This is a genomic window from Mycobacterium shunyiense, from assembly GCF_058270035.1.
In genome coordinates this window covers 223,076-276,887 of the sequence record NZ_JBZDPT010000022.1, presented here as the reverse complement: position 1 = coordinate 276,887, position 53,812 = coordinate 223,076, and the positions used below count along the sequence as shown (strand labels likewise).

The following is a 53,812-nucleotide window of genomic DNA, read 5'->3' as shown; positions in this document are numbered from 1 at the left end:
GGGTCGTGTAGGAGAAGTTGATCCCGACGCCCAGTGACCAGGGGAAGCCGATCTGGTAGCCCAGCTCCAAGGTGCCCTCGAAGTCCTCGGCACCCGGGCCTGCCACGGTGTACTTGGCGCGGCCGGAATGGAACCACTCACGGGTCAGCCGGTTGCGATCCAGCGGGAACACACCATTGAGGAAGGTGTCCCACTGCTGAACCGTCAGGGTCCGATCCTGACCATCGACCAGGCTCAGTTCATTGTCCAGACCCGCATGAGAAGTGGCCGTGCCTATGAAGAGGCCCGCAAAGACCCCTGCCATTGCGGTCACCAATGCGACCAGCACCCGACTGAATGCCAACATGTTCTCCCTAGCTGTGTCGGTGATCCGATTCGTTCTTCACCAACCAGGGTCCCCACCCCAGAGATACATGGGCGATTCGCTACCCGATTAGGCAGGTCACATCCGTTTCTCATGCCGTGCTCATGATTGGCAGGAGAAACGTAACCGGGCATTTCCCGGGCGGCAACGCCAACGGTTTCCGGCCACCGAGCAGACAAACCCTGGCACAAAGTTTGCTGGATCAGCAGCCGAACGCGTCACACCGTCGCTGTCCATTGCCTGAGAGCTCGGCGCGCCGCGTTCGCCTGTGCCCGCCGCGCGAACGCCGCGCCAGAGCCTCGTCACGGCACCGGAACTGCTATTTCACCATTTCCATGGAGGGCGGGGCAGTCAATCACGCTGAGCAGAAGGATTGCCGTCACCATCGTCAATATCGCAACCCGCCCCGCCGACGGCTCCCCGTTTGCGCTTGCTGTGTAAACGCCCCGTTACGCGCCGCCGAACGCCCGGATTAACTACACCGGCCGAAGATCCTTCAGTGGCCTCGCAGCCGTTATTCCATTTTGTGGCTGACATCACACTTGCGGCGCTGGAGAACGGGCCTTCCGGGGTCGCTCAGCGGTCATGGTCGCCGAGGCGGAACCGCCTTCACCACCGCATTGATGCGGTTCCACGCATTGATCGTCACCGCCATGGAGACGACCTGCCCCAGCTCGCGTTCGGTGAAAGCCGCCGCCGCGCGTGCGTAGACCGCGTCGGAGACCGGTCCACGAGTCAGATCGGTCACCGCCTCGGTCAACGCCAACGCCGCCTGCTCCTGCTCGGTGAACAGATCGCCCGCCTCTTCCCAGGCGGCGATCAGCGACAGCCGCTGCTCGGTCTCGCCGTTTTGGCGGGCGTCGTGGGTGTGCATGTCGAGGCAGAAGGCGCAGCGGTTCATCTGTGAGGCCCGGATCTTGACCAGCTCACCGATGGTCGGGTCGATGTCCTTGGACGCCGTGCTCGACAGCGTCATCATCGCGTCGTAGAGACCCGGCGAGACCTTGTAGATCTTGAGGCGGTCGACGGTCACGGCGGGCTCGATTGTCTGTGTCATGACGACAACGCTAGCCGGGAAAGTACCGCCCAGATGGTTCAATATCGTGGTGATTTCACGGGCCAATTTCGGTCGGGACCTACACCTCGAGCTGCGCGCAAGGATTGAGCCCGGCAGCCGCACCGCCCGCGAACAGCTGATCACCGCTCTCCGAGACGGAATCCGAACCGGCCGATTGAGCACCGAGATGCGACTGCCACCGTCACGCGCGCTGGCCTCCGATCTGGGGCTGGCCCGCAACACCGTCGCCGAGGCCTACGCGGAGTTGGTCGCCGAAGGCTGGCTGGCCTCACGTCAGGGGGCGGGCACCTGGGTAGCGCGCACCACCGTCACTCCGCCGGCGCCACGCCCACGCCGCATTCCCTCGGTCCCTCGGCACAATCTGATGCCCGGCTCGCCCGATGTGTCGCAGTTCCCCCGGTCGGCCTGGTTGGCATCGGCCCGCCGGGCCATCACCGACGCGCCCGTATCCGCGCTGCGAATGGGAGATCCGCGCGGACCGCTGACGCTGCGCGAGGCACTCACCGAGTATCTGGGCCGGGTGCGAGGCGTGCGGACGACTCCGGAGTCGGTCGTGATCTGCTCCGGGGTGCGCGACGGCATCGACCTGATCGGGCGAGTCCTGGGCACCGACCGCCCCGTCGCGGTAGAAGCCCACGGGCTGTTCATCTTTCGCGACGTACTCGCGGCGCTGGGCGTCCCGACAACACCGATCGGCGTCGACGAACACGGGGCGGTGATCGGCGACCTCGAGCGCCTGGACGCTTCGGCCGTACTACTTACTCCCGCGCATCAGAGTCCGTTCGGCATGGCGCTGCACCCGTCCCGCCGCACCGCGGTCATCGACTGGGCACAACGCACCAACGGGTACGTGCTGGACGACGACTACGACGGCGAGTTCCGCTACGACCGTCAGCCTGTCGGCGCCCTGCAGGCGTTGAACCCCGAACGGGTCGTATACCTGGGCTCGGCCAGTAAGAGCATGGCGCAGGTGATGCGCGTCGGGTGGATGGTGCTGCCCGAGGCACTGATCGATCCGGTCATCGGGGCGGCCGGCGGGGCGCAGTACCACGTCGACGCCCTCACGGCACTGACGCTGGCCGACTTCATCCGCAGCGGCGGCTACGACCGGCACATCCGGCGGATGCGCAACCGCTATCGGCAACGACGCGACACCCTTGTCGCCGCACTCGCCGGGTTCGACCTCCGCATCGACGGTCTGGCTGCAGGAGTCAACATGCTGCTCACCCTGCCCGACGGCGCCGAACCCGAGGTGCTGCGCCGGGCCGGGGAGGCCGGCATCGCGTTGAACGGGCTGTCGCTCATGCGTCATCCCCTGGCCGGACCCGACACCCCCGACCCCGACGGGGTGATCATCGGATTCGGAGCGCCCGCCGAGCACGCCTTCGGGCCTGCGGTCGACGCGTTGTGCGGCGTGCTTTCAGCTGCGTTGCGTTAGGAATCCTCACCGACGATCAGGTCTGCCGGACCGGTGGGCAGCCGCCATCCGAACATCAATCCGGCCAGCCGTAGCGTCGTCGCCAGCACCGAGCCCACCACCAGGCCGACCCACTGCGGACCGAAATAGTCGATGACGGCATAGGCAGTCGCACCGATCAAGGCGGGCACGGCATAGAGATCGGCAGGCCGCATCAACATCGGGATCTCGCGGACCAGCACATCGCGGATGATGCCGCCGCCGATGGCGGTGGTCATGCCGATCAGCACTGCCGCGAACCAGCTGGCGCCGTGGTCCACGGCGAACGCCGCGCCCGAGGTCGCGAAGAAACCCATGCCGATCGCATCCAGCGGCAACACGATGTGGTTGAACCGGATGAGGTACTTCGCGGTGAGGGTGGCCACAACCGTCGCCGCCAGCGCCACCGTGATGTTCGGCCAGTGCTGAATGGAGACGGGCGGATGGACCCCGAGGAAGACGTCACGGATCACCCCGCCACTCACGCCGGTCAGCACACCCAGGGCCGCGATCCCGAACAGATCGAAGCCCTTGCGGATCGCCACCATGACCCCCGATGACGCGAACACCGCGATCCCGAGGTCGTTGAGCACCGTCTGCAACACGAGTGCACCGTATGCGCTCGCTAAGCTGCCCGGGTGGCCGAACCTGTCATGTCGCCGACTCTTGACCTCAAAACGCAGGCGTTCCGGTTCCTCGTCACCGGCGGACTGGCCGCGATCGTGGACTTCGGCCTGTACGTCACCCTCCTTCGGCTGTTCTCCACGGTCTGGCACGTCGACGAGGACATCCGGGTCAACGTCGCCAAGACCATCAGTTTCATCGCCGGAACCACCACGGCCTACCTGATCAACCGGCGCTGGACCTTCCAGGCGCCGCCCAGCAGGGCCCGGTTCATCGCAGTCTGCGTTCTCTACGCACTCACCTATGCGGTGCAGGTGGGCATCAACTTCGTGTTCTACATGCAGTTCGAGAACCAGCCCTGGCGAGTGCCGGTGGCTTTCGTCATCGCCCAGGGCACCGCGACGGTGATCAACTTCATCGTGCAACGTGCGGTGATCTTCAAACTGCACTGAGTTGGCATCACCTCCACGAGAGTGACACCAGGGTTGTTCTGCGCACCGATCTGACAACCATCACGTCACACTCGGCGTTCAGTCGGGCTGGTCCGTGGCTACTGACGGGTACTCTCCTTAGCGATGTCGACTACTGACTTGCCGACCACTCCCAAGCGCCTGACAGGCTGGGGCCGGACCGCACCGACCGTGGCACAGGTGCTCTCTACCAGCGATCCCGAGGTCATCGTCAAGGCTGTGACCAGGGCCGCCGAGGAGAAGGGCCGGGGCGTGATCGCCCGCGGCCTTGGCCGCTCGTACGGCGACAACGCGCAGAACGGCGGCGGGCTCGTCATCGACATGTCCGCGCTGAACCAGATCCACTCGATCGACGCCGGTTCGCGGCTGGTCGACGTGGACGGCGGGGTCAACCTCGACCAACTGATGCGGGCCGCACTGCCCCACGGTCTGTGGGTTCCGGTGCTGCCGGGTACCCGTCAGGTCACCATCGGCGGCGCCATCGGCTGTGACATCCACGGCAAGAACCACCACAGCGCAGGCAGCTTCGGCAACCACGTGCGCTCGATCGACCTGCTGACCGCGAGTGGCGAGATCCGCAAGCTCACCCCGGACGGCCCCGAAGCCGAGCTGTTCTGGGCGACGGTCGGCGGTAACGGCCTGACGGGCATCGTGCTGCGGGCCACGATCGAGATGACGCCAACGGAGACGGCGTATTTCATCGCCGACGGCGATGTCACCCACGGCCTCGACGAGACCATCGAGTTCCACAGCGACGGAACCGAGGACAACTACACCTACTCGTCGGCCTGGTTCGATGCGATGAGCGCCCCGCCCAAGCTGGGGCGCGCGGTGATCTCCCGCGGCTCGCTGGCGAAACTGGACCAACTGCCAGCCAATCTGCAGCGCGATCCCCTGAAATTCGATGCGCCGCAGTACTTCACCGCGCCGGACGTCTTCCCCAACGGTCTGGGCAACAAGCTCATCTTCGGTGCGATGACCGAGGTGTGGTACCGGTTGGGCAAGACCTACCGGGGTAAGGCGCAGAACCTGACGCAGTTCTACCACCCGCTGGACATGGTCGGGGAATGGAACCGCGCCTACGGTTCGAGCGGATTCACCCAGTACCAGTTCGTGGTGCCCACCGAGGCCGTCGACGAGTTCAAGCGCATCATGATCGACATCCAGCGGTCCGGGCACTACTCGTTCCTCAATGTGTTCAAGCTGTTCGGTCCGGGCAACCAGGCGCCACTGAGTTTCCCGATCCCCGGGTGGAACGTCTGCGTCGACTTCCAGATCAAGGCCGGCCTCAGCGAGTTCCTCACCGAACTCGACCGGCGTGTAATGGAATTCGGCGGCCGGCTCTACACCGCCAAGGACTCGCGGACCACGGCGAAGACGTTCCACGCCATGTATCCGCGTATCGAAGAGTGGCTGGCGGTGCGACGTAAGGTCGATCCCGACGGCATGTTCGTCTCTGACATGGCACGCCGACTGGAGCTCGTCTAGCTCCTCACCGTTCACCTCGGATTGGCGAGAATTTTATTCTTGACTAATTCCAGAAAACGGGCCAGACTCGGTCCCGTGGCGACAACCGCGGACTTCCAGCAGATGCTGAGAAGCGCCGACATGCGTGTGACCCGCCCCCGAGTGGCGGTCCTGCATGCAGTCCATGCGCACCCGCACGCCGATACGGAAACGATCATCCGGTCGGTGCGTGAAGACCTGCCCGAGGTCTCCCACCAAGCCGTGTACGACTCGTTGCATGCGCTGACCGCAGCAGCCCTGGTGCGGCGCATCCAACCATCCGGTTCGGTCGCCCGATACGAATCACGTATCGGCGACAACCACCATCACGTCGTGTGCCGATCATGTGGCGCAATCGCCGACGTGGACTGCGCGGCCGGGTCTGCCCCATGCCTGACCGCGTCACATGACCACGGTTTCGAGATCGATGAAGCCGAGGTCATCTACTGGGGTACTTGCCCCGAATGTTCCACTGCCCCAACTAGATAACCCTTAACCCGCCAGCCCCGGAAAGGATTTGTCATGGCCGACGCCGAAACTCACCCCCCGATTGGTGAAGCACAAACCGAACCCGCCGAAAGCGGTTGTCCCATGGTCATCAAGCCTCCCGTCGAGGGCGGCAGCAACCGCGACTGGTGGCCCAACGCGGTCAATCTGAAGATCCTTCAGAAGAATCCCCCCGCCATCGACCCGTCGGACGAGGGCTACGACTACCGCGAGGCCGTCAAGTCTCTCGATGTCGAGGCCTTCCAGCGCGATTTTGATGAGCTGCTGACCAATTCGCAGGACTGGTGGCCCGCGGACTTCGGTCACTACGGTCCCCTGTTCGTCCGCATGTCCTGGCACGCCGCGGGCACCTACCGCGTCGAGGACGGCCGCGGTGGCGGCGGGCGCGGCATGCAGCGCTTCGCCCCGCTGAACAGCTGGCCCGACAACGTCAGCCTGGACAAGGCCCGCCGTCTGCTGTGGCCGCTGAAGAAGAAGTACGGCAAGCAGATCTCGTGGTCCGACCTGATCGTCTACGCCGGCAACCGGGCGATGGAGCACATGGGTTTCAAGACCGCGGGCTTCGCCTTCGGCCGCCCGGACTTCTGGGAGCCCGAGGAGGACATCTACTGGGGCGCCGAGCACGAGTGGCTGGGCTCGCAGGAACGCTACGCCGGTGCCGACGGTGACCGCACCAAGCTGGAGAACCCGCTGGGTGCCAGCCACATGGGTCTGATCTACGTCAACCCCGAAGGGCCCGAAGGCAATCCGGATTACCTGGCCGCCGCCATCGACATCCGCGAGACGTTCGGCCGGATGGCGATGAACGACATCGAGACCGCGGCGCTGATCGTCGGTGGCCACACCTTCGGCAAGACCCACGGTGCCACCGACATCGAGAACGGTGTCGAGCCCGAGGCCGCCCCGCTGGAGCAGATGGGCCTGGGCTGGGCCAACCCCGGCCTCGGCAACGACACCGTCAGCAGTGGCATCGAGGTCACCTGGACGCACACCCCCACCAAGTGGGACAACAGCTTCCTGGAGATCCTCTACAGCAACGAGTGGGAGCTGACCAAGAGCCCCGCGGGCGCCAACCAGTGGAAGCCCAAGGACAACGGCTGGGCCAACTCGGTGCCGATGGCGCAGGGCACCGGCAAGACCCACCCGTCGATGCTGACCACCGACCTGTCCATGCGGTTCGACCCGATCTACGGCGAGATCACCCGCCGCTGGCTGGATCACCCTGAGGAGCTGGCCGAGGAGTACGCCAAGGCCTGGTTCAAGCTGATCCACCGCGACATGGGTCCGGTCACCCGCTACCTCGGTCCGCTGGTGCCCAAGCAGACCTGGCTCTGGCAGGACATCATTCCGGCCGGTAAGCAGCTGTCCGATGCCGACGTCGCCACCCTCAAGGCGGCGATCGCGGATTCGGGTCTGACCACCCAGCAGCTGATCGACACCGCGTGGAAGGCGGCGGCCTCGTACCGCTCGAGCGACATGCGTGGCGGCGCCAACGGCGGCCGGATCCGGCTGCAGCCGCAGCTCGGCTGGGAGGTCAACGAGCCCGAGGAGCTGGCACCGGTGATCGCCAAGCTCGAGGAGATCCAGGCCGGTTCGGACACTGGTGTGTCCTTCGCCGATCTGGTGGTTCTCGGCGGCGTCGTGGGTCTCGAAAAGGCAATCAAGGACGCCGGTTTCGACGTCGCGGTGCCGTTCACCCCGGGCCGCGGCGACGCCACCCAGGAGCAGACCGACGTCGACTCGTTCGCCTACCTGGAGCCCAAGGGCGACGGTTTCCGCAACTTCGTGGCCAAGGGTGACAGCCTGCCTGCCGAGTACCGCCTGATCGACCGGGCCAACCTGCTCGGCCTGTCGGGTCCGGAGCTGACAGTGCTGATCGGCGGCCTGCGCGTGCTGGGCGCCAACCACGGTGGCTCGGACGTCGGTGTCTTGACGGACAAGAAGGGTCAGCTGACCAACGATTACTTCGTCAACCTCACCGACATGGGCATCAAGTGGGCACCGGCACCGGCCGATGACGGCACCTACGTCGGCACCGACCGCGCCAGCGGCTCCCCGAAGTGGACCGCCAGCCGCGTCGACCTGCTGTTCGGCTCGAACTCGCAGCTGCGGGCGCTCGCTGAGGTCTACGCCGAGGACGATTCCAAGGAGAAGTTCGTGAAGGACTTCGTCGCCGCTTGGACCAAGGTGATGGACAACGACCGGTTCGATCTGGCCTGATCGCCTGACCGACAGGTAACGCAACACCCCGCGGGCTTCAAGCTCGCGGGGTGTTGTTGGCTCACTGGCCTTTTGCGCGCATGGCCCGATACGCCGCCTTACCGAACGTCTCCGCGACCAACTCGGCATCGCCATCGTCGTCAAGCATCTTCCGGACGGCCGCCTCACAGATCGCCAGGAACACCTCGACCAGCATCGGCAGCGTGACATCGACATCGGCGACCTGCCACCGTTGCAGCAGTGGCCGCATCGCGGTGGCGAGCTGACCCCGGATCCGCTCCCGGCCGGCGACGATCGCCGCGGTGAGCACCGGATCGGGATCGGCCGCGAAGATGATGCGCCACGAGGCCGGACGCTCGCGGACCGTGCTCTGCAGCGCGTGGAATCCATCGACGAACAGTTGCTCGATCGATCCGGTGCGCTCGGGTGGCAGCAGTTCGAGCAGGCTGGCCAGCACCGCATCGGTTTCCCGATCCAACAGTGCGGCAAGCACTTCCCCGCGGCCGGGGTAGCAGGCGTAGACCACCGGCCGGGTGACACCCAGACGTCGCGCGATGGTCCCCATCGTCACGTCGGCCAAGCCCTGGTGCGCGGCGATCTCCAACGCGGTGTCGAGCACCTGCGGCCGACGGCGGTCCGGGCCCAGGTGTTCGGCGCGGGCCCGGTTGGCTAGTGCGGCATCTTCCATGTCAACCGATGGTGCCAAGGATCGGCTGTGATTCCACGATCCCCTCGTCACTCGGCGCGCGGCCCTCGCCGAACACGCGGACCGCCTGCCTGTCGCGAAGCGCGAAGTGAGCCTGACTCGGTGCGTCGTAACCGAAGCGGCGCTGGGCCTCTCGCGGCGTCGTCGTCACGGGATCCTTCGGCGGGACGGACAGCAGGACCCGGGCGCCGATGGGCAGGGTCGCCGGGGAGAGCAGCCGCAGCAGGATCAGCTCGAGCCGGATACTCATCGCGATCACCCGGAACCCGATCCGCAGCGGCAGCACGGCCAGCGCGTCGAGGAACCGGGATGTGCTGAGCCCGGCCATTTCCCGCATCCAGCGCGGCATCGTCGCCAAGGTGCCGCGGCGCAGGAAGGCAGTGATGACCGTGGTGCCGGGGCGCAGCAGCAGCGGCATCTTGGGCAACATCACCTCAGCACCGAGCAGGTGATGCATGGCCTGTCGGGCGATGTCCGAGCCGATCAACTGGGGCCGCATCTGCTCGAAGTACTCCCGGATGCCCTCGCGGGTCAGGGGAACGTCGGAGGGATCGCAGGTCTGCAGTTCGGCGGCGATCGCGCATTCACGCCAGTACTGCAACTCCTCCTCGGGTGACAGCGGGCCGGGGCCGTACTTCTCGTAGGCCACCAGGATGGAATGCCAGGCGGTCAGGTGGATCCACAACTGCGAACCGGGATCGTTGGCGTCATACGTCTTTCCGGTGACGGGATCGGTGCCGATGGCCTTGGAGTGGATCTTGACCAGGACATCGGCCGCCTTCGTGGTGGATCGGCTGTCGTCGAACGCCACCATGGCGAAGTACCGCAGCGTGCGGTCATAGCGGGTGCGCGGCCGCGCGTAGATCTCATGGGTCTTGTCGACCGCCGCGACCAGCGCGGGGTCGAGTTCCTCGATGACGACGGCCCGCTGGAACCCGATCGACAGCGAGGTGGGGTAACTCCACACCTTCCAGGTCACCGAATCGGGACCGAAGAATCCGTAGTCCGCCCCCGGTTCGGTGTCGGGCAGTGTCAGCCAGTCGCGGATCGTCATGATCTCCCCCATTTCCTACACGGTGTAGAAAAACGCTACGTCGTGTAGGAAATGCGGTCAATACCCTGCGCCCGAAATCTCCGACAGAGGTCGACCCGGCGCGGAGGTCAGTTCACGGTGACAGCTTTGAGCTCGGCGAACATCGCGTCGATCACATCAGCCAGATCGGCACCATCGGATGCCGAGATCCATTGCCCGAAGGCCACTTTGAAAACCGCGACGCCGGCCTGCGCGGCCAGGCTCGCAGCGGGATCGGCAACGCCACGGGCGCGCAGGGCCTCAGTCGTGGCGGTGGCCAGCGCGGCGAGCTTGGCAAGCTCGCGCTCCTGAAGGCCCGGGTTGGCGTCGATGACAGCCTGCCGCCGGCGGGCGTGGTCCCGCCGTTCGACGAAGATCGCCGTCACCGCTGCCAGTCCTGCCCTGACCATTTCCAGCGCGGAGGCCGACTCCGGCGCGTCCGCGATCGCACCCACGAGGGTGTCGCTCAGCAGGTGCTCACCCCAGAACAGGACCTCGCGCTTGTCGGCGAAATGACGGAAGTAGGTGCGCTCGGTAAGCCCGGCCCGCGCTGCGATCTCGGCGACGGCGGTCTGCTCGAAGCCCTGCTCCCCGAAGAGCTCGAGGGCAGCCTCTTCCAGCCGGCCACGAGCATTGGGTTCCCATCGCGCCATCTGGAGATTCTATGTGATGACAGTTGCTGACATCGTGCCTATCGTTGGTGATGACAGCAACTGACATCACTGTGGAGGTCCCCATGCGGATATTCGTCACCGGTGCATCCGGCTTCATCGGCTCGGCCGTCGTACCCGAGCTCATCGGGGCCGGGCATCAGGTCCTCGGTCTGGCCCGCTCCGACGCGTCGGCAGCAGCATTGCGAACCGCCGGCGTCGAGGTCCACCGCGGCGACCTCGACGACCCGGACAGCCTGCGGTCAGGCGCACAGGACGCCGACGGCGTCATCCACCTGGCCTTCGTGCACGACTTCAACGAGTTCGCCGCCGCGAGCGAGATCGACCGCCGCGCGATCGAGACACTCGGCGAGACACTCGCCGGGTCGGACCGCCCACTGGTCGTGGCATCCGGCACCACCGGCATCCGGTTTGGGGAGGTCTCCACCGAGGACGACGCGGCGACGCCCGGGTTACCGCGGGTCTCCGAGGCGACGGCATTGGCGTTCGCCGACCGCGGCGTGCGCTCGTCGGTGGTGCGGCTGCCACCCTCGGTACACGGGCCGGGCGATCACGGATTCGTCCCGCAGCTCATCGAGATCGCCCGGGCACGCGGTGAATCGGGCTACCCCGGTGACGGCTCCAACCGCTGGCCGGCCGTGCACCGACTCGACGCCGCGAGACTGTTCCGGCTGGCCGTCGAATCGGCGCCCGCCGGCTCACGACTTCATGCCGTCGCCGAGGAGGGCGTGCCGGCCCGCGACATCGCCGGCATCATCGCCAGGCAACTGCAACTGCCCGTCACCCGCATCGCCCCGGACGCCGTGCCGGAGCACTTCGGCTGGATCGGCACGTTCTTCTCGCTCGACGTCCCCGCATCGAGCGCGCACACCAGGGAGCGGTTCGGTTGGACGCCGACCGAGATCGGACTGCTCGACGACCTCGCGCTCGGCCACTACTTCTGAGCCCCCATGGCCTGGCCTGGACGTTCGACCTCGCGGGACGGGACGCACGGTACCCTCGTCACGATGTCCCACGAGGCTTGGAGCTGCGCTAGATGGTGTTCGACGCCGTAGGTAACCCCCAGACGATTCTGCTGCTCGGCGGCACTTCAGAGATCGGGCTGGCGATCTGTGAGCGCTATCTGCGCGACGCGTCGGCCCGCATCGTGCTGGCCGCCCTGCCCGGCGATCCGGGCCGCGACGACGCGGTCGCCCAGCTGCGCAAGGCGGGCGCCAGCGCAGTCGAGGTCATCGACTTCGACGCGGTCGACACCGCCAGTCACCCCGACGTGATCGACAAGGCGTTCGCCTCCGGTGACGTAGATGTCGCGATCGTCGCGTTCGGCCTGCTCGGTGATGCCGAAGAGTTGTGGCAGAACCAGCGCAAGGCCGTGCAGATCGCCGAGATCAACTACACCGCAGCCGTTTCGGTCGGTGTCCTCGTCGGCGAGAAGATGCGGGCACAGGGCTACGGCCAGATCATCGCGATGAGCTCGGCCGCCGGCGAGCGGGTGCGTCGCTCCAACTTCGTCTACGGCTCCACCAAAGCCGGGCTCGACGGGTTCTACCTCGGCCTCGGCGAGGCGCTGCGCGAATTCGGACCGCGGGTGCTGGTGATCCGGCCCGGGCAGGTCCGCACCCGGATGAGCGCCCACGTCAAGGAAGCCCCGCTGACCGTCGACAAGGAATACGTCGCCGAACTGGCCGTCACCGCGTCGGCCAAGGGCAAGGAGCTGGTCTGGGCGCCGGGTGCGTTCCGCTACGTGATGATGGTTTTGCGGCACATCCCGCGCTCCATCTTCCGCAAGCTCCCCATCTAATGCCGGCCGGAGTGGCCGGTCCGGCCAGGGTGGCCGGACACATGGTGATCGCCCTGATGCTCGCCTCGGCGGTGGCCGGGGTGTCGATCGCGGCGATCGCCCAGGTCCAATGGCCGGCCTACAACACGTCCAACCAACTGCACGCACTCACCACGGTGGGCCAGGTCGGCGCGCTGGCCGGAATCTTCGCCGCCGGTCTGATCTGGCGGCGCGGCCGGCGCACCCTGGCCCGGCTGGTCGGCCTGATCTTCCTGTCGGCCTTCTCGGTGGTCACCCTGGCGATGCCGCTGGGCGCGACCAAGCTCTACCTGTTCGGGGTCTCGGTCGACCAGCAGTTCCGCACCGAATACCTCACCCGGCTCGCCGACACCCCCGGCCTGCACGACATGACCTACTTCGGGCTGCCGCCGTACTACCCGGCGGGCTGGTTCTGGATGGGCGGGCGCATCGCCGCGGCCACCGACACCCCGGCCTGGGAGATGTTCAAGCCCTGGTCGATCGTCTCGATCACCATCGCCGTGGCGCTGGCATTCGTGTTGTGGGCCACCATGATTCGCTTCGAGTACGCGCTGATCGTGACGACCGCGAGCACCGCGGCGATGCTGGCCTACTCCTCCACCGAGCCCTACGCCGCGATCATCACCGTGCTGTTGCCGCCGGTGTTCGTGCTGGCCTGGTCGGGGCTACGGGGCAAAACCCGCAACGGTGGGTGGGCCGCCGTCATCGGCGTCGGGATCTTCCTCGGGCTCGCCGCCCTGCTCTACACCCTGCTGTTCCTCTACTGCGCATTCACGCTCGCCATCATGGGGCTGGTGCTGGCCGTGGCGCGCCGCAGCATCGACCCGCTGCTGCGGCTGACCGTCATCGCCGTCATCTCCGGGGCCATCGCCCTGCTCACCTGGGGTCCGTACCTGTTGGCCGCGCTGCGCGGCACACCGGCCGAGAAGGGCACCGCCCAGCACTACCTGCCCGACGCCGGCGCCCAGCTGACCTTCCCCATGCTGAGCTTCACCCTGCTCGGCGCGCTGTGCATGCTCGGCACGCTGTGGCTCGTGATCCGCGCCCGCAGCTCGACCCGGGCCGGGGCCCTGGCCATCGCGGTGCTCGCCGTCTACGCCTGGTCTCTGCTGTCGATGTTGACCACCCTCGCCGGCACCACCCTGCTGTCCTTCCGGTTGCAGCCCGCCCTGACCGTGCTGCTCACCACCGCAGGGGCGTTCGGATTCGTTGAATCGGCACAGGGCCTGGCCCGTCTCGCAGCGAGGCGCTACCGGGCCGAAACCGCGCAGCGCATCACCGTCGCGGCAGCCGCCATCGGCGTGATCGGCGCCGTCACCTTCAGCCAGGACATCCCCGACGTGCTGCGCCCCGACATCAACGTGGCCTACACCGACACCGACGGCACCGGACTGCGGGCCGACCGCCGGGCACCGGGCGCCGAACGCTACTACCGCGAGATCGACGCCAAGATCGCCGAGGTCACCGGAGTGCCGCGCAACCAGACCGTGGTGCTGACCGCCGACTACAGCTTCCTGTCGTTCTACCCCTACTACGGGTTCCAGGGCCTGACGTCGCACTACGCGAACCCGCTGGCCGAGTTCGACAAGCGGGCCAAGGCCATCGAGGGCTGGGCCACGATGGGCAAGCCCGACCAGTTCTTGAAGGCGCTCGACGAGATGCCCTGGAAGGCGCCCACCGTGTTCCTCATGCGCCACGGCGCGAACGACACCTACACACTGCGCCTGGCCTCAGACGTCTACCCCAATCAGCCGAATGTGCGCCGCTACCACGTGGCGCTCGACGCGGCCCTGTTCGAAGATCCACGTTTCGAGGTGACCGACATCGGCCCCTTTGTCCTGGCGATCAGAAAGCCAACCCCCGATGGCCATTAGTTCCGGCGCAGATACGCCGATAGCATCAGAGCCCGTGACGGGACCGCAGGGAACCGCCGGCAGCAACCACCGGACGGTGCGGCTCATCGCGATCGTCGCCGGTTTGCTCGGCGTATTGATGGCGGTGGCAACACCGCTGCTTCCGGTCAAGCAGACCACCGCCCAGCTGAACTGGCCGCAGAACGGCACCTGGCAGAGCATCAACGCGCCACTGATCGGGTATGTCGCCACCGACCTGACCATCACCGTGCCGTGCCAGGCCGCGGCCGGACTGGCCGGGCCCGAGAATCGCGGCAAGACGGTGCTCTTGTCCACCGTGCCCAAGCAGGCCCCGAAGGCAGTCGACCGCGGATTGTTGATCGAGCGGGTCAACAACGACCTGCTTGTCATCGTGCGCAACACTCCGGTGGTCAGCGCGCCGCTGGCCGCCGTGCTCAGCCCGGCCTGCCAGTCCCTGACGTTCACCGCGCACGCCGACAAGGTGACCGGCGAATTCGTCGGGCTGACACAGGGCGACGCCAGCGAAACCGCCGACGACCCGACCGCACCTTTGCGTGGTGAGCGCGGCGGCTATGACTTCCGTCCGCAGATCGTCGGCGTCTTCACCGACCTGTCCGGGCCGGCACCCGAGGGCCTGAAGTTCTCGGCCACCATCGACTCCCGCTACAGCAGCGCCCCGACGCTGCTCAAGATGCTGGCGATGATCATCGGGGTGGCGATGACCGTCATCGCGCTGGGCGCCCTGCACCGTCTCGACACCGCCGACGGCGTCCGGCACCGACGCTTCCTCCCACCCCGCTGGTGGTCGATGACGCCGCTGGACGGGCTGGTCACCGCGGTCCTCGTGTGGTGGCACTTCGTCGGGGCGAACACGTCGGACGACGGCTACATCCTGACGATGGCCCGGGTGTCCGAACACGCCGGCTACATGGCCAACTACTACCGCTGGTTCGGCACGCCCGAAGCCCCGTTCGGCTGGTACTACGACCTGCTGGCCCTGTGGGCCCACGTCTCCACCAACAGCGTCTGGATGCGGCTGCCCACGCTCGTGATGGCACTCGCCTGCTGGTGGGTGATCAGCCGCGAGGTGCTGCCACGCCTGGGCCGCGCAGTCAAGACCAACCGCGCCGCGGCCTGGACCGCCGCGGGCATGTTCCTGGCGTTCTGGCTGCCGCTCAACAACGGTCTGCGCCCCGAACCGATCATTGCCCTCGGCATCCTGCTGACCTGGTGTTCGGTGGAGCGCGGGGTGGCCACGAACCGCATGTTGCCGGTGGCGATCGCGATCATCATCGGCGCGCTGACGCTGTTCTCCGGACCCACCGGCATCGCTGCCGTCGGCGCCCTGCTGGTCGCCGTGGGACCGCTGAAAACGATTGTGGCCCGGCATACCTCACGCTTCGGACACCTGCCGCTGCTGGCGCCGATCCTGGCGGCCTGCACCGTGACGATCATCCTGATCTTCCGCGACCAGACCCTGGCCGGCGAGCTGCAGGCCAGCACCTTCAAATCCGCCGTCGGCCCCAGCCTGGCGTGGTTCGACGAGCACATCCGCTACTCGCGGCTGTTCACCTCGAGCCCGGACGGTTCGGTCGCGCGGCGCTTCGCGGTGCTGACGCTGCTGGTGGCGCTGGCCGTGTCGGTGGCGATGACGCTGCGCAAGGGCCGCATCCCCGGCACCGCCGCCGGTCCGAGCCGGCGCATCATCGGCATCACGATCATCTCGTTCCTGGCGATGATGTTCACCCCGACCAAGTGGACCCACCACTTCGGCGTGTTCGCCGGTCTGGCCGGATCGCTCGGCGCACTGGCCGCGGTCGCGGTGACCGCCGCAGCGATGAAGTCCCGGCGCAACCGGTCGATGTTCGCCGCACTAGTGCTGTTCGTGATGGCGCTGTCGTTCGCGACGGTCAACGGCTGGTGGTACGTCTCCAACTTCGGAGTGCCGTGGTCGAACTCGTTCCCCGAGTGGCACTTCGGATTCACCACGATGCTGCTGGGCTTGTCGGTGCTGGCCCTTCTGCTGGCCGCCTGGTTCCACTTCACCGACCGCGACCAGTCCCCGGACGAGCCGCAACGCCGCTGGCAACGGATCGTGCAATCGCCGCTCGCGATCGCCGCCTGGGTGCTGGTGATGTTCGAAGTGGTGTCGCTGACCCTGGCGATGACCGAGCAGTACCCGGCCTGGTCGGTCGGACGCTCCAACCTCGAGGCGCTCACCGGCAAGACCTGCGGACTGGCCAACGACGTGATGGTCGAGGAGAACGCGAACACCGGCCTGCTGGCACCGATCAGCGAGCCGCCGGGGCAGGCACTCGGCGCGGTCACCGCGCAGGGATTCGGTCCCAACGGCATCCCGTCGGACGTCTCGGCCGACCCAGTGATGGAACAGCCCGGTGCGGGCAACTTCGCCGACACCGACTCGGGCACCGTGACGGGCAGCGAGGTCGGCACCGAAGGCGGGACCACCGCGGCCGCCGGGGTCAACGGCTCCCGGGCGTCTCTGCCGTACGGACTCGACCCCGCCACCACCCCGGTGCTGGGCAGCTGGCGCTCCGGCACCCAGCAGCCCGCGATCATGCGCTCGGCCTGGTACCGGCTGCCCGACCGGGACAAGGCCGGACCGCTACTGGTCGTCTCGGCCGCAGGCCGCTTCGATCCGGGTGAGGTCGTGGTGCAGTGGGCCACCGATGCCCAGGCCGCCGAGAACAAGCCCGGCGGCGGTGTCGGATTCGCCGATGTCGGCGCAGCGCCGGCCTGGCGCAACCTGCGCGCCCCGATGGCCGCCATCCCCCACGAGGCCACCCAGATCCGCCTGGTCGCCTCCGACGACGACCTGGCCCCGCAGCACTGGATCGCGGTGACCCCGCCTCGGATCCCGGAACTGCGCAGCCTGCAGGACGTGGTTGGCTCATCCGACCCGGTGCTGCTCGACTGGCTGGTGGGTCTGGCATTCCCTTGCCAGCGCCCGTTCGGCCATCAGTACGGCGTCACCGAGGTGCCCAAGTGGCGGATCCTGCCGGACCGCTTCGGCGCCGAGGCCAACTCGCCGGTGATGGACTACCTGGGTGGTGGCCCGCTGGGCATCTCCGAACTGCTGCTGCGGCCGTCGAGCGTGCCGACGTATCTGAAGGACGACTGGTTCCGGGACTGGGGCTCGCTGCAACGGCTCACACCCTGGTATCCGGACGCCACAACGGCCCGCCTGGACCTGGGCACCGCGATCCGCAGTGGACTGTGGAGCCCGGCGCCGCTGAGGCACAGCTGATCAAACCCGTGCTTGATTAGAAGTTCACACACACTCTCGCCAAAAGGGCGACGGTGGCCAGGGCTCACATACGGGTCGCATAACATCGAGCCTCGTGCCTTCCGATGAGCCAACCGACCGTGTTGTGGGCATCGCACGCCTGATCGCCATCGTCGCGGGCATCGCGGGTGTGGTGCTGTGCGCGCTGGTGCCGCTGCTGCCCGTCAAACAGACCACCGCGACCATCCAGTGGCCGCAGGGCACCGATGCCGCAGGCAACGTCACCTCGGTGACGGCCCCGCTGGTGTCGGGCGCCCCGCAGTCCCTCGACGTGTCCATCCCGTGCTCGGCGATCGCGACGCTGCCCGCCGAGGGCGGCCTGGTGTTCTCCACGATCCCCTCGGGCGGCATCGACGCCAGCCGAAACGGCCTGTTCGTGCGGGCCAACCCCGAGACCGTGGTCGTGGCGTTCCGCGACTCGGTGGCCGCCGTCGCGCCCCGCGCCGCCATCAACGCGGGCGGCTGCAGCGCGCTGCACCTGTGGGCGAACCTCGGCGATGTGGGCGCTGACTTCGTCGGCATCCCCGGCGCCACCGGCACCGCGGCCGTGGAGAAGAAGCCTCAGGTTGCCGGCCTGTTCACCGACCTGAAGATGGCGCCGCAGCCGGGTCTGTCCGCCCGCGTCGACATCGATACCCGCTTCATCACCACGCCTACCGCACTGAAGCTGCTGGTGATGGCGCTAGGGGTGGTGTGCGTGGTGGCGTCGATCCTCGCGCTGGCCGTGCTGGACCGCCGGAGCAGCCACCGGATCCGCAGCGCCTGGCGCCGGTTCGTGAAGGTCCCGGTCGCCACCTGGATCGCCGACATCGGCGTCATCGGCGGCCTGCTGGTGTGGCATGTCATCGGTGCCATCTCGTCGGACGACGGCTACAACCTGACCATCGCGCGGGTGTCGGCCGACGCCGGGTACACCGCCAACTATTTCCGCTACTTCGGCACCACCGAGGCCCCGTTCGACTGGTACCAGTCCGTGCTGGGCCACTTCGCGGCGATCAGTACGGCCGGGGTGTGGATGCGGCTGCCCGCCACCCTGGCCGGCATCGGCACCTGGTTGCTGCTGAGCCGCTGGGTGCTCCCCCGCCTCGGACGACGCGTCGCACTGAACCGCGTCACCGTGTGGACCGCCGGCGCGGTGTTCCTGGCCGCCTGGATGCCGTTCAACAACGGCCTGCGCCCCGAACCACTGATCGCCTTCGGCGTGCTCGCAGTGTGGGCGCTGGTCGAGAATACGATCGCCACCCACCGACTGTGGCCGACCTGCCTGGCGATCATCGTCGCGGCGTTCAGCGTCACGCTGGCCCCGCAGGGACTCATCGCGCTGGCCCCGCTGCTGGTCGGCGCCCGCACCGTCGTCAGGATCATCAAAGCCCGGCGCATCGCCCTGCCCGCACTGGCCACGCTCGCCGGGTCGGCCGCACTGATCTTCGTCGTGGTGTTCCGCGACCAGACCCTGGCCAGCGTCGCCGAATCGGCCCGCATCAAATACACCGTCGGCCCGACCATCTCGTGGTACCAGGAGTTCCTGCGCTACTACTTCCTGACCGTCGAAGATTCTGTCGACAGCTCGTTGACGCGGCGGTTCGCGGTCCTGGCGATGATGCTGTGCCTGTTCGGCATGATCGCCGTCCTGCTACGCAAGGGCCGGGTACCCGGACTGGCCAGCGGCCCCGTCTGGCGGCTGATCGGCACCACCGCGATCGGCCTGCTGCTGCTGCACTTCACTCCGACCAAGTGGGCCGTGCAGTTCGGTGCCTTCGCCGGGCTGGCCGCCGGACTCGGAGCGGTGACGGCGTTCGCCTTCGCCCGGGTGGGCCTGCACAGCCGACGCAACCTCGCCCTGTACGTGACGGCGCTGCTGTTCGTCCTGGCGTGGGCCACCTCCGGTACCAACGGCTGGTTCTACGTCGGCAACTACGGCGTGCCCTGGTTCGACCGCCAGCCCGTGATCGCCGGGTTCCCGGTGACCACCATCTTCCTGGCCCTGGCCATCATCACCGCGGTACTCGCCGGCTGGCTGCACTTCCGGATCGACTACGCCGGACACACCGAAGTGGCCGACACCCGACGCAACCGCGTGCTGGCGTCGACACCGCTGCTGGTGGTCGCAACCATCATGGTGGTCCTCGAAGTCGGCTCGATGGCAAAGGGATTCGTCCAGCGCTACCCCGTCTACACCACCGCCAAGGCCAACGTCTCGGCCCTGGCGTCGGGGTTGTCGTCCAACAGTTGCGCCATGGCCGACGACGTACTCGTCGAGGCCGACACCAACGCGGGCATGCTGCAACCGGTGGACGGCCAGACCTACGGCGAGTACGGGCCGCTGGGCGGCGAGAACCCAGTTGGGTTCACCCCCAACGGAATCAGCGACACGCTGGAACCGCCGAAGCCCGTGGTCGCCAACCCCGGCACGGTCAACTCGGACGGTTCACCCAACAAACCCAACGTCGGCATCGCGTACGCCGCAGGCACCGGTGGTGGCTACGGACCCGTCGGCGTCAACGGCTCCCGGGTGTACCTGCCGTTCGGCCTCGACCCGGCCCGCACCCCGGTGATGGGCAGCTACAAGGAGAACACCGTCGCCGCCAAGGCCACCTCGGCCTGGTACCAGCTGCCGCCCCGCACCGCGGACCGTCCCCTCGTGACGGTCGCCGCCGCCGGCGCCATCTGGTACTACGACGAGGAACACGAGTTCCACTACGGCCAGTCGCTGAAACTGCAGTGGGGCGTGCACCGCCCCGACGGCAGCTTCCAGGCACTCGACGCCGTACAGCCGATCGACGTGTTCGCCCAATATGCCTGGCGCAACCTGCGTTTCCCGCTGGCGTGGGCACCGCCGGAGGCGAACGTGGCCCGGATCGTCGCCGACGATCCCAACCTCTCCGAAGACCAGTGGTTCGGCTTCACCCCGCCGCGGGTGCCGACCCTGCAGACCGCGCAGCAGTTCCTCGGCGCGCAGACCCCGGTGCTGATGGACATCGCGACCGCCGCGAACTTCCCGTGCCAGCGCCCGTTCTCCGAGCATCTCGGTGTCGCCGAGCTGCCGGAGTACCGGATCCTTCCCAACGTCAAGCAAGTGGTGGTGTCGTCGAACATGTGGCAGTCCGCCCAGAAGGGTGGCCCCTTCCTCTTCATCCAGGCGCTGCTGCGCACGTCGACGATCCCGACGTACCTGCGCGACGACTGGTACCGGGACTGGGGCTCGATCGAGAAGTACGACCAGGTGGTCCCGGCCGGCCAGGCGCCGGTCGCCACGATTGATCAAGGAACGCAACGAGTGTTCGGCTTCAGCCGGCCCGGACCGATCCGGGCCCTGCCATGAGCGTGACCCTGCGCGAACACAGCGCTGACAAGAATGTGCAGATGACCCGCTGGGTCGCGATGATCGCGGGACTCATCGGCTTCCTGTGCGCGGTGGCCACACCCCTGTTGCCGGTGGTGCAGACCACGGCGACGCTGAACTGGCCTCAGCAGGGTCAGCTCAACAACGTCACCGCCCCGTTGATCACCCAGACACCGGTGACCATGTCGGTGACGATCCCGTGCGAGGTGATCCGCTCGGCGCCGCCCGAGGGGGCGATGGTGCTCGGCACCGCCCCCAAGGAGGGCAGGCAGGCCGCGCTGAACGCGTTGTTCGTCAACGTCAACGCCAAGCGCGTCGACATCACCGATCGCAACGTGGTGATCGCCAGCGTCGTGCGGGAGAAGACAGACTCGCCTGCTTGTCAACGCATCGAGATCACCTCGTCAGACGCCGGCACCTTCGCCACGTTCGTCGGGCTCACGGGTACCGACGGCAAGGAGTTGCGCACCGGGTTCGCCGACCCCAACCTGCGGCCCCAGATCGTCGGTGTCTTCACCGAGCTGAGCGGAGCTGCACCGCAAGGTCTTTCGTTGTCGGCCACGATCGACACCCGGTTCACCTCCAAACCCACCGCACTCAAGCTGGTGGCGATCCTGCTCGGCATCGCGGCCACCGTGGTGGCACTGCTGGCGCTGTGGCGCCTCGACCGACTCGACGGACGGCGGATGCACCATCTGATCCCGTCGCGCTGGCGCACGTTCAGTGCCGTCGACGTGGTGGTGGTCGGCGGGTTCCTGAGCTGGCACGTGATCGGCGCAAACTCGTCCGACGACGGCTACATCCTGCAGATGGCGCGGGTGGCCGACCATGCCGGCTACATGTCGAACTACTTCCGCTGGTTCGGCAGTCCGGAGGACCCGTTCGGCTGGTTCTACAACCTGCTGGCCCTGATGACGCATGTCAGCGACGCCAGCATCTGGATGCGACTGCCCGACCTGATCTGCGCGCTGGTCTGCTGGCTGCTGCTGTCCCGCGAGGTGCTGCCCCGGCTCGGCCCCGCGGTGATCGCCTCCAAGCCCGCGCTGTGGGCCGCCGGCCTGGTGCTGATGGCCGCCTGGATGCCGTTCAACAACGGCCTGCGCCCCGAAGGTCAGATCGCCACCGGCGCTCTGATCACCTACGTGCTGATCGAACGGGCCATCATCTCCGGACGGCTGACCCCGGCCGCCATGGCGATCATCTCCGCAGCCTTCACCCTCGGCATCCAGCCGACCGGCCTGATCGCCGTCGCCGCGCTGCTCGCCGGTGGTCGTCCGCTGCTGCGCATCCTGGTGCGCCGCCGTCGCGTGCTGGGCGTGTGGCCGCTGGTGCTACCGCTGCTGGCCGCGGGCACGGTGATCCTGACCGTGGTGTTCGCCGACCAGACGCTGGCAACGGTGTTGGAGGCGACCAGGATTCGCACCGCGATCGGCCCGAGCCAGGAGTGGTACACCGAGAACCTGCGCTACTACTACCTGATCCTGCCGACCGTCGACGGCTCGCTGTCGCGCCGGTTCGGCTTCATCATCACCGCGCTGAGCCTGTTCGCCTCGCTGTTCATCATGTTGCGGCGCAAGCGGGTTCCCGGTGTGGCCCGCGGGCCGGTATGGCGGCTGATGGGCATCATCTTCGCCACCATGTTCTGCCTGATGTTCACCCCCACCAAGTGGGTGCACCACTTCGGCCTGTTCGCCGCCGTGGGTGCGGCGATGGCGGCGGTGGTCACGGTGCTGGCCGGGCCTGCGGTCCTGCGCTCGGCACGCAACCGGATGGCCTTCACCGCGGCTGTGCTGTTCGTGTTGGCGCTGTGCTTCGCCACCACCAACGGCTGGTGGTACGTCTCCAGCTACGGCGTGCCGTTCAACAACGACAAGCCCAACATCGGCGGAGTCACGGTGAGCGCCATCTTCTTTGCGCTGTTCGCCATCACCGCGCTGTGGGCGTACTGGTTGCACCTGAGACCCTCTGCCGAGGGCCGGGTGGCGCGGGCACTGACCACCGCACCGGTGCCGATCGCGGCCGGGTTCATGGTCGTGGTGTTCGTCGGTTCGATGCTCTACGGCGTGGTGCGCCAGGACGGCACCTACTCCAACGCGTCCTCGAACCTGCGGGCCTTCGCCGGCGGCTGCGGTCTGGCCGACGATGTGCTGGTCGAACCCGACACCAACGACGGGTTCCTGACCCCGGCGCCGGGCGACTACGGCCCGCTCGGACCGCTGGGCGGTACCGCACCGACCGGGTTCACCCCCAACGGCGTGCCGGACCACATTGTCGCCGAGGCGATTCGGATCACCGTCCCGATGCCGGGCATCGACGCCGACTGGAATGCGCCGGCCGAGCTGAAGACCCCGGGCATCAACGGCTCGACCGTGCCGCTGCCGTACGGACTGGACCCGGCCCGGGTGCCGCTGGCCGGCAGCTACGTCGAAGGCCCGGCCCAGCAGGAGAGCAAGCTGGCCTCCGCCTGGTACCAGCTGCCCGCACCCGACGCCGCCCACCCGCTGGTGGTCGTCACCGCGGCCGGAACCATCACCGGCAACAGCATTTTCAACGGCCGAACCGAGGGACAGGCGGTCGAGCTGGAGTACGGACGGCCCGGGCCCGACGGCGCCGCCGTCCCGGCCGGACGCGTGACGCCCTACGACCTCGGTCCGATCCCGTCCTGGCGCAACCTGCGCTTCGACCGCAGCGAGATCCCTGCGGACGCGACGTTCGTCCGGGTGATCGCCGAGGACAAGTCGCTGTCTCTCGGCGACTGGATCGCGGTCACCCCGCCCCGCGTTCCCGAGGTCAAGACCGTGCAGGAGTACATCGGCTCACAACAGCCCGTGCTGATGGACTGGGCTGTGGGCCTGGCCTTCCCGTGCCAGCAGCCGATGCTGCACGCCAACGGTGTCACCGAGGTGCCGAAGTTCCGCATCACCCCGGATTACAACGCCAAGATGAAGGACACCGACACCTGGGAGGACGGCATCAACGGCGGTCTGCTGGGCATCAGTGACCTGCTGCTGCGCCAGCATGTGATGGCCACCTACCTGAACAAGGACTGGGGCCGCGACTGGGGCTCGCTGCGCAAGTTCGACACCATCGTCGACGCGACACCCGCCGAGGTCGAGCTCGGGACGGCAACACATTCCGGGCTCTACAAGCCGGGCCGGATCCGTATCAAGCCGTAACGTTCCGTCAGAGGCATCGAGTGGCCAGTTGTGACACGCGTACAACGAAAATCCGTGTCATAACTGGCCAATCGCACTAGCCAGCCGGCGACTTTTCGGCGGCGGCAACCAGCTTGCGTGCCAGCGTCCCGAGCACGACCCGCAGAACCAGCCGGTAGGCCAATCCGACCACCCGCCAACGCGTCTCGAACCGCCCGCGCCAGGTCACCTCGGTACCGTCGGCGACCTCGTCAAACGTCACCTGTGCCTGATAGTCGCGGATCGGGCCGTCGGTGAGCATGGTGTAGCCGTGCCGGCGGTCGGGTTCGTGGATGCTGGTCATCTCGCGGGTCGGTTTCCGGCGCATGCCCACCGCCCTGATCGCCCCGACGCCGCCGTCATCGGCCGGGCCCCGCGTCTCCCATGCCGAATAGGGAATCAGGGGAGCGGCCCACTCGGACCAGCGGGATCCGTCGGACACGATGGCGAACAGGGTCTTTGGCGACGCAGTTGCGTGGCGCCGAATGACGCATTCGTAGCGGTTCACGGTCGGGACTTTAACAGAACGATGTTCTATTATTGCGGAATGCCGGAACCCTCCCCGCCGTTCACCCGCGCACGCAGCGAGGCGCAACGTCAGGACCGGTCGTCCCACGTGTTGGCCGCAGCGCGGCGATGCCTGGAGGAAACCGGTGCGGCCACACTGACATTGGGCGACGTGGCCGCAGCAGCCGGACTCGCGAAGTCGGGCATCCTGCGGTACTTCGGGTCACGCGAGGCGCTACTGCTGCGGGTGATGTACGACGAACATCTGACCTGGATCGAGGCCCTGGCCGACGAACTCGGCCGGTCAGCTCCCGCGGCGGCACTGGCCCGCACACTGGCAGCCCACCCGGTGCTGTGCGATCTCATCGCGGCCTCACCCGTGCTCATCAATCGACTCGACCCGAAGGGCTTCCGCACCCTGACGACTCAGGGCGAAGCCGCACAGCGGCGACTCGGCTCGGCACTGCAGCAGTCACTTCCATTGTCCGACGAACAGCTCCGGTCCCTGACGGCCGCCGTCCACGCCTTTACCGGTACCGCGTGGGCCTGGGCGACGCCGGACTCGGCCGGGCGCGACGCCATGGTCACCGACTTCGAAGCAACCGTGAACCGGCTACTCGAGATCTTCATCGTAGGCCTGCACGGGTGATTACAGCGAATACGAGTGCCCTGTGGACAACTTGTGGATGGTTTTCGACAACCCGCGCATCACAGCTTTTCAGGAGATACGTTTTCGAATTACACGCTTGTGAGTAAGGTTGTGCGCCGGCGGCCTGTCGCAAACCTGAACGGTGTCACCGCGGGAGAGCGGACAAGGCGACCGCGGCCGCGTTCGCGCCGCACATACCGTGCGCCCCGGGCCCCGGCGGGGTGGCCGCCGAGCACAGGTACATGCCGGGGACACCAATTCGGTACGGCTGCAGCGTAGTACGGGGGCCGAACATCAACTGCCGGATATCCTTGGCACCCGTACAGATGTCACCGCCGACGTAGTTGGCGTTGTACACCGACATCTCCGTCGTCGACCGCACCGACGTCCCGACGATCCGGTCGCGAAACCCGGGGGCGAACCGCTCGAACTGACCGATGATCGCCTCGGTCGCATCACCGGTGTAGCCGTGAGGCACATGGGCATACGAATACACCGGATTGATGTCGCCGACCGAGCGGCTGGGATCGGCCACATACTGCTGCCCCACGAGCACAAACGGTCGCTGCGGCATCCGGCCGGCGTAGATCGCCCGCTCCGTCGCCGCAACCTCGGCGAAGCTGCCACCCAGATGTACCGTGCCGGCGTTGTTGACCGCGGGATTCGTCCACGGCACCGGACCCTGGACCGCGAAGTCGATCTTGAATGCACCTGGCCCGTAACGGAATCCACCCAGACCACGGGCGACCCGCCGTGGCAGCCGGTCCCCCAAGATGTCGACGACGGCCGTCGGCGCAAGGTCGAACATCGTCACCTCGGCCGGTGGGAGTTGCGTTGCCGACGTGACGCGAACACCGGTTTCCACCTTGACACCGAGCTCCGCGAGCACCGCGGCCAACGCATCGGTAATGGCCTGCGAACCGCCCTGCGCCACCGGCCAACCGTGCCGGTGCCCGGCCGTGATGATGCCGAGGCCGATGGCAGACGTCAGCGGATAGTGCAGGGGCCGGAAGGTATGTGCCGCAACGCCACCGAACAGAGCCCGAGCCCGTTCGGTACGGAAGAGCCGGGCGAATGCCGACGCCGGGAGCAGGGTTGGCGCACCGAACCGGGCCAACGCCACCGGATGCCTGGGCACGCGCAACAGCGGCCCCATGATGTCCTGCGACAGGAGGTCGAAGTTCGCCGACGGCCCACCGAAGGCCCGGCGCCAGCGGCGGCCGTCCGACCCGAGAGCCGCTGCGGTGTCATCGATGCCGCGATACAGCAGGCCGGCGTCACCCTCGTCGAGAGGATGCGCGCAATCGATTTCAGGCCATTTCCAGTGCAGTCCATGGCGTTCCAGCCCGAGACCGCTCAGGAAAGCCGAGCCGACCGCCATCGGGTGGATCGCCGAGCAGTGGTCGTGAACCAGGCCCGCGATCTCGCCCTCGCCGGAACGCACCCCACCGCCGATCTCATCGGCGGCCTCCAGCACGGTGACGTCCAGTCCGGCCTTCGCCAGGGTGATGGCGGCCGCGAGACCGTTGGGCCCGGCGCCGACCACAAGCGCGGTAGTCATGCGTGGTGCCCTCCTGCCTTTCGCCGAGCAGACGTGTAGGTACCCCTAAACCGTAGTTCAGGAGTACCTACACGTCTGCTCGCGCTGGAAAAGAAGGTTAGATCGGGGTCAGGCCGTGCTTGCGCTGAACCTTGGGCATGTTCTGCTTGTCCCGCAACAGGTGCAGGGACTTGCGGAGCAGCAGCCTGGTCTCGTGCGGCTGGATCACACCGTCGATGTATCCGCGCTCGGCCGCAATCCACGGCGTGGCCAGGTTGAGGTTGTAACCCTCGATGAAGTCGGCGCGGATCTTCTGCACCTCGGGCGCGGTCGGATCCGGGAATCGCTTCACCAACAGCTGCGCCGCGCCTTCGGCGCCGATCACCGCGATACGCGCGGTCGGCCAGGCGAAGTTCAGGTCTGCCGAGAGCTGCTTGGAGCCCATCACCGCGTACCCGCCGCCGTAGGCCTTGCGGACGACGATGGTCACCTTCGGCACGTCGGCCTCGACGATCGCGTTGAAGAACCGGCCGCCACGCTTGATGATGCCGTCCTTCTCCTGCTGCACACCCGGCATGGCGCCCGGGGTGTCGACCACGAAAACCAAAGGCAGGTTGAAGGAGTCGCAGAACCGGATGAAGCTCGCGGCCTTGTCGGAGGCGTCCGTGTCCACCACACCGGACAGGAACATCGGCTGGTTGGCGATCACACCGACCGGCCGACCGTCCACCCGCGCGAACGCGGTGATCATCGCCGGGCCACGCTGCTCGGCGATCTCGAAGACGTCACCGTCGTCGAAGATCCGCAGCAGGATCTCGTGCATGTCGTACGCGGTGTTGTCGGAATCCGGCACGATCGAATCCAGCTCCAGATCGTGTGGCGTGATCTCGGGTTCCAGACCCGGGTTCACGATCGGGGCATCGTCGAAGTGGTTGGCGGGCAGGAACGAAAGATAGTCGCGCACGTACTGGAACGCGGCCGCCTCATCCTCGACAACCTTGTGGATGTTGCCGCGCTGGGCCTGCACGTCGGCGCCGCCGAGCTCGTCGAACGTCACATCTTCACCGGTGACGTCCTTGATCACGTCCGGGCCGGTGATGAACATGTAGCCCTGGTCGCGCACCGCCACCAGCAGATCGGTCTGGATCGGCGAATAGACCGCGCCGCCAGCGCATTTGCCCAGAATGATGGAGATCTCCGGGACCAGACCGCGCAGCATCTCGTGCCGGCGGCCGAGTTCGGCGTACCAGGCCAGCGAGGTCGCCGCGTCCTGGATGCGGGCGCCGGCGGAGTCGTTGATCCCGATGATCGGGCAGCCGACCATGGCCACCCACTCCATGAGCTTGGCGACCTTGCGGCCGAACATCTCACCGACCGAACCCTGGAACACCGTCTGGTCGTGGCTGAACACGCCGACCGGGCGGCCGTTGATGGTTCCGTGCCCGGTGACCACGCCGTCGCCGAAGAGCGCGTTGGGATCCCCCGGCGTCTTGGCCAACGCGCCGATCTCCAGGAAGCTGCCCGGATCGAGCAGTGCGTGGATGCGGGCACGGGCGCTCGGGATGCCCTTCTTGTCCCGTCGCGCAATGGCTTTGGGGTCGCCCGGCTCCTTGGCCAGTTCCAGCTTCTCGCGGAGCTCGGCCAGGAGTTCAGCCGTGGTCTTGTTCGTCACTTGCTCTCGCTCTCGGCTTCGATACGGTTGATCGCCTCGCTCATGTGAGCACCGACTTTGGCAATGTACGGCTCATCGATGGCCTGGATGTGCTCGCCTCCGATGGGCACCACCTCGAGATCCTTGACGTACTCGCCCCAGCCGCCGTCGGGCTTGCGGGTCGCGTACGCAGGCTCGAAGACGATGGCGTCATCGTGGTACCGGTCGGCGAGGTACAGCGTGACGTGGCCGTCGTAGGGCTGGACCTCGATGGTGGCCAGAGCCCGCTGATCCAGGTACGACGTGCGCTGATGCTCGATGATCCCGCCGGGGATCTGCACACCGCTGTCCTTGATCGCGTCCAGGACGAACTTCACCTGGCCCTCGTCGTCGAGCTGCTCCAGCTCCTCGTACGGAATCGCCGGGATCTCGACATTGAACGTGCGCTGGGCGAACAGGGCGTAGCGGTCCCAACGGGCCCGCATGCCTTCCTTGCTCTGGTCGATCGGCTCGCCAGGAAGCGCGAGGTCGATCAGCCCGACGAACCGGACATCGGCGCCGGCCTGCTTCAGACCGATCGCACACGCGTAGGCCAGCGCCCCACCGAGCGACCAGCCGGCCAGGATGAACGGGCCGTTGTGCATCGCCAGCAGCTTGGGCACGTACTCGGCGGCACGCTCCTCGATCGCACCCTCGACCCGCTCGATGCCGTAGATCGGGGTATCGGCAGGCAGCCGCTTGATCAACGGTTCGTAGACGACGGTCGATCCGCCGGCCGGGTGGAACACGAACAATGGAACGTGTGAGGTTCCTTGTTTGGGAGCCCGCAGCGTACGGACGAATCCGTCCACCACACCCTCTTCGAGCTGATCGCGCACGATCGTGGACAGCTCTTCGATGGTCTTGGCCGAACGCACCTGTTCGACGGTGACGGTGCCCTCGGCGCGCTCGGAGAGCCGCTCGGACAGCTTGGTCGCGGTCTCGACATCGACGAAGGGCAGCTCGTTGAAGATGCCGCTCGGCGACTTGCCGGTGACGATCGCCCAGGTGGCGAAGGTGACCCGCTCCGCGGCGTCACGCGGGGGCACGTCGGCGCCGAGCGCCTCGGTGACGGCCTCCTGGGTGAGCACCTTGGCAGCCGCGGCAGCCGCAGTGGCCTTGCTGGGTCCCGACGGCGCCGGGGCGGCCGGTCCGCTCGGATCGCTCGGCGGAGCCGGGACGGCCGGCCCGCTCGGATCACTCGGCGGCGGCGGGATCTCCAGGCCCTCGGTGGCAGCGGCCTCGGCGACGGGGTCCACCCCGGTGACTGCTTCGTCTTTTTCGCTCAACGGATGTCCGGCCTCGGCCAGCTTGGCCTCGAGCTCGGCAACCGTCGAGGCACCGCCCAGGAGTTCGGACTGCTCGGCCGCGATCTCCTCGGCCGTCTTGCCCTTCTGGGATTCGGCGATCTGATCGACCTCGTCGCGGTGCTCGATCGCGTACTTGATGAGCTCCTCGACGTTGTAGAGGTTGGCGTCACGCACGGCGGTCAGCTGAATCGGTGGCAGGTCGAAGTCGTACTCGACGCGGTTCTTGATCCGCACCGCCATCAGGGAATCCAGGCCCAGCTCGATCAGCGGCACCTCCCACGGCAGATCCTCGGGCTCGTAACCCATGGCGCCGCCGACGATGGCGCCGAGCCGCTGCGCGATGGTCTCGCCCGACTCCGGCGACCACTTCTCGAACCCGGCGCCCATGCCGGCACCCTTGGTGAGGTTGTCCTGAAGGATCTCGGCATCATCCTCGACCTCAGGCTCGGCCAGAGCCGGCGCGGCCGAAACCTGTTCGGCGACAACACCGGCACCCACCGCAGTCGGCAGCGTGGTCGCCGCACCGCCGCGAGTCACGATCGCGTCGTAGACCAAGGTGAACGATTCATCGATGCGGGCATGCACCTGCACCGAGGCCCCACCCGGGTGCCGGGTCAGCGTGGTGACCAGGCGGGAACCCTCGGCGGGCACCGCACGCTGCTCCGACGCGGTCAGCTTGGCATCCGGAAGCACCTGCGCGGCCGCGGCTTTCACCAAGGCAGCCAGGTCAGCGGTGCCCTTCGACACGAACTCCCAGACGTGCTTGCCGTCGGGTGTGGCGACGTGGTTGCCGGGCATCACCGTGGAGGCGTCGCCGGTGAAGTGCGCGTCCAGCCAGTGCTGCTTGCGCTTGAACTTGGTCGGCGGGATGTTGGCGAAGTCCAGCGCGCCGGCCAGGCCGGTGGACTTGCGTGGGAACAGGGTCCGCAGGTCCAGGTCATGTCCGTGGACGAACAGGTGGGCCATGGCCGTAACCATCGAGGTGACCTCGTCCTGCTTGCGGGCCAGGGTCGCGATCAGCTGCGCATCGTGCAGCCCGGCCGAAGCCGTCGTCAACCCAACCTGCATGAGCGCCACCGGGTTCGGTGCCAGCTCCAGGAATGTGGTGTGACCGTTGTCCACCGCGTTGCGGATGCCGTGGGTGAAGTAGACGCTGTGCCGCAGGCCCTTCTTCCAGTACTCCACGTCGTGGATCGGCTCGGCACCCGCCCGGATGAACTTGCCCTCGTGCACGGTCGAGAAGTAGCCGGTGCTCAGCGGGTGGGGTTCGATGCCCTGGATTTCAGCGGACAGCTCGCCGAGCAGCGGGTCCATCTGCTGGGTGTGGCTGGCGCCCTTGGTCTGCAACTTGCGGGCGAACTTGCCCTCGGCTTCGGCACGGGCGACGATCGCGTCGATCTGCTCCGGCGGACCGCCGATCACGGTCTGGGTCGGGGCGGCGTACACGCACACCTCGAGACCCGGGTAGTCGGCGAACACCGTCTTGATCTCGTCGGCCGAGTACTCGACCAGCGCCATCAGGCGGATGTACTCGCCGAACAGCATCGCCTCGCCCTCGCCCATCAGGTGGGCACGCGAGCAGATGGTCCGGGTGGCATCGGCCAGCGACAAACCGCCGGAGAAGTATGCTGCGGCGGCCTCACCGAGCGACTGCCCCACCACTGCACCGGGTTTCGCTCCGTGGGCCTTGAGGAACTCACCGAGCGCGATCTGGATGGCGAAGATCACCGTCTGGACCACTTCGATGGGGTATTCGCAGGTTTCGTTCGTGTAGTCGATCGCGTCGTCGAGGATCAGCTCGACGACCGAGTACCCGCGCTCATCCTGGATATAGGCGTCGACCTTGTCGATCCACTCGGCGAAGACCGGCTCGCGCAGGTACAGCTCCTTGCCCATCTTGCGGTGCTGCGCACCGAAACCGGCGAGCACCCACACCGGGCCGTTGGTGACCGGGCCGTCGGCCGAGATCACACTCGGATGCTGCTTGCCCTCGGCGACCGCCCGCAGGCCCTTGACCGCCTCGTCGTGGTCGTGGGCCAGCACGATGGCACGCGAACGGCCGTGGTTGCGGCGCGACAGCGAGCGTCCGATGGATTCGAGCGACGACGCCCGGCCTTCTTCGCTGTCGATCCAGTCGGCCAGCGCCGCGGCGGCGACCTTCTTGCGTGAGGTCAGGAAGGCCGAGACGGCAAGCGGGACAACTTTCTTGACCGGCTCGGCGGCGTCGGCGGCGGCCAGCTCCTCGCGGGCCTGCTCGATCAGGCGCTTGGCCTCTTCGGTCAGGCCGGGCAGCTCATGGTTGGCCTCGTCGTACGCTGGGTACTCGTCGGCCCCGGATTCATCGTCGTCGTGGATGAACTCGCCGTACTCGTCCATCCGGACGCCCCCGACGTAGACGGCGTTCGCATCGTCGGCGGCCGACTTGTCCTCGACCACTTCGGGTTCCGGCTGCGGTTCGACCAGATCCGATGGCAGGACCTCGCGCAACACCAGGTGCGCGTTGGCGCCACCGAAGCCGAAGCCCGACACACCGGCGATGGCGTGCCCGCTGTAGCGCGGCCACTCCGAGACGGTGTCGTTGACCTTGAGGTGCTCTTTGTCGAAGTCGATGTACGGGTTGGGCCCGGCGTAGTTGATCGACGGGGGCAGCTTGTCGTTGGCCAGTGACAGCGCCATCTTGGCCAGACTTGCCGCACCGGCCGCCGACTCGAGGTGACCCACATTGGATTTCACCGCACCCAGCAGCGCGGGCTTGTCCGCGTCGCGACCGCGCCCGACCACGCGCCCCAGGGCGTCGGCCTCGATCGGGTCACCCAGGATGGTGCCGGTGCCGTGCGCCTCGATGTAGTCGACGCTGCGCGGGTTGATCCCGGCGTTCTTGTAGGCCTTACGCAGAACCGCTTCCTGCGCATCGGGATTCGGGGCGAGCAGCCCGTTGGACCGGCCGTCGTGGTTGATCGCGCTACCGGCGATGACGGCCAGGATCTGGTCGCCGTCGCGGCGGGCGTCGGACACCCGCTTGAGCACCAGCATGCCGCCACCCTCGGAGCGGGCATAGCCGTCGGCGTCCGAGGAGAACGACTTGATGCGGCCGTCCGGCGCCAGCACGCCACCGACCTCGTCGAAGCCGACCGTCACCATCGGGGTGATCAACGCGTTGACACCGCCGACGATGGCTACGTCGGCCTCACCGGAACGCAGTGCCTGCACACCCTGATGCGCTGCCACCAGCGAGCTCGAGCATGCGGTGTCGACGGCGACCGACGGGCCGCGGAAGTCATAGAAGTACGAAACCCGATTTGCGATGATCGAACTCGCGGTTCCGGTGATGGCGTACGGGTGGGTCACCGACGGGTCCGAGACCGCCAGGAACTGGTAGTCATTGGTCGAGTTGCCCACGAACACACCGACACTGGTACCGCGCAGACTCGACGCCGGGATCCGGGCGTGCTCCAGGGCCTCCCAGGTCAGCTCCAGCGCCATGCGCTGCTGTGGGTCGATGTTGTCGGCCTCCATCTTCGACAGCGCGAAGAACTCGGAGTCGAAACCCTTGATGTCCGACAGGTAGCCGCCCCGGGTGCGGGCCTTGGCCACGCGCTCGGCGATCCGCGGCTCGGCCAGGAACTCTTCCCAGCGGCCCTCGGGCAGGTCGGTGATGCAGTCCTTACCGGCGAGCAGGGCGTCCCACATCTCGTCGGGGGTGTTGAGGTCGCCCGGGAAGCGGGTGGCGACGCCGACAATGGCGATGTCTTCCACATCGCGCTCCCGCGACCAGTCCTCGTCGTCGGTGCTCGGGGGCTCGGGCTCGCCCTCGATGATCACCGTCGCCAGCGACTCGATGGTCGGGTGCCGGAACAGCACGGTGGCCGTCAGCGTGACCCCGGTCAGGTCCTCGATGTCGCTGGCCATCGCCACCGCGTCGCGCGAGGACAGGCCCAGCTCGATCAGCGGCGTGGTCTCGTCGATCACGTCCGGCGACTGACTCGTGGCGGTGGCCACCGCTTTGCGCAGCCACTCGCGCATCTCCGCGACGGTCAGGTCGGGGCGCGGCGCCGGTGCCCCGGCGGGCTGGGTGCCCTCTGGAAGATTCGAATTGCTTTGTGTTTCATCCATATTCAGGTCACCTTGCATCAGAACGGGCTGGTCGGCCACGTGTCGTTGGCTTAGAGGTTCGGTCAGTCCGTCTCGTCGGGGAACGCGTTGGCGATCTTCCCGCTGCGCAGGCTGCCGTCCAGGTACGCGGAGCGGCAGGCCCGACGGCCGATCTTGCCGCTGGAGGTACGCGGGATGGCGCCGGCCGCGGTCAGCAGCACGTCGCGCACGGTGACACCGTGCCGCACGGCGATCGCGGCCCGGATGTCGTCGGTGATCGGGCCAACTTCGAGCTTGTGGGAGCCCGGAGCGCGCTCGGCGACGATGACCAGCTGCTCGGAGCTGTCGTCGTCGTCACGGTGCAGACCGGCGTGCGCGTTCTCGAACACCTCGTCGGGAAGCTGGTTGGCCGGCACCGAGAAGGCCGCGACGTAACCGGTGCGCAGCGCCTTGCTGGCCTCCTGCGCCGAGTACTCCAGGTCCTGCGGGTAGTGGTTGCGGCCGTCGATGATCACCAGGTCCTTGACGCGGCCGGTGATGTAGAGGTCGCCGGCGTAGAAGGCGCCGTAATCGCCGGTGCGGACCCAGGTGGCGTCGTCGTCGGCACCCTCGGCGTGGGACGGGCTGGTCCGCGACTTGAGGGTGTTCTGGAAAACCTGGACGGTCTCTTCGGGCTTACCCCAGTAGCCGGTGCCCATGTTCTGGCCGCTCATCCAGATCTCACCGACCTGTCCGTCGGGCAGCTCGGTGGCGCTCTCGGCGTCGACGATGACGGCCCACTCGGAGACGCCGACCTTGCCTGCCGAGGCCTGGGCGACCGCCTTGGGCGAGTCTGCGTCCACCTCGACGATCCGACCGGTGTTGAGCTCGTCGCGGTCGACACAGATGATCTTCGGCTCTTCGGCGGACGGCGTGGTCGACACCATCAACGTGGCTTCGGCCAGACCGTAGGACGGCTTGATCGCCTTGGCCGGGAACCCGAACGGGCTGAAGGCCTCGTTGAACCGGCGCACGGTGGCCGCCGAGATCGGCTCGCTGCCGTTGAGCACGGCCTTGACATTGGAGAGGTCGAGCGGCTCCCCGTCCTTGGGCACACCACGCGCGGCGGCGTGGTCGAACGCGAAGTTCGGGGCCACCGAGATGACACCGCCGGTGTCGCCTTCCTTGCGTGCCATCTCACGAATCCAGCGTTCGGGTCGGCGCACGAACGCGGCCGGGGTCATGAAGGTGAAGTAATGGCCGATCATCGGGGCGATCAGACCGGTGACCAGACCCATGTCGTGGAAGAACGGCAGCCAGGACAGTCCGCGGTCGCCCTCCTCACCTTCGAGCGCCTCGACGATCTGCACGACGTTGGTGGCCATGTTCAGGTGGGTGATCTGCACACCGGTCGGGATCCGGGTCGAGCCGGAGGTGTACTGCAGGTAGGCGATGGTCGACTCGTCGACGTCCTCGAAGTGGACCCAGGTGGCGGCGACGTCGTCGGGCACGGCGTCCACCGCGATGACGCGGGGACGCTGGTTGGCCGGTCGGCTGCGGAAGAACTTGCGGACGCCCTCGGCGGCCTCGGTGGTGGTCAGGACCGCTGCCGGATGGCAGTCGTCCAGCACCGCGTGCAGGCGGCCGACGTGGCCGGGCTCGGACGGGTCGAACAGCGGCACCGCGATGCGGCCGGCATAGAGGGCACCGAAGAAGGCGACGAGGTAGTCCAGGTTCTGCGGGCACAGGATGGCGACGCGGTCACCGGGTTGGGTGACCTGCTGAAGCCGGGCGGCCACCGCCTTGTTGCGGGCGCTGAACTGCGCCCAGGTCAGGTCACGGGCGACACCGTCGCGCTCGGTCGAGAAGTCCAGGAAGCGGTATGCCAGCTTGTCGCTGCGAACCCTGGCCCAACGCTCGACGTGCTCGACGATGCTGGCGCCGTCAGGGAACTTGATCTGACCGTCCTTGATGAACGGATTGATGAACGGCATATAACTCTCCTGTCAGAGCCGTACTCGTCGCGTTGTCGCACGTCACTGGAGGTGCGTTGCAGCCACTCGGGCGGCCGTACGTACCCAAACCCGGACGATCGTACCGGGCGCGGCGACCACGCCTACGAGTCAGCTGACGGCTCTAGTCAACCAACCACGCACGCGCAAAGCTCTTATTTTTCTCTTAATGTTAAGGGACCGTGACGGTCCCGGCCAAATCCGCCACGCGAGTCGCGGTCCGGGCGTGTTCGGTGTCAACCGTGCTTGGGGTGCGGCGCGTTGTCCACCAGGCCCTTGGCCCAGCTCAACGTCCACTGCGTGGCGGTCTCCCCGTTCTCCACCCAGAACTGCGGGGTGTTGTACAGAGCGTGCACCGGGCCGGCCGCGCTGCCGGTCAGTGTCTCCAGGGTCTTGGGCAGGTTGAAGATCGAGAACGCCTCCTCCGGCGCCGAGCAGATCAGGTCTCCCTTGCCGCATATCTGATTGGTCCGGTCGTTGAGCGCCCCGAAGCCGCCCTGCCGCGGTCCCGTCATGGTCAGACCCATCTCGGACAGCACCGGCACCTCGTGCAGCGTGATCTCGGCTCCCTGGCCGGGCGGGTTGGGACCGATGTCCTGCCCGACGCCGAATTGGCGACGCCCGTCGGCGATCAACGTCGCGCCCAGCACCAGGTCCTCGTCCACCGGGCCACGGCCGTTGCCGATATCGCTGGCAAGGTCCCCACCGATCACCGCGCCCTGCGAGAACCCGGCGATCACATAGCTGGTCAGCGGGCACCGGTCGTTCATGTCCGTCATCGCCTTGACCGCGGTGCGCTTCCCCTCGGCGCGGCTGTCGTTGTAGGACATCTGCTTGTCTGCGGCGAACGGGTTATGGAACTGCGCGGTGTAGGGCACCGTGTAGACCTCGAGCCGGTCCTTCCCGAACTGCTCGGACATCGGCCGGCTGATATTGCTCATCAGCGACAGCGGGAACTGCGTCGGGTTGAACGGGTCGTCCTGAGGCGAGGACTCCCAGGTGCCGGGGATCGAAACCAGCATCACGTCGGGGCAGTCGGCGGACTGGAACTCCGGGCGCGGCTTACGTGTCGTCGACGGTCCCGGAACCCCGGCCGGCGGCTGGGCCGACGGCGGCGCCGACGGGCTCTCGGGGCGACGCAGGTAGATCACCACGATGGACACCACCAGCACCACGACGAGTGCCATCGCCCCGGCGGCGATCAGTGCCAGGATGCGGTGCCGCTTCCGGCGGCCGGCATTTTTTGCCATGGGTTACTCGGGCTCCTCGCGTGCGGTGCGGTGATCTGCTTGTCAGCAGAGATGTTCGGTGGCGATACGGATGTAGTCGGTGGCGGCGGCATCGATCTCGCCGGACGTGGGGCTTTCCGAGGTATGGGCAGCCCGGACATCACTACGGACCAACGGCAGGACGAAATCCCGTACCGCCTGGTCGTTCAGCTTGGCGGCGTGAGCCTGGCACACATACGACCCGATCGACAGCGCCAGCAGCTCACTGGACGGGTTGATCCCCGTGTCCTTGAGCTTGTCGAGATACGTGTGCTGCTGCGACGTCAGGTCCAGCTCACCGGGACGACCCTGCTGAGGTTGCGCGGACACCGCCTGCGGCTGCGCACCGTTGACCTGTGACGTCGGCAGGGCCAGCGGCGCCATGATGTCGCCGCCCGCGTCGCACGCCGTGAGCAACGACGCAGCGGACACCGCTGCCACCAGGGTGGCCGACCGTACCGTGTGCTGCACGCTTCCACCGTACCGGCTGGTGAAAAGTGCCCCGGCGCAGCTGATTCTGGTCACCACGGCAGCCCGCCCGGACCGCTACTTGATGGTCGCGACCAGCTCACCCGACATCTGCGCCAGCTGCGGCGCCCAGCTACCCCAGTCATGCTGGCCTCCGGCCGGCATGTCGAAGTGCCCGTTGCTGCCGCCGACCGAGCGGTAGTGCTGGTAGAAGGACCGGTTGCTGCCCTGCGCCAGATCGCAGACACCGATCATGGCAGCCGGGTCGCTGCACGTCAGGGCGGCGGGGCTGTACACCCAGAGCCGGGTGTTGGCATCGGCCAGCAACTGCACGTGCACGTCGGGGTCATGCCACTTCCAGCGGCCCAGCTGTGGGGCACCCCACATGCCGTAGCTGTCCACCCCGCCGAACTGGGCCATACCCGCGGTGATCGCGCCGTTGAGAGTGGTGGCCGACGGAGTCAGGAAGCCCGACAGCGATCCGGCGAAGCGGTACCGGTCGGGGTGGAACGCAGCCAGCGTCAGCGCGGCGGTGCCGCCCTGCGAGGCGCCCACGACCCCGTGCCCGCCCGGAGCCAGCCCCTTGTTGGCGGCCAGCCAGTCCGGCAGCTCGGCCGAGAGGAAGGTCTCCCACTGCTTGCTGCCGTCCTGCTCCCAGTTCGTGTAGAGGCTGAACGCGCCACCGGCCGGGGCCGCCACCGAGATACCGCGGCCGGCCAGGGTCGACATCGCATGACCCGCATTGACCCAGTTGCTGACATCGGGGGCCGCGTTGAACGCATCGAGCAGGATCACCGCGTGCGGGCCACCGCCCTGGAACGCGACCGGAATGTCACGGCCCATGGCCGCCGACGGGACCATCAGGTACTCGACACCGTCCGCCCGGGCCGGAGCGCTCGTCGTCGCCGACGCTGTCCACAGGCCGGCTCCCAACACCACCGCCAGCAGCATCGCCCGCATCAGACTCAACGCACGTCTCATCATCAACCTCTCCCGCTGCCGGTCGTTCGGCGTGCCCCCGCACACGTAATCCGCGTTGTAGTGAACCACATCGCAACCACAGCCGGGGCCCAGAAACGGCTGACGGCGGCGACCCCGTGGGGATCGCCGCCGTCTTCCGTGTTGTCAGGTGCGTTGGATCGCTACCTATCGTCCGCTCAGGCGGTCGGGGTAGCGCCCAGGACGCGCTGCAGGTCAGGCTTCATGGCCTGCAGCTGCTGGCCCCAGTAGGCCCAGTTGTGCGTACCGCTCTGCGGGAAGTTGAACACCGCGTTCTTGCCGCCGGCCGCGATGTACTTCTCCTGGAAGGTGGAGTTCGTGCGGCACACGAAGCCCTCGAGGAACTTCGCGGGCATGTCGGCGCCACCGAGCTCGCCCGGCTTGCCGTTACCGCAGTACACCCAGAGCCGGGTGCCGTTGTTGGCCAGGGTCGCGACGTTCTCGGTCGGGTCGTTGGCCTTCCAGGCGTTGTCCGGGTCACCCGTCTTGCCCCACATGTCGTCGGCCTTGTAGCCGCCGGCGTCACCCATCGAGATACCGATCAGCATCGGCCACCAGCCCTCGGACGGGTTCAACGTGCCCGACAGGGACGAGGCGTAGATGAACTGATCCGGGTGCCGAGCCGACAGCATCAGCGCCGACGAACCCGCCATCGACAGACCGACCACAGCGCTGCCGGTCGACTTCACGTCCTTGTTGGCCGCCAGCCACGCCGGGAGCTCCTGCGTCAGGAAGGTCTCCCACTTGTAGGTCTTGCAGCCGCCGTCCTTGCTGCCACAGGCCGGCTTGTACCAGTCGCTGTAGAAGCTGGACTGGCCGCCGACCGGCATGACAACCGAGATGCCGGAGTTCAGGAACCACTCGAACGTAGGCAGTTCGATGTCCCACCCGTTCTGATCTTCGCGAGCGCGCATACCGTCCAGCAGATAGAGCGCAGGTGCACCCGCGCCACCGCTCTGGAACTCGACCTTGATGTCACGTCCCATCGCTGCCGACGGAACTTCGAGATACTCGACCGGTAGGCCGGGCCGAGACCAGGCTCCAGCGGTTGCCGAGCCGCCTACGACGCCAACCAGGCCAGGCAGCACGGCTGCTGCGGCGACCGCAACCGTCAACCGGCGCGACAGGCCGCGCATCTTCCCAACGAACTTCATACCGCTCCCTATCTGAATCTCTTCTTCGTATTCCGCACATCGATAAATGACCGACGTAAGCGGCTCACGTGCCCGTGTAGTCAACCACACGATTGCGTGATGCTTCTCTTCAGCAGTTGTCGTCCCTGGTCGCCCCTCAGCCGTTGATGGTCGCGATCAGGTCTGGTTGGAGGGCCCGCAGTTGAGCGGCCCGGTACGGCCGGGCGTGGTTGCCCGCCGGGGGAAAATGAGAGCTCACGTTGCTCCCGCCCGCGTTGCCGCGGGCAGTCTGAAAGTCCTTGTTGCACTTGATCGGGTCGTTGCGCGTCCTGGCGACGGTGCGCAATGCCGGGAACGACGCGGCACGGGTGGGCCGGCCCGGGCGGTAGACCGACATGTTCGACGCGGACCCGGCCGACATCGTCAACGCCTCCGCAGCGTTCCCGGTCCAGACGACCTGCTCGTCGGCGGCCAGATGACCCGCGAACCCGGGTGTGAGGAAGGTCTCGCGAGAGAACGCGCGGGCCGTGGCCATCGGTAAGCGCCGACCCCAAGGGCGCATACCGGAGACACCAGAGGTCAGCATCGGTTTCTCGTACCGTCCGTTCAAGATCGATCACGCGGGCTCGTCTGGGTATCGGTGCCGCCCGCCCGGGCGTTACCGGATACACAGAATTCGGTCCTACGATCTCGCGCACGGTTACGGTCCGGTGGCGGGCATCCCTGTGTACGGCGGGTTCTTGGGCTCGGGAACCGGCAGGCCGCACCGCTTCAGGTCATAGAGAGGCACGCGGTCGATCCGGTACTTGGTGAACTCGTAGGCGTGCGCCAGGTTGGAGAGGAACCGCCGTGGGCTCATCTCGCCGCGCACCGAGTTCAGCATCGACTCGGTGTCCGGGCATTCCAGTGCGGCCTCGGCCTGCGAGACCCATTCCTCGTCCAGGTAAGGCGGGATCCACTGCTTGGTCTTGAGGAACGGCCCTTCGGCCACCGCCCAGTCCGGGAACAGGTTCTTGTCGTGACCGATGCGGCCGTCCGTCAGCCGCTGGGTGTGCATCGCCAGCGGATTCGTCAGACCGATCTGGTCGATGACCCGCACGTCGAGTCCGACGTTCATGCCGAGCATGCCCATGTTGGTGAAGAACACGGTGTGCGGGGTTTCCAGCGCCCGACGGTCGGATGGGCTGAGATCGGGCGGTGGCGGATAGGCGGGTACGACGTCCCACTGGTCGTAGTTGCCCGATGGCAACAGCAGCGCCCCGTCGGGGGTGTTGTTGATCGCGGTCAGCACCGCACGCATCCGGGGATAGTCCAGGTAGTCGGCGGCGGTCAGCGGGTGCGCGTGACCGGTGGCCTGCGAGTAGAACCGGCGCTCGTCGACGATCCCGGTATAGGTGACGCGGGTGCCGTCGGCCCCCAGGCCCGGCGAGTTGGCGGCCCAGATCGACCAGCCCACCACCGATGCCCACAACACACTGGTGGCCGCGGCGAGCAGGTATCCGGTTTCCCGGGTGAACCTGGTGCCGTCGGGCAGCACGACCGGTATGACCGCGACGGGCATCAGCAGGCAGAACAGCGGGGTGAGCAGCACCCGGCCGTGCATGAAGTCACCACCCTGGCGCACCCAGTAGATGCCCTGCAGCAACCCACTCGCGAACATGAAAAGCACTACGGCCGCAGGACTCTGGACAGTGCGGGCCAGCCAGCCGTAGCCGCGGGGCACCTGATGGCGCACCCACCACGGCCGAGTCCGCGTGGTCAGCAGCACCGCGCCGAGGGCGGCCAGCAACAGCACCGGCACCCACAGCAGGTACGGGTGGTTGAAATTGGTGAGATAGGTCAGGCCCTGGGCCCACTTGGATCCCGACGCGTCCTTGGCCACCGCAGTGCCCGGCACGATCAGCCCGTAGTAGCCCATCCGGAAGATCTGGTAGGCGACCGGCAGCAGTCCGCCGGCCACCAAGATCAGGACGCGGCGACGCCGGCCCCGGGCGGCGATCAGCATCATGACCAGTGCGCCACCGCCGATCAACGCCAACTCGGGACGGATCAGCACACTCAGCCCGGCCACGGTGGCCAGTGCACCATCGAAGTACTTGCTTGACACCGGGTTCGGCGCCTCCTTGGCCGCGCCGCGCCGTGTTGCCGGAGCCGCGCGCAGGGCCTGCGACCAGCACACCAACATCCACCACAGCAGGCCCAGATAGGCGAGGACCAAACCGTTTTCGAGCCCCGAGGTGGCGAAGTCGCGGGCCGGCGGGATGGCGATGTAGACCAGCGCGCCCGCGGGCAGCAGCAGAGCGCGGCGGCCCTGCAGGCTCGGGGCATACAACCGGCCGGTGCCGAGCATCGCCAGGACGACACCGAGCACGCTCAACGTCAGCGCGAGGGCCAACGCCACGTACTCCATCCGGACCGAACCGCCGAGCCAGGCGCCCAGCGTCACCAGATAGGTCCACGCGGTGGAGGTGTTGGCCTCGATCCGCTCACCCGCATTGAAGACGGGACCGTTGCCCGCCAGCAGGTTTCGGACCGTCCGCAGCACGATCAGACCGTCGTCGGCGATCCAGCGGCGCTGCCAGGCGCCCCAGCCGAACAGCCCGGCCACCACGACGACACTCACCCACAGGCTGACCCGCACCGAGACGTCGTAGGGAAACACCGGCCACCGCGCCAACCGGGCACCCACGCCGCCCGCCAGGCGGCGCAGCGTGATCCGGTCAGCTGAAGTAGATGGCTGCACCGATGGTTCCGATCCAGGCCAGGAACAGGATCTGCAGCACTCGGTCTTTCAGCGCAATCTCCTCAGGCTCACCGGCGATGCCACCGTCGATGTCGACCGCATAACGCAGGATCGCGACCGTCCAGGGAACGATCGTGATCGCGTACCACGATGCATTCCCGTCCAGACCGGAGCCGCCGCTGGCACTGTCGCGGCCGAAGGCCCACAGGCCGTAGCAGAGCACCACCGCAGTGGCCGACAACGTCCACACGAAGCGCAGGTAGCTGCTGGTGTAGCGCTCCAGCGACTTACGGATCTTGGCGCCGGTGCGCTCGGCCAGTTGCAGCTCGGCGTACCGCTTACCGGCCGCCATGAACAATGCGCCGAAGGCCATCACCAACAGGAACCACTGCGACAGCGGGATGTCCGCGGCCACACCACCGGCGATCGCCCGGATCAAGAACCCCAGCGACACGATGCAGATGTCCAGCACGGCCTGGTGTTTGAGCCCGAAGCAATACGCCAGCTGCATGGCGATGTACACAACCATCACCAGAGCCAGATTCGGGTTCAACAGCCATGAGATGCCGATCGAGGCCACCCCGAGCACGACAGCCAGCGTGTAGGCCAGCGATGCCGGGACCACGCCGGCCGCGATGGGCCGGAACCGCTTCGTGGGATGGGCGCGGTCGGCCTCGACGTCACGCGCGTCGTTGACCAGATAGATCGACGACGCGGCCAGACAGAACACCACGAACGCGATCGACACCTTGTAGGCGAGATCGGCGTAGTCGTACTGGATCCCGCTGCCGACCGCGGCCACCGGGGCCGTGAGCACCAGCAGGTTCTTGATCCACTGACGCGGACGGACGGCCTTGACCAGGCCGACTGCCAGGTTCTTCGGCGGACCGGCCTCCGGCTGCGCTTCCTCACTCATTTGGCCACAGTCTCCTTCGGCCCGACACCGGCAGTATTTCCGACCACAGAACCGACGAGCGTCCCGACGGCCACGCCGGTGAGCACATCGGTGGGATAGTGCACGCCCAGCACCAGACGCGACAGCGCCATGGGCACCACCAGCACCGCACGCACCGGCAGACCGGTGGTCCGGGCCAGCAGCACCGCGGCGGCGGCGGTCGAGGTGGCATGTGCCGAAGGGAAGCTCAACCGGCTCGGCGTCCCGACGTTCACGGCGATATCGGGGTGGTGCGGCCGCTCACGGCGTACCACCCTTTTGATCAGGACCGCGGCGGCATGGGCCAGGAAAGCCCCGGCACCCACCGCCAACCATGACTTGCGCTTGGCCGGCTGGGCCAGCGCACCGGCCGCCGCAAGCCCGAGCCAACCCAGGCTGTGCTCACCGAAATGAGACAGCGCACGAGCGCCGGTCAGTACGCCCGGCCGGGTGGCCAGGGCAGACTGCACGGCAACCAACACGGCGTCCTCGCCGCGCGGGGCATCGGTCATGTCAGTTTTTCTCCGCCGACTCTGTCAGCAACACCGTCTCCCACTTCTGGGTGCTGGTCAGCACCGGCAGCGCCTCACGATAGACCTTGCGCAGTCGGTCGAACTGACGGACCACACGCAACTGCTGGCGCAGGGAGGCCCGGAGCAACGCGAACATCTTGGCGCGATCGCGCTGGCGGTACACCACACCACGCCCATCGGCGGTGGTGACGGTGACCCCGTCGACCCGGCACAGGGAGAACCAGCGGGCGTCCTGGGTCGCCACGTTGATCTCCGGCCGGGTGTGGGTTTCCGGGTCGTGCTGACGCAGTTGGTGGACCACGCCGCGGGCCAGGTTCACCATGATGGCCGGCTTGGACACCGGGATGCGGACCTTCTTGCGCTTGAGGTCCGAGGCCGCGGGCAGTTCGGTGGCACCGCCCAGCACGACGGCATCGGGGAACTGCTGGCGCATCGCGCGGATGTCGGGCAGGGCCGATTCCAGGATGGAGAAGATGTGTTCCGGGCCCGCCAGGAAGTCCTCCATGGCCCGGTTCTGGATGGCGACCGTCGAATACTCAAGGCACAGAAGATGTTTGAACGTGGCCTTGAGGTGGCTGGCCAAAAGCCCGCGCGCGTCGCCGTCCCAGTGCAGAGCCGCGATCACCAGCCGGTTGCGCAGGTGGAAGTAGGCCTGCCAGTCGATGGCGTCGTCCTTGTCGCTCCACGCCATGTGCCAGATCGCCGCGCCGGGCAGGGTGACGGTGCGGTAGCCGTGCTCGGCGGCCCGCAAGCCGTATTCGACGTCGTCCCACTTGATGAACAACGGCAGGGGTTGCCCGAGTTCCTCGGCCACCTGCCGGGGGATCATGCACATCCACCAGCCGTTGAAGTCGACGTCGATCCGGCGGTGCAGCAGCTTGCTGCGGTCGGAGTCGGTGTCGTCCAGCGCGTACTTGGCGAAGTCGTGGTCGTACTCGGCGTTGGGGGCCGCCGACCACATGAAGTTCGTCCGGTCGACCATCTCGCCCATGATGTGCAGGTGCGACGGCTCCTGCAGGTTGAGCATCTGGCCACCCACCAGAATCGGTTCCTTGGCGAACCGGTTCATGGCCAGGGCGCGCAAGATCGAATCGGGTTCGATGCGAATGTCGTCGTCCATGAACAGGATCTGCTCACAGTCGGTGTTCTTCAGCGCTTCGTACATCACCCGGCTGTAGCCACCGGACCCGCCGAGGTTGGGCTGGTTGTGGATCGTGAGCCGGTTGCCGAGCGCTGCCGCGGCGTCCTCGAAACCGGGATGGTCCTTGGCCTTGCTGGTGCCCTGATCGGACACGATGACCGCGCTGACCACCTCGTCGACCAACGGATCCGAGGTCAGCGCGGCGAGCGCGTTGACGCAGTCGGAGGGGCGGTTGAAGGTCGGGATGCCGACGGCGATGTTGGCGCGGCCCGGCGCAGGTGTCGGGGCGTACCAACCGGCGCTGTGGACCCGCACCGCGGTATTGCTGGTGATGTCGAACCAGATCCAGCCGCCGTCCTCGAAGGGTGCGAGGTCGATCTCGAATTCGACACTTGCCGGTTCGGCGGAGTCGCCGCTGGACACCGGGGCGCCGCCGACGGTGATCCGGGCGCCGGTGGCCTTGGACCGGTAGACGTCGACGCGGGCGGTGCCGGTCAGCTCCACGCGCAGCACCACTGACTTCAGGGTGGACCAGCGCCGCCAGTAGCTGGCCGGGAAGGCGTTGAAGTAGGTCGCGAACGAGATGCCGGATTCGGTGCCGATCTCCAGTGTCGTGCGGGTGGGCGCGTGGGCCCGGCGGGCATTGGTCGGGTCTTCGACGAGATAGAGCTTGCGGACGTCCAGTGGCTCACCCGGTCGCGGCAGGATCACGCGGGCGAGCAGACTGACCGCCCTGGACTCTCCGGCCGCCAGTGCGCCGGAAGGGATGTCACTCATGCGTTGCTGCTTTCCTTGTCGGTCTGCTCGTTCACCAGCGGTGCACCGTCAGCCAGGTGCGGTGCCAGGGTGTTGTCGTACATGTTCAGCGCGCTGGCGATGGCCATGTGCATGTCGAGGTACTGGTAGGTGCCCAGCCGGCCACCGAAAAGCACCTTGGCCGAGGCGGTCTCTGCCTTGGCGCGGGCCCGGTAGGAGGCCAGCAGGGCGCGGTCGGCCTCGGTGTTGATCGGGTAGTACGGCTCGTCGCTCTCTTCGGCGAAGCGCGAGTACTCGCGCATGATCACCGTCTTGTCGGCCGGGTAGTCCCGCTCGGGATGGAAATGGCGGAACTCGTGGATCCGGGTGTAATCCACGTCGGCGTCGTTGTAGTTCATGACGGGTGTGCCCTGGAAGTCGCCGGTGTCGAGCACCTCGAGATCGAAATCCAGTGTGCGCCAGCCCAGCCGACCCTCGGAGTAGTCGAAGTAGCGGTCCAGCGGCCCGGTGTACACCACCGGGGCGTCGGGATTGGCGGCACACAATTCATCGCGGACGTCGAACCAGTCGGTGTCCAACCGCACTTCGATGCGGTCGTCGGCGGCCATGTTCTCCAGCCAGGCGGTGTACCCGTCGACCGGCAGGCCCTCGTAGGTGTCGTTGAAGTAGCGGTTGTCGAACGTGTAGCGCACCGGCAGCCGGGTGATGTTGGCCGCAGGCAGCTCGCGCGGGTCGGTCTGCCACTGCTTGGCGGTGTAGTGCTTCATGAACGCCTCGTAGAGGGGGCGCCCGATCAGCGAGATGGCCTTCTCCTCGAAGTTCGCCGCCTCGTGTCCGGCGATCTCGCTGGCCTGCTCCTTGATCAGGGCACGGGCCTCGTCGGGGGTGAAGTAGCGCCCGAAGAACTGCGAGACCAGGCCCAGCCCCATCGGGAACTGGTAGGCCTGGCCGTCATGCATCGCGAAGACGCGGTGCTGATAGCCGGTGAAGTCGGTGAACTGCCGCACGTAGTCCCACACCCGCTGGTTGGAGGTGTGGAACAGGTGGGCACCGTACTTGTGGACCTCGATGCCGGTCTGCGGTTCGGCTTCCGAGTAGGCGTTGCCGCCGATATGCGGGCGCCGTTCTATAACAAGGACACGCTTGCCCAGCTGCGTCGCCGCGCGCTCAGCGATCGTCAGACCGAAGAAACCGGAACCGACGACGAATAAGTCGAAATGTCCGCTGGACTGGTCTGTAGCGACCCGGGGAGATAAGGACGTCATCGGCAGCCAGGGTATCCGACCGTGCCCCCGTGCCCCGAATTCGACGAAGGGCCCAGGTCGCAATTCGCTCACGATTCAATATCGTCACTCTAGACACACGAGTAACAGCCTTAACATCGATCTCGTTGGCATTCATGGGCTCCACACCACCTGGTCCGGAACCGCCGATGAAGCAAGCGGAGAGCACCCCGTGCAATCCGAAATGCAGTCCTTAACTGCAAACATATTGAGGAGACTTCCGTGCCGAACCGCCGTCGACGCAAGCTCTCGACAGCCATGAGCGCAGTCGCCGCAGTGGCAGTCGCAAGTCCAGTCGCCCTAGTTGCCATGTCGCAGCTGTCCCCCGCGCCGCAGGAGCGCGAGTTCACCCAGGCAGCGCTGGTCACCGACCTGCCGGGCGAACTGATGTCCGCACTGTCGCAGGGCCTGTCCCAGTTCGGCGTCAACCTGCCGCCGATGCCGTTTCTCAACAGTTCCACCCCGGCCCCGACCCTCGGCTCGCCGACCCTGACCTCGCCGGGCCTGGCGTCGCCGGGTCTGACGTCACCGGGGTTGACCGCGCCGGGCCTGACCGACCCGGGTCTCACCTCACCCGGACTGACCTCGCCAGGGCTCACGTCACCCGGACTCACTTCGCCGGGGCTCGCCTCACCGGGCCTGACGTCCCCTGACGCCGCGCTGACCAGCCCCAATGGCGCGACGCCGAGCTTGACCTCGCCGACCGCCGGCCTTCCGGCCGCACCCGGCGGGTTGACCAACCCGGCGCTCACCCCGCCGGGGACCGGCTCGCTGACCAACCCGGCACTGACGCCGGCCGGCGCCGCACCGGGCGGGCTGACCACGACCCCGGCAGGCCTGGGCGGGGGCCTGACCTCGCCGACGGGCCTGGACCCGGCCCTGAGCGGTGGCCTGGGAGCCCCGGGCGAGGTGCCGATCTCGGCTCCGATCGGGCTGGATCCCAGTGCGGGCACCTACCCGCTGCTGGGCGCCGACCCGTCCTTGGCCGCGATGCCCGCCACCAGCAGCGGCGGTGGCGGACTGTTCGGCGACCTGTCCAGCGCGGCCAACCAGCTCGGCGCCGGCCAGGCCATCGATCTGCTCAAGGGCATGGTCATGCCGGCGATCACCTCGGCGATGAAGCCGCCGGTGCCCGCGGCCCCGGCCCCGGTCCCGCCGCCGCCCGCCTAGTAAGTAAGCCCGGTTGAAAGAACGGCACCGCAGAAGCCATCGGCTCTGCGGTGCCGTTGCGTGCGAAAGGCGACGCGCGGGCCGTGTCGAATCATTCGTAACACCAGACTCATACGTAACATCAGTCCGTGCAGTCCCGCCGCTCCGCGCCGTCGATTCTCTTCACCGCACTTGCGGCGACGGTTGTGATCGTGCCGTGGGCCATCTCCGGATCCGATTCCGGCGAACATCAAACTGCATCAGACGCTGCGCCGCAGCTCACACAGCAACCACTCGACAATCTCACGGTCGGTGAGAGCATCCGCGAGGTCCATCAGGACACCCCGTTCTCGATGGTCGCGCTCACCTCGCCGGACCTGCGCGGCACCTCGGCGCGGGTTCGCGCCCGCAAGGACGACGGCAGCTGGGGACCCTGGTACCAGGCCGAGAATCTCGACGGGGTCGGCGCCGATACTCCCGGCCCGCGCGGCACCGAACCGGTATTCGTCGGGCGTACCAACACCGTGCAGATCGCCGTCACCCGCGCGCCGCAAGCCCCACCGCCACCTCCCGGCAAGAGGGGGAAGGTCGGGCCGGCGCTCGGCTATGTACCGGCCAACGTCGAAGCACCCATCGGCCAGAACGTCACCGCGGTCCTGATCAGCCCGCCCCAGGCCCCCGTCGACGTCGGGCCGCTGCCCACCGCCGCCATCAACCCCGGCCAGCCTCCGACCATCATCAGCCGCGCACAGTGGGGCGCCAACGAATCGATGCGATGCGGAAACACCGTGTACGACAAGGGCATCCGAGCCGGCATCGTGCATCACACGGCAGGTAGCAACGATTACGCCCCCGAGGACTCGGCGGGCATCATCCGGTCGATCTACGAGTACCACACCCGCGAGCTGGGCTGGTGCGACATCGCCTACAACGCCATGGTCGACAAATACGGCCAGGTGTTCGAGGGCCGCGCAGGCGGCATGGACAAGCCTGTCGAGGGATCCCACACCGGCGGCTTCAACATCGACACCTGGGGTGTGGCGATGATGGGCGACTTCGACGTCGTGCCACCGACCGAGATCCAGGTGCGCAACACCGGCCGCCTGCTGGGCTGGCGACTCGGCCTCGATCACATCGACCCGCACGGCACCGTCGTTCTCACCTCAGCCGGCGGATCCTTCACCCACTTCCCGCGCGGAGCCACCCCCACTTTGCCGACGATCTTCACCCACCGTGATGTCGGTATCACCGACTGCCCAGGCAACGCGGCGTACGCCCAGATGGATCGCATCCGCGACATCGCCGCCCGGTTCAACCAGCCGCCCGGCCCCGCGGACCTGGCCGACCAGATGCGTGGCGGCGCGATCTACAACCGGTGGCAGGCCGCGGGCGGTGCGGCCGGAATGCTGGGCAATCCAACCTCTCCCGAGACCGCCGGCGAAGGTGCCACCCGCTACGCCACCTTCGAGCGCGGCGCCGTGTACTGGTCGCCCGACAGCGGGGCCGAACCGGTCTCCGGAGCCATCTACGAGGCGTGGGGAACCCTTGGCTTCGAACGGGGAGTCCTCGGCCTGCCGACCAGTTCCGAGATCGGTGAACCCCAGTGGATCGTGCAGAACTTCCAGCACGGCACGCTGAACTTCGACCGCGAGAAGGGGACGGTCACCCGTGTCGTCGACGGCGTGCCGGTCGAACTGCCCCCGCCGTCACCCGACGATCAGCCGGTGCAACTGGAGCGTTTCACCCCGATCACCTGACCGGCCGAAACCGGTTGCGGCTCAGGACCACCAGCGTTCGAGCACGTGGGCCACACCGTTCTCGGCATTGGTCACGGTGACCTCGTCAGCAGCCGCCACCGCCTCGGGGTGGGCATTGCCCATCGCCACACCACGCCCGGCCCAGCTCAACATCGGTATGTCGTTGGGCATGTCGCCGAAGGTGACGATGTCGGTCGCGGTGAGCCCCAGCGGGGTGGCCAACTCCGCCACACCGGTGGCCTTGCTGATGCCCAGCGGCACCACCTCGATGAGCCCGTTGTTGGTCGAATAGGTGATATCGCCCTGTAACCCAACGTGTTTGAATAGCTCGGCGGCCATGTCGGCACTACGTGCGCCGGCCTTGCGGATGAGCAGCTTCACCGCAGGGGCACTGAGCAGATCCTCCACCGACACCTCGGTGTTGTCCGGATTGAGCCAGGCATGTTCGTATCCCGGCGAGCTGACGAACTGCGGGGTCGCCGCGTCGTGCGCTGACCGACCCACGCGTTCCACGGCCAGCCCCGCGCCCGGGATCACCCGCGTGGCGATCTCGGCGAGCTCGCCGAGCACCTCGGTCGAGAGCGTGTGCGCCGACACGATGCGGTCGGTGGCCGGGTCGTAAATCACGGCACCGTTGGCGCACACCGCCATCGGCGCGAGACCGAGGCCCTCGACCACCGGTGCGATCCAGCGCGGCGGCCGTCCGGTGGCCAGGACGAATGTCGTCCCCGCCGCCACCGCCGCCTGTACCGCCGCCCGCGTGCGCGGCGTGACCTTCTCGTCCTCGTCGAGCAGCGTTCCGTCCACGTCGGTGGCGATCAGCCCCGGCGCCCGTTCGTCGCCCATCAACTGTTTCCCGTCGCTTCGCTCGTCCAGCCATCGTTCCTTGTCGCTTCGCTCGCCCGCTTACGCGCACGTTCGGCGAGTTCCGCCTCGTCGAGCAGCTTCGCCTCGGCCGGTGTCGGCGCACTTCCACCGAGCCGGTTCGGCACCCAGTACGCCCCGGCAGGCTCGGCGTAGCCCTGATGGGTCTGATCGAGCAGTGCCGACATCGCGGCCCGCAGGGTGTCGTCGATCTGAGTGACCGAACCCGATGCCCAGATCGGCTCGCCGACGGCCACGCTCACCGGAATCTTCTTGCGTCCCAGTGACTTCGGATGGTCCTTGGTCCAGATGCGCTGGGCTCCCCAGACGATCAGCGGAATGATCGGCACACCGGACTCCAGGGCCATGCGCGCCGCACCGGTCTTGAAATCCTTCAGCTCGAAGCTGCGGCTGATCGTCGCCTCCGGGTACACCCCGACCAACTCGCCGCGGCGTAACGCCTCCACCGCCGCGCTGTAGGCGCCCGCTCCCGCCCTGCGGTCCACCGGGATCGTCCCGGTGTGTTTGATCAGGTAGCCCACCGGCCTCACCTGCTCCATCTCCGCCTTGATCATGAAGCGCATCCGGCGGCCACGTTCGGTCGCGGCCAGAGCTGCAGGCAGGAAGTCGACGTAGCTGGTGTGGTTGATGGCGACGACGGCTCCGCCCGTGGTGGGCAGATTGTCCAGCCCACGGAAGGTGATCCGGGTTCCGGTGGCCCGCACCACGAGCCCGGCGGCAATCTCCAAACTTCGGAAGACCGGTTCCATACGCGACTTACCCCGAGAGGTCGGTCGGTCCAGAAGGTCCGGTGGGCCCTGTGGGTCCGGCCTCGGCTCTCTTGGCCGCTTTGGCGGCGGCCTCCTCGGCGTCCATCCGGTTGGCCTCGGCCAGCGTCGGGGCCGAACCACCGAGCCGGTGCGGTACCCAGAATTCACCGGGCGGATACGGGCCGTAGGCGTCCTGCACCTGGGTGAGCAGATGTTGCATGCGCGAATGCAGCAGTGCGGTCAACTCCGGCGCGGGCAGGGTGGGCTGGATCGGCTCGCCGACGGCGATCGAGATGGGCACCTTGGGCCGGTACAGATTCTTCGGGTGGCCCTTGGTCCAGATGCGCTGGGCGCCCCACACGATGTGCGGCACGATCGGCACCCCGGCCTCGATCGCCATCCGCGCGGCACCGGATTTGAAGTCCTTGATCTCGAAGCTGCGGCTGATCGTCGCCTCGGGGTACACCCCGACCAGCTCACCCGCCTTGAGGTAGTCGACCGCCGACTCGAACGAGGCGGCCCCGCTGTCGCGGTCCACCTCGATGTGGCGCAGGCTGCGCATGATCGGTCCGGTGATCTTGTTGTCGAAGACTTCCTTCTTTGCCATGAACCGCACTTTGCGGCCCCGCTTCTGCAGGTAGGCGGGCAAGCCGGCAAAGGTGAAGTCGAAGTAGCTGGTGTGGTTGATGGCCACCACCGCACCGCCGGTGACCGGGAGATTCTCTACCCCCGTCACCGTGAACTTCAGCCCCTGCAAACGCCAGGCAGCTCGAGCAACTTGTATGACAGTCCCGTACACCGGTTCCACGTAGCCAGCCTAATCCCAGCCCGGATCGGCGCATCACCCAACTCGGGCTAGGCTGGGCGGGCATCGAAGTACTCCATCGAAAGGCCGTTTGTGCAGGTCACCAGCGTCGGACATGCCGGCTTCCTGATCGAGACCAAGGCTGGCAGCATTCTGTGCGACCCCTGGGTCAACCCCGCCTACTTCGCCTCCTGGTTTCCGTTCCCCGACAACACGCAGTTGGACTGGACGGCGCTGGGAAATGTCGACTATCTGTACGTGTCGCACCTGCACAAGGACCACTTCGATCCGGAAAACCTGCGCCGCCACGTCAACAAGGACGCTGTGGTGCTGCTGCCCGACTTCCCGGTGCCCGATCTGCAGCGCGAGCTGCAGGCGCTGGGCTTTCACCGGTTCTTCGAGACCACCGATTCGGTCAAACACACCGTCAGCGGCCCCAAGGGCGACCTCGATGTGATGATCATCGCGCTGCGGGCACCGGCCGACGGCCCGATCGGCGATTCAGGTCTGGTGGTCGACGACGGTGAGACCGTCGTCTTCAACATGAACGACGCGCGGCCCGTAGATCTCGAGGTCCTGGACACAGATTTCGGCCAGATCGACGTGCACATGCTGCAGTACTCGGGGGCCATCTGGTATCCGATGGTCTACGACATGCCTGCCCGCGCCAAGGAGGCCTTCGGCATCCAGAAGCGGCAGCGCCAGATGGACCGATGCCGCCAGTACATCGCGCAGGTCGGCGCGACGTGGGTGATTCCCTCGGCCGGTCCGCCGTGTTTCCTGGATCCCGAGTTGCGCGATCTGAACGACGACCACGGCGATCCGGCCAACATCTTCCCCGACCAGGTGGTGTTCCTGGACCAGATGCGGCGCCACGGGCATGACCGTGGGCTGCTGATGATCCCGGGCAGCGCCGCCGATTTCGCCGGCTCGCAACTCAATTCGTTGACCCACCCCGTCGAGGACCCGGAGGCGATCTTCACCACCGGCAAGGCTGCCTACATCGAGGATTTCGCCCAGCGCATGGCCCCGGTCCTGGCCGCCGAGAAGGCCTCGTGGGCATCGGCGGCGGGCGAACCTCTGCTGCCCGGGCTGCGGGCTCTGTTCGAACCCATCATGAGCCAGACCGACCAGATCTGCGACGGCATCGGCTACCCGGTGGAGTTGCGGCTGTCCGGCCCCGACCACAGCGAGACCGTGGTGCTGGACTTCCCGAAAC

At 67.2% G+C, this 53,812-nt stretch carries 39 protein-coding genes (1 of these 39 only partly in view); 15 read left to right on the top strand and 24 right to left on the bottom strand.

The genetic code is table 11. The features are described from left to right. Together AC4ELS_RS16395 and AC4ELS_RS16390 are read right to left on the bottom strand one after the other, a co-directional pair. Window positions 1–346 (bottom strand): MspA family porin (locus AC4ELS_RS16395; RefSeq protein WP_499048169.1); only part of this gene is annotated, 346 nt, incomplete at its 3' end. A gap of 601 nt (window positions 347–947) precedes the next feature. Next, complete coding sequence (locus AC4ELS_RS16390) at window positions 948–1,421, bottom strand: carboxymuconolactone decarboxylase family protein (protein ID WP_064882747.1); 474 nt, start codon at window positions 1,419–1,421, stop codon at window positions 948–950. A gap of 49 nt (window positions 1,422–1,470) precedes the next feature. Here AC4ELS_RS16390 and pdxR point away from each other — a divergent pair, with 49 nt between their 5' ends. Further along, window positions 1,471–2,880 carry a MocR-like pyridoxine biosynthesis transcription factor PdxR gene (gene pdxR, locus AC4ELS_RS16385; protein ID WP_499048267.1) on the top strand — a complete coding sequence of 470 codons (1,410 nt, stop codon included), beginning with the start codon at window positions 1,471–1,473 and terminating at the stop codon, window positions 2,878–2,880. Here the strand turns inward: pdxR and AC4ELS_RS16380 are convergent. Beyond that, window positions 2,877–3,503: a trimeric intracellular cation channel family protein gene (locus AC4ELS_RS16380; RefSeq protein ID WP_064882749.1), complete on the bottom strand. Its 627-nt coding sequence runs from the start codon at window positions 3,501–3,503 to the stop codon at window positions 2,877–2,879. The two genes, pdxR and AC4ELS_RS16380, sit on opposite strands and share 4 nt — an antisense overlap. A gap of 48 nt (window positions 3,504–3,551) precedes the next feature. On the opposite strand from AC4ELS_RS16380, the gene AC4ELS_RS16375 reads away from it, so the two are divergent. The 4 genes from AC4ELS_RS16375 to katG all read left to right on the top strand — a co-directional run bounded on the left by AC4ELS_RS16375 (window position 3,552) and on the right by katG (window position 8,225). After that, window positions 3,552–3,974, top strand: a complete 423-nt coding sequence (locus AC4ELS_RS16375; RefSeq protein ID WP_498884094.1) for a GtrA family protein — start codon at window positions 3,552–3,554, stop codon at window positions 3,972–3,974. Between the two features lie 123 nt (window positions 3,975–4,097). Continuing rightward, window positions 4,098–5,480, top strand: coding sequence for a decaprenylphosphoryl-beta-D-ribose oxidase (gene dprE1 / locus AC4ELS_RS16370; RefSeq protein WP_499048167.1), 1,383 nt, complete (start codon window positions 4,098–4,100; stop codon window positions 5,478–5,480). Between the two features lie 102 nt (window positions 5,481–5,582). Beyond that, complete coding sequence (locus tag AC4ELS_RS16365) at window positions 5,583–5,987, top strand: Fur family transcriptional regulator (RefSeq protein ID WP_064931554.1); 405 nt, start codon at window positions 5,583–5,585, stop codon at window positions 5,985–5,987. Window positions 5,988–6,020: 33 nt separating this feature from the next. After that, window positions 6,021–8,225 carry a catalase/peroxidase HPI gene (gene katG, locus AC4ELS_RS16360; protein WP_448446185.1) on the top strand — a complete coding sequence of 735 codons (2,205 nt, stop codon included), beginning with the start codon at window positions 6,021–6,023 and terminating at the stop codon, window positions 8,223–8,225. 61 nt (window positions 8,226–8,286) lie between these two features. Here the strand turns inward: katG and AC4ELS_RS16355 are convergent, their stop codons facing one another. From AC4ELS_RS16355 to AC4ELS_RS16345, 3 genes are all read right to left on the bottom strand, one after another. After that, complete coding sequence (locus AC4ELS_RS16355; RefSeq protein WP_499048166.1) at window positions 8,287–8,913, bottom strand: TetR/AcrR family transcriptional regulator; 627 nt, start codon at window positions 8,911–8,913, stop codon at window positions 8,287–8,289. A 1-nt stretch (window position 8,914) separates the two neighbouring features. Continuing rightward, complete coding sequence (locus AC4ELS_RS16350; RefSeq protein ID WP_499048164.1) at window positions 8,915–9,997, bottom strand: oxygenase MpaB family protein; 1,083 nt, start codon at window positions 9,995–9,997, stop codon at window positions 8,915–8,917. A gap of 95 nt (window positions 9,998–10,092) precedes the next feature. Continuing rightward, window positions 10,093–10,656: a TetR/AcrR family transcriptional regulator gene (locus AC4ELS_RS16345; protein WP_448446180.1), complete on the bottom strand. Its 564-nt coding sequence runs from the start codon at window positions 10,654–10,656 to the stop codon at window positions 10,093–10,095. Window positions 10,657–10,739: 83 nt separating this feature from the next. Here AC4ELS_RS16345 and AC4ELS_RS16340 point away from each other — a divergent pair, with 83 nt between their 5' ends. The 6 genes from AC4ELS_RS16340 (at window position 10,740) to AC4ELS_RS16315 (ending at window position 24,193) form a co-directional block, all read left to right on the top strand. Then, the gene (locus tag AC4ELS_RS16340) at window positions 10,740–11,618 is read left to right on the top strand and encodes an SDR family oxidoreductase (RefSeq protein ID WP_499048264.1); all 879 of its coding nucleotides are present in this window, start codon (window positions 10,740–10,742) and stop codon (window positions 11,616–11,618) included. 92 nt (window positions 11,619–11,710) lie between these two features. Beyond that, window positions 11,711–12,475, top strand: coding sequence for a decaprenylphospho-beta-D-erythro-pentofuranosid-2-ulose 2-reductase (dprE2, locus tag AC4ELS_RS16335; protein ID WP_448446176.1), 765 nt, complete (start codon window positions 11,711–11,713; stop codon window positions 12,473–12,475). Then, window positions 12,475–14,367, top strand: coding sequence for a galactan 5-O-arabinofuranosyltransferase (locus AC4ELS_RS16330; RefSeq protein WP_448446174.1), 1,893 nt, complete (start codon window positions 12,475–12,477; stop codon window positions 14,365–14,367). Before dprE2 ends, AC4ELS_RS16330 begins: the two co-directional genes overlap by 1 nt. After that, entirely contained in the window at window positions 14,357–17,635 is a 3,279-nt protein-coding gene (locus AC4ELS_RS16325; protein ID WP_499048163.1) for an arabinosyltransferase domain-containing protein, read from the top strand. Before AC4ELS_RS16330 ends, AC4ELS_RS16325 begins: the two co-directional genes overlap by 11 nt. A 94-nt stretch (window positions 17,636–17,729) precedes the next feature. Further along, window positions 17,730–20,996 carry an arabinosyltransferase domain-containing protein gene (locus AC4ELS_RS16320; protein ID WP_499048161.1) on the top strand — a complete coding sequence of 1,089 codons (3,267 nt, stop codon included), beginning with the start codon at window positions 17,730–17,732 and terminating at the stop codon, window positions 20,994–20,996. Next, window positions 20,993–24,193 (top strand): arabinosyltransferase domain-containing protein, encoded by a 3,201-nt coding sequence (locus tag AC4ELS_RS16315; RefSeq protein WP_499048159.1) that lies wholly within the window; start codon window positions 20,993–20,995, stop codon window positions 24,191–24,193. Before AC4ELS_RS16320 ends, AC4ELS_RS16315 begins: the two co-directional genes overlap by 4 nt. Before the next feature lie 76 nt (window positions 24,194–24,269). Here AC4ELS_RS16315 and AC4ELS_RS16310 read toward each other — a convergent pair whose 3' ends face one another. Then, the gene (locus tag AC4ELS_RS16310) at window positions 24,270–24,719 is read right to left on the bottom strand and encodes an SRPBCC family protein (RefSeq protein WP_499048157.1); all 450 of its coding nucleotides are present in this window, start codon (window positions 24,717–24,719) and stop codon (window positions 24,270–24,272) included. Between the two features lie 39 nt (window positions 24,720–24,758). Between AC4ELS_RS16310 and AC4ELS_RS16305 the strand changes: the two genes are divergently transcribed. After that, the gene (locus tag AC4ELS_RS16305) at window positions 24,759–25,367 is read left to right on the top strand and encodes a TetR/AcrR family transcriptional regulator (RefSeq protein ID WP_499048154.1); all 609 of its coding nucleotides are present in this window, start codon (window positions 24,759–24,761) and stop codon (window positions 25,365–25,367) included. Window positions 25,368–25,512: 145 nt separating this feature from the next. Here AC4ELS_RS16305 and AC4ELS_RS16300 read toward each other — a convergent pair whose 3' ends face one another. The 14 genes from AC4ELS_RS16300 to glf all read right to left on the bottom strand — a co-directional run bounded on the left by AC4ELS_RS16300 (window position 25,513) and on the right by glf (window position 47,230). Then, window positions 25,513–26,928, bottom strand: a complete 1,416-nt coding sequence (locus tag AC4ELS_RS16300) for a phytoene desaturase family protein (RefSeq protein WP_499048153.1) — start codon at window positions 26,926–26,928, stop codon at window positions 25,513–25,515. Between the two features lie 97 nt (window positions 26,929–27,025). After that, window positions 27,026–28,579 carry an acyl-CoA carboxylase subunit beta gene (locus AC4ELS_RS16295; RefSeq protein WP_055118670.1) on the bottom strand — a complete coding sequence of 518 codons (1,554 nt, stop codon included), beginning with the start codon at window positions 28,577–28,579 and terminating at the stop codon, window positions 27,026–27,028. After that, a complete protein-coding gene (gene pks13, locus AC4ELS_RS16290; protein ID WP_499048151.1) occupies window positions 28,576–34,020 on the bottom strand; it encodes a polyketide synthase Pks13 in 5,445 nt (1,814 codons plus the stop codon). The genes AC4ELS_RS16295 and pks13 overlap by 4 nt, the downstream gene beginning before the upstream one ends. Before the next feature lie 62 nt (window positions 34,021–34,082). After that, window positions 34,083–35,972 (bottom strand): long-chain-fatty-acid--AMP ligase FadD32, encoded by a 1,890-nt coding sequence (fadD32, locus tag AC4ELS_RS16285; protein WP_499048149.1) that lies wholly within the window; start codon window positions 35,970–35,972, stop codon window positions 34,083–34,085. Window positions 35,973–36,226: 254 nt separating this feature from the next. Then, window positions 36,227–37,240 (bottom strand): carboxylesterase Culp6, encoded by a 1,014-nt coding sequence (culp6, locus tag AC4ELS_RS16280; RefSeq protein ID WP_064882777.1) that lies wholly within the window; start codon window positions 37,238–37,240, stop codon window positions 36,227–36,229. 42 nt (window positions 37,241–37,282) lie between these two features. Beyond that, complete coding sequence (locus AC4ELS_RS16275; RefSeq protein WP_064882834.1) at window positions 37,283–37,729, bottom strand: hypothetical protein; 447 nt, start codon at window positions 37,727–37,729, stop codon at window positions 37,283–37,285. A 75-nt stretch (window positions 37,730–37,804) separates the two neighbouring features. After that, on the bottom strand, window positions 37,805–38,707 hold the full coding sequence (locus AC4ELS_RS16270) for an alpha/beta hydrolase-fold protein (protein WP_064882779.1): 903 nt from the start codon (window positions 38,705–38,707) through the stop codon (window positions 37,805–37,807). Window positions 38,708–38,883: 176 nt separating this feature from the next. Then, a complete protein-coding gene (locus AC4ELS_RS16265) occupies window positions 38,884–39,879 on the bottom strand; it encodes an esterase family protein (protein ID WP_055118679.1) in 996 nt (331 codons plus the stop codon). Between the two features lie 136 nt (window positions 39,880–40,015). Further along, window positions 40,016–40,444, bottom strand: a complete 429-nt coding sequence (locus AC4ELS_RS16260; RefSeq protein WP_499048146.1) for a hypothetical protein — start codon at window positions 40,442–40,444, stop codon at window positions 40,016–40,018. Between the two features lie 114 nt (window positions 40,445–40,558). Beyond that, window positions 40,559–42,601 (bottom strand): terminal beta-(1->2)-arabinofuranosyltransferase, encoded by a 2,043-nt coding sequence (gene aftB, locus AC4ELS_RS16255; protein ID WP_463792051.1) that lies wholly within the window; start codon window positions 42,599–42,601, stop codon window positions 40,559–40,561. Next, window positions 42,579–43,517 carry a decaprenyl-phosphate phosphoribosyltransferase gene (locus tag AC4ELS_RS16250; protein ID WP_064882784.1) on the bottom strand — a complete coding sequence of 313 codons (939 nt, stop codon included), beginning with the start codon at window positions 43,515–43,517 and terminating at the stop codon, window positions 42,579–42,581. Before AC4ELS_RS16250 ends, aftB begins: the two co-directional genes overlap by 23 nt. After that, complete coding sequence (locus AC4ELS_RS16245) at window positions 43,514–44,047, bottom strand: phosphatase PAP2 family protein (RefSeq protein ID WP_064882786.1); 534 nt, start codon at window positions 44,045–44,047, stop codon at window positions 43,514–43,516. The genes AC4ELS_RS16250 and AC4ELS_RS16245 overlap by 4 nt, the downstream gene beginning before the upstream one ends. A 1-nt stretch (window position 44,048) precedes the next feature. Beyond that, the gene (locus AC4ELS_RS16240; protein WP_499048144.1) at window positions 44,049–45,986 is read right to left on the bottom strand and encodes a glycosyltransferase; all 1,938 of its coding nucleotides are present in this window, start codon (window positions 45,984–45,986) and stop codon (window positions 44,049–44,051) included. Further along, entirely contained in the window at window positions 45,983–47,230 is a 1,248-nt protein-coding gene (glf, locus tag AC4ELS_RS16235) for a UDP-galactopyranose mutase (RefSeq protein ID WP_499048142.1), read from the bottom strand. The genes AC4ELS_RS16240 and glf overlap by 4 nt, the downstream gene beginning before the upstream one ends. Before the next feature lie 240 nt (window positions 47,231–47,470). Between glf and AC4ELS_RS16230 the strand changes: the two genes are divergently transcribed. Further along, the gene (locus tag AC4ELS_RS16230; RefSeq protein WP_064882791.1) at window positions 47,471–48,418 is read left to right on the top strand and encodes a hypothetical protein; all 948 of its coding nucleotides are present in this window, start codon (window positions 47,471–47,473) and stop codon (window positions 48,416–48,418) included. A gap of 128 nt (window positions 48,419–48,546) precedes the next feature. Next, a complete protein-coding gene (locus AC4ELS_RS16225) occupies window positions 48,547–50,154 on the top strand; it encodes an N-acetylmuramoyl-L-alanine amidase (protein ID WP_448446144.1) in 1,608 nt (535 codons plus the stop codon). A gap of 21 nt (window positions 50,155–50,175) precedes the next feature. Here AC4ELS_RS16225 and AC4ELS_RS16220 read toward each other — a convergent pair whose 3' ends face one another. The 3 genes from AC4ELS_RS16220 to AC4ELS_RS16210 are packed head-to-tail and all read right to left on the bottom strand — an operon-like array spanning window position 50,176 to window position 52,596. Further along, window positions 50,176–51,000, bottom strand: coding sequence for an HAD family hydrolase (locus tag AC4ELS_RS16220; RefSeq protein ID WP_499048140.1), 825 nt, complete (start codon window positions 50,998–51,000; stop codon window positions 50,176–50,178). Continuing rightward, complete coding sequence (locus AC4ELS_RS16215; RefSeq protein ID WP_448446139.1) at window positions 51,000–51,788, bottom strand: lysophospholipid acyltransferase family protein; 789 nt, start codon at window positions 51,786–51,788, stop codon at window positions 51,000–51,002. Before AC4ELS_RS16215 ends, AC4ELS_RS16220 begins: the two co-directional genes overlap by 1 nt. 7 nt (window positions 51,789–51,795) lie before the next feature. Then, a complete protein-coding gene (locus AC4ELS_RS16210) occupies window positions 51,796–52,596 on the bottom strand; it encodes a lysophospholipid acyltransferase family protein (protein ID WP_448446137.1) in 801 nt (266 codons plus the stop codon). Window positions 52,597–52,686: 90 nt separating this feature from the next. On the opposite strand from AC4ELS_RS16210, the gene AC4ELS_RS16205 reads away from it, so the two are divergent. Next, window positions 52,687–53,812, top strand: partial view of a Rieske 2Fe-2S domain-containing protein gene (locus AC4ELS_RS16205; protein ID WP_448446135.1) — the 5' portion only. It continues 431 nt past the right edge of the window; only the first 1,126 of its 1,557 coding nucleotides appear in the window; the start codon lies at window positions 52,687–52,689; the stop codon falls past the right edge of the window.

What these genes read in the sequence shown, in the direction of transcription:
- AC4ELS_RS16390 (WP_064882747.1), bottom strand. Translation starts at nt 1,421, where the DNA reads ATGACACAGACAATCGAGCCCGCCGTGACCGTCGACCGCCTCAAGATC.
- AC4ELS_RS16375 (WP_498884094.1), top strand. Translation starts at nt 3,552, where the DNA reads ATGTCGCCGACTCTTGACCTCAAAACGCAGGCGTTCCGGTTCCTCGTC.
- dprE1 (WP_499048167.1), top strand. Translation starts at nt 4,098, where the DNA reads ATGTCGACTACTGACTTGCCGACCACTCCCAAGCGCCTGACAGGCTGG.
- AC4ELS_RS16365 (WP_064931554.1), top strand. Translation starts at nt 5,583, where the DNA reads ATGCTGAGAAGCGCCGACATGCGTGTGACCCGCCCCCGAGTGGCGGTC.
- katG (WP_448446185.1), top strand. Translation starts at nt 6,021, where the DNA reads ATGGCCGACGCCGAAACTCACCCCCCGATTGGTGAAGCACAAACCGAA.
- AC4ELS_RS16355 (WP_499048166.1), bottom strand. Translation starts at nt 8,913, where the DNA reads ATGGAAGATGCCGCACTAGCCAACCGGGCCCGCGCCGAACACCTGGGC.
- AC4ELS_RS16350 (WP_499048164.1), bottom strand. Translation starts at nt 9,997, where the DNA reads ATGGGGGAGATCATGACGATCCGCGACTGGCTGACACTGCCCGACACC.
- AC4ELS_RS16345 (WP_448446180.1), bottom strand. Translation starts at nt 10,656, where the DNA reads ATGGCGCGATGGGAACCCAATGCTCGTGGCCGGCTGGAAGAGGCTGCC.
- AC4ELS_RS16340 (WP_499048264.1), top strand. Translation starts at nt 10,740, where the DNA reads ATGCGGATATTCGTCACCGGTGCATCCGGCTTCATCGGCTCGGCCGTC.
- dprE2 (WP_448446176.1), top strand. Translation starts at nt 11,711, where the DNA reads ATGGTGTTCGACGCCGTAGGTAACCCCCAGACGATTCTGCTGCTCGGC.
- AC4ELS_RS16330 (WP_448446174.1), top strand. Translation starts at nt 12,475, where the DNA reads ATGCCGGCCGGAGTGGCCGGTCCGGCCAGGGTGGCCGGACACATGGTG.
- AC4ELS_RS16325 (WP_499048163.1), top strand. Translation starts at nt 14,357, where the DNA reads ATGGCCATTAGTTCCGGCGCAGATACGCCGATAGCATCAGAGCCCGTG.
- AC4ELS_RS16315 (WP_499048159.1), top strand. Translation starts at nt 20,993, where the DNA reads ATGAGCGTGACCCTGCGCGAACACAGCGCTGACAAGAATGTGCAGATG.
- AC4ELS_RS16305 (WP_499048154.1), top strand. Translation starts at nt 24,759, where the DNA reads ATGCCGGAACCCTCCCCGCCGTTCACCCGCGCACGCAGCGAGGCGCAA.
- AC4ELS_RS16300 (WP_499048153.1), bottom strand. Translation starts at nt 26,928, where the DNA reads ATGACTACCGCGCTTGTGGTCGGCGCCGGGCCCAACGGTCTCGCGGCC.
- pks13 (WP_499048151.1), bottom strand. Translation starts at nt 34,020, where the DNA reads ATGGATGAAACACAAAGCAATTCGAATCTTCCAGAGGGCACCCAGCCC.
- fadD32 (WP_499048149.1), bottom strand. Translation starts at nt 35,972, where the DNA reads ATGCCGTTCATCAATCCGTTCATCAAGGACGGTCAGATCAAGTTCCCT.
- culp6 (WP_064882777.1), bottom strand. Translation starts at nt 37,240, where the DNA reads ATGGCAAAAAATGCCGGCCGCCGGAAGCGGCACCGCATCCTGGCACTG.
- AC4ELS_RS16270 (WP_064882779.1), bottom strand. Translation starts at nt 38,707, where the DNA reads ATGAGACGTGCGTTGAGTCTGATGCGGGCGATGCTGCTGGCGGTGGTG.
- AC4ELS_RS16265 (WP_055118679.1), bottom strand. Translation starts at nt 39,879, where the DNA reads ATGAAGTTCGTTGGGAAGATGCGCGGCCTGTCGCGCCGGTTGACGGTT.
- AC4ELS_RS16260 (WP_499048146.1), bottom strand. Translation starts at nt 40,444, where the DNA reads ATGCTGACCTCTGGTGTCTCCGGTATGCGCCCTTGGGGTCGGCGCTTA.
- AC4ELS_RS16250 (WP_064882784.1), bottom strand. Translation starts at nt 43,517, where the DNA reads ATGAGTGAGGAAGCGCAGCCGGAGGCCGGTCCGCCGAAGAACCTGGCA.
- AC4ELS_RS16245 (WP_064882786.1), bottom strand. Translation starts at nt 44,047, where the DNA reads ATGACCGATGCCCCGCGCGGCGAGGACGCCGTGTTGGTTGCCGTGCAG.
- AC4ELS_RS16240 (WP_499048144.1), bottom strand. Translation starts at nt 45,986, where the DNA reads ATGAGTGACATCCCTTCCGGCGCACTGGCGGCCGGAGAGTCCAGGGCG.
- glf (WP_499048142.1), bottom strand. Translation starts at nt 47,230, where the DNA reads ATGACGTCCTTATCTCCCCGGGTCGCTACAGACCAGTCCAGCGGACAT.
- AC4ELS_RS16220 (WP_499048140.1), bottom strand. Translation starts at nt 51,000, where the DNA reads ATGGGCGACGAACGGGCGCCGGGGCTGATCGCCACCGACGTGGACGGA.
- AC4ELS_RS16215 (WP_448446139.1), bottom strand. Translation starts at nt 51,788, where the DNA reads ATGGAACCGGTCTTCCGAAGTTTGGAGATTGCCGCCGGGCTCGTGGTG.